A 57,428-nucleotide genomic window follows, 5' to 3' on the forward strand; every position below is an offset into this window, starting at 1 on the left:
GGTCGTGGCGTAGAGATTGGCGCCGTCAATGAAGAGGGCGCTGCGTTGCTGTGCTGGCATTCAAAATATCCGCTGATGTCAAAGCAATTGGATTGGTCATGGCTCGCCTCGCGAGAGACGGGCAACGAATGCATTCGAGCGACTACGAAAACCGTCCGCAAACAAGGATGATACGGCGGACCTGACACCTAAAAGCTATCAGAATGCTGCGATGAGACTATTCAAAATGAAAATCATCTTTCTCGAGCAGAAAGAGAGACGCAATCGACGGCAATATTTATGAAGAAAAGCGCCCGCTCTGTCAAGCGAAGACAAGCTTATCGCCCAGACGACAAGCCGATCCTCTCGCTTCGGTGCATGAAGGCTTACCCAACAACTTCAAGTTCTTGGGGGAGTTCAGCCCGTTCAAGTCGTCGGGATTGCCCGGCTACCGGGCTTCACCGCGGGCAAGGCCGCGAGTTCAGGCGGCAATGCATCCGCTGGATAGGTCGGGATATCGAGAGCGGCGAGCGTGACCATCGGCAGGCCGATCTCGCCGCGTCCGCCCGAGCGGTCGATCAGGCAGGCTGCGCCCACAACCTCACCGGCCTCTTCTGCGAGCGAGGCGAGGCATTCGCGAGCCGACAGGCCGGTCGTGACGATGTCCTCGACGATGACGGCGCGCTTGCCGGCGGGGATGCTGAAACCGCGACGGAGCTGGAACGGGCCGCCTGGATCGCGCTCGACGAAGATTGCGCGGGCGCCGAGATGGCGGGCCGTCTCGTAGCCGGGCACGATGCCGCCGATTGCCGGCGAGACCACGATGTCGATCTGGCCGAACTGGGCCGTGATCACCTGTGCCAGGGCGCGGCACAGCCGCTCGGTGCGCGGCGGGTCCGAGAAGATGTTCATCTTCTGCAGGAAGGTCGGCGAATGCAGGCCCGAACTGAGCACGAAGTGCCCCTGAAGGAGCGCGCCGGCGGAGCGGAACTCTTCGAGGACATCCTCATGGGTCATGCGTGCACGGCTTTCGGGCAGGGGAGCAACCGGCTCGCTTCTCGCAAGGTGGGGCGAGCGAGGCAAGGCCGCCGCCTACCCGTTGATGCGCTCGGCCCGGCTCACCGGGCGCTTGGCCCGCAGCTCTGCGACGATGGCATTGAGGTGTTTCAGGTCCCAGACCGCGAGATCGATGACGATGTCGGTGAAGTCCTGGGTGCGGCGCGTCATCCTGACGTTGTCGATGTTGCCATCGTGGTCGGCGATGACCTGTGCGATCTGGGCCAGCACGCCGGGCTCGTTGATCGATTCGACCGCGAGACGGGCGGGAAAGCGCTCGCTCGAGCCGGCTTCCACGTCCCAGCGCACATCGAGCCAGCGCTCCGGCTCATTGTCGAAATCCGCGAGCGCAGCCGACTGGATCGGATAGATGGTGACGCCGACACCGGGCGTGAGAATGCCGACGATGCGGTCGCCCGGCACCGCGCCGCCATTCGGCGCGAAGCTCACCGGCAGGTCGCCAGCGACGCCGCGGATCGGGATGCCGCCATTCGCGTCAGCGCCGATGGCATCCGCTGCGCCGTCAGCGAAGGTCAGGCGGATCGTCTGGTCCTTTCGGCTGAGCCGGCCGGCGCCGTCGGCGCTCCCCGGCGCGGGAGCGGGCAAGCCCGGAGACCCGGTACTGCGGCTGTCCTTGAAGTCAGGATAGACCGCCTTGACCACATCGCCCGAGAACATCTCTCCGCGTCCCACCGCGGCGAAGACGTCGTCGGCGGAGGCGCGGGCGAGTCGGGGCAGGGCGCCCCGCAGCTTCTCCTCCGTGAAGCTCTTGCCCGCGCGCTCGAAGGCCCGGTCGAGGATCTGGCGGCCGAGCCCGGCATATTGCCGGCGCACCGCGGCGCGGGTGGCCCGGCGGATGGCGGCGCGCGCCTTTCCGGTGACGACCAGCGATTCCCAGGCGGCCGGCGGCGAGGCGCCGTCGGAGCGGGCGATCTCGACCTCGTCGCCGTTGGAGAGTTCGTGCAGCAACGGCATCATGCGGCCATTGATCTTGGCGCCGACCGCGCTGTTGCCGACGTCCGTATGGACCGCGTAGGCGAAATCGATCGGCGTGGCCCCACGGGGCAGGGCGATCAGACGGCCCTTGGGCGTGAAGCAGAAGACCTGGTCCTGGAAGAGCTCGAGCTTGGTGTGCTCGAGGAATTCCTCAGGAGAATCGCCCTCGGCCAGCAATTCGATGGTGCGGCGCAGCCACTGATAGGCGCCGCTCTCGGTGGCGAGCCGCGGGCGGCCCTCGCCCTCGTCGTCCTCGCCGGAATCCTTGTACTGAGCGTGCGCGGCGATGCCGTATTCGGCAATCTCGTCCATGGCGCGGGTGCGGATCTGCAGCTCGACGCGCTGGCGCTTGGGACCGATCACCGTGGTGTGGATCGAGCGGTAGTCGTTCTGCTTCGGTGTCGAGATATAGTCCTTGTAGCGGCCGGGCACGGTCGGCCAGCTGGTATGGACGACGCCCAGCGCGCCATAGCATTCGGGTGTGGTGGCAACGACGATGCGGAAGCCGACAATGTCGGAGAGCTGCTCGAAGGCGACCGACTTGCGCTCCATCTTCGACCAGATCGAGTAAGGCTTCTTCAGCCGCCCCTTCACCTCGGCCGGGATGCCCTGGGCTGCGAGCCGCGCGGTGAGGTCCTTTTCGATGGTCTTGATCAGGCTCTTGGATGTCTCGGAAAAGGCCTCCAGACGCTTGGTGATGGTGGCGTAGACTTCTGGCTTGAGGTTCTGGAGCGAGAGATCCTCCAGCTCGTCGCGCATTTCCTGCATGCCCATGCGGCCGGCGAGGGGAGCATAGATGTCGAGTGTCTCCTCCGCGATGCGGGCGCGCTTTTCGGCAGGCATGAAGCCGAGGGTGCGCATGTTGTGGAGCCGGTCGGCGAGCTTCACCAGCAGCACGCGCACATCTTCGGCAACCGCGAGCAGGAGCTTGCGGAAATTCTCTCCCTGAACCGCGCGCTTGGAAACCAGATCCAGCCGCTTGAGCTTGGTCAGGCCGTCGACAAGCGCACCGATCTCAGGGCTGAACAGCCGGCCGATCTCCTCCAGCGTCGCAGCGGTATCCTCCACCGTATCGTGCAGAACCGCGGCGATGATGGTCGCGTCGTCGAGCCTGAGATCAGTGAGGATCGCGGCCACTTCCAGGGGATGCGCGAAAAAGGGGTCGCCCGAGGCCCGCTTCTGGGTGCCGTGGGCGCGCATCGCGTAGACGTAGGCGCGGTTGAGCAGAGCCTCATTCGCGTGCGGATTGTAGCGCTTGACCCGCTCCACGAGTTCGTACTGGCGCATCATCCGCCGAAACAACCTTCCGCCATCGAGGCCCGATCATCGGGAGGGGAGTATTCTCGCATCGCGCCGCAGAGCGCCAGACGCATCGACGCAGATATGGGGTCGCGCCTGGCTCGGAACGAGAAAGCCCGGCCTCGCGGCCGGGCTTTCCGAATGACTCGAGAGAAAGGCCTGGGCCTCAATCGCCCTCGTCGTCCGTCTCGGTCGGCGGGGCGAGGTTCTCGAGGCCGCGGAGCAGGTCTTCCTCGCTCATGCGGTCGAAGCTGACTTCGCTGTCGTCGCTCGCGCTGGACTGCGGCGCGACTGAAGCAGCGGCCGGCGAGCTCGACAGCAGCGGCACGGTCTCGGCCTCCGGCTCGTCGACTTCGACGTATTTCTGCAGCGAATGGATCAGCTGCTCCTTGAGATCATCGGCCGTGATGGTCTCGTCGCCGATCTCGCGCAGAGCCACGACCGGATTTTTGTCGCGGTCCCGGTCAACGGTGAGCGGGGCGCCCGACGCGAGCAGGCGGGCGCGGTGGCTGGCGAGCAGCACCAGCTCGAACCGGTTCTCGACCTTCTCGATGCAGTCTTCGACGGTGACGCGAGCCATGCGGAGCGGCTCCTTCCCAAACGCGTACGGAGTGTTGCGGAATGAACGGGCTCCTTACACCCGATGTCGCTCTGCAACAAGCGGGTGTGAAACGCGACCGGCAGGGGCCCGCGATGCGATCGGTATTGCTCTTCGTCCCGGGCGAACGGCACGCCGTCGGAGAAATATTGCTCATGTCATGTGCATTTTTTATTACTCCCCCCCCGCGTTGGGAACGTCTCATCAACACTGCCGGCGCTAAGGTTCCTGCCCCGGGCCTGCGCCCGAGCCTCCAGAATCGACGTCGATTGAGGCCTTCCTTGCTAACCGGTAGCGTCATTGTTCTGAGTGATCGGCCAGACCGCGACCGTGCCTTGACCAGTCCTGTCGAGGCGGTCACGGAATGTCGGCTGGTCGGTCTCGACGAGACCTGGACCGGAATCGATGGCGTCGCCGGCATCATCGTCAACGTGAATCTGGCAGGCCCCGAAGCACGGCATTGCCTGACGCTGCTCCTGCGTCGACTGAATGGAAGGCGGCTCCCCTGCATCCATCTGGTCCGCAACAGCTCGGCCTCGACAGTGCGGGAGGCGCAGGCGCTCGGCGCCACGGCCTGTCTGTCGGCCCTGCTCGATCCCGAAACCGTGGTCGAAGCCCTGTTTCGCCAGATTAGTCCCGACGCAACGGTCTCCGAACTGGTCGTGCAGCGGCAGATCGCTCGCACGGGCACCCTGATCAACACCATGTTCCAGACGGCCGCGAGCGGCCAGATCGACTTGCAGGAGGTCGAACAGGGGCTGGACCCCGTCATGAACGCGGTGAAGGAGGGCGGCCTGACCGGCTGGCTCGAAGTGGTGCGCGCACATGACGACGTCACCTTCCAGCATTGCCTGCTCGTCGCCGGGCTGACCGCGGGCTTTGCCCGTTCGCTCGGCCTGTCGAGCAAGGATTCTCATCTGATGGTCCGTGCGGCGCTCGTGCACGACGTCGGCAAGTCCCGGATCCCGCCCGAGATCCTGAACAAGCCAGGCCGCCTCGATCCGGACGAGTTCAGGGTGATGCGCACCCACGCCCCGATCGGCCACGAGATCCTGCTCGCCTCCGGCAATTGCGACCCGATCACCCTCGCGGTCACGCGCCACCATCATGAACTGCTCGACGGTTCGGGCTATCCCGACGGGCTGAGCAGCGATGCGATCGCCGATCCCGTCCGGCTGCTGACGATCTGCGACATCTACTCCGCCCTGATTGAGCGGCGCCCCTACAAGGAGCCGCTGCCCGAGGCCGAGGCTCTGCGCATCCTGCACGGCATGACGGGCAAGCTGGAGGACGGCCTCGTCGCGGCCTTCGCCAAGTCCGTCCGCACGGATTGCCGACATCCGATTGCCGCCTGAAGCCGGCTCAATCGCTTCGACTCGTCCCAGATCTGTGGTCTGCTCGGACAGCATGCAGCGCGAACCGACTCGTGACTTGCGAGTGCTCGTCGAAGCGGAGGCATGCGGATGCCGCTGAATCGGAGATCCGGAGACGGCACCTTGTGCGTCGCATCGTTGACACTCGCCCCCACGAATGCGAGTGCGCCGCGCCTTGAGCGCGCGCCAATCTTTCGGCGACATGCGACGAGGGGAGACGAAACGTCATGACCCGAGCCTTCATCTTCCCCGGTCAGGGCAGCCAGGTCGTCGGCATGGGCAAGGCGCTGGCCGAGATCTCGCCCGCCGCGCGGCATGTCTTCTCCGAGGTCGACGACGCGCTGAACCAAGGTCTGTCGAAGATCATGTTCGAGGGGCCGGCCGAAGAGCTGACGCTCACCGCGAACGCCCAGCCTGCGCTGATGGCAGCGAGCCTCGCGGTGGTGCGCACGCTGGAGACCGAGAAAGGTCTCGACATCGCCCGCGATGCGGCCTTCGTCGCCGGCCATTCGCTGGGAGAATACTCGGCGCTCGCCGCCGCCGGCACATTCTCCATCGCCGACACCGCCCGGCTGCTGCGCATCCGAGGCGAGGCGATGCAGCGCGCTGTGGCGCCCGGCGAGGGCGCGATGGCGGCGTTGATCGGCCCCGATCTCGCCACCGCCCACGCCATCGCCGAGGAGGCGGCCGAGGGTCAGGTCTGTGGCGTCGCCAACGACAACGGGGCGGGACAGGTCGTCCTTTCAGGTCGCAAGTCGGCGATCGACCGGGCCATCGCCATCGCGCAGGCGCGAGGCGTGAAGCGGGCTATCCTTCTCAACGTCTCGGCGCCCTTCCACTGCGCCCTGATGGGGCCGGCCGCCGAGGCGATGCGCGAGGCGCTCGCCGACGTCTCGATGCGCGCACCGTCCGTTCCGGTCTACGCCAACGTCACCGCCGGCCCACTGAGCGATCCCGAAGCGATCCGCGAGGCGCTGGTGGCGCAGGTCACCGGCACGGTGCGCTGGGCCGAGAGCGTGGCCGCCATGGCCGCGGCCGGCGTCGACCGCTTCCACGAGCTCGGCGCCGGCAAGGTGCTCACCGGCCTCGTCAAGCGCATCGCCCCTGCAGCTGCCGCCAATGCCATCGGCACGGCCGACGACGTCGCCGCCTACGCGTGAGGAAGACAGCATGTTCGATCTGACCGGCCGCAAGGCCCTCGTCACCGGCGCGACCGGCGGGTTGGGCGGCGCCATCGCCCGCGCCTTCCATGCCCAGGGCGCGCATGTCGCCCTCTCCGGCACCCGGCGCGCGGTGCTCGACGAACTCGCGGCCGAACTCGGTGGCGAGCGGGTCGCGGTGGTGGAAGCCAATCTTTCGGACAAGGACTCCGTCGAGGCGCTGATTCCGGCGGCGGAAGCCGCGCTCGGCGGCCTCGACATCCTCGTGAACAATGCCGGTATCACCCGCGACAACCTCTTCATGCGCATGAAGGACGACGAGTGGGACGCGGTGATCGCCGTGAACCTCACCGCCGCGTTCCGGCTCTCGCGCGCCGCGGTGAAGGGCATGATGAAGCGCCGTCACGGCCGCATCGTGAACATTGGCTCGGTGGTCGGCACCACCGGCAATCCGGGGCAGGGCAACTACGCCGCCGCCAAGGCAGGCCTCGTCGGAATGACCAAGGCGCTCGCCGCCGAGGTCGCCTCGCGCAACATCACCGTGAACTGCATCGCACCAGGCTTCATCTCGTCGGCGATGACGGACGTGCTGAACGAGAAGCAGCGCGAGGGCATTCTGGGCCGGGTCCCGATGGGCCGCCTCGGCTCGGGCGCCGAGATCGGCGCGGCGGCCGTCTACCTGGCCGCCGACGAATCCGCCTACGTCACCGGCCAGACGCTGCACGTGAACGGCGGCATGGCGATGATCTGAGACACCGGAATTCGTTGCCCTGCAGCATCCAAAACGAGCGCCATTCAACGCGAAAACCACGCCGATGAACGCTTTCTGAACCGCCTCTCGCCAGAGCGGAAACCCTGTGTTAACACCCGGCTCAGCCGTGCGAGGGGAGTTGACGGTTCAGCGGGTTGCGGCTTGCGAGAACACGCGCGATCGGACACCGGCCGCCTGACAAGATCCCTTAAAGCGGGACGGGTGGCCACGGCGCCTTCACCATCGATCTGAGAAGACGAGGACAAAAAACGATGAGCGATATCGCTGAGCGCGTGAAGAAGATCGTCGTCGAGCACCTGGGCGTCGAGCCCGAGAAGGTGACCGAGGGCGCGAACTTCATCGACGATCTCGGCGCCGACAGCCTCGACACGGTCGAGCTGGTGATGGCGTTCGAAGAGGAATTCAACGTCGAGATCCCCGACGACGCCGCCGAGACCATCCAGACGGTCGGCGACGCGATCAAGTTCCTCGAGAAGAACTCGGCCTGAGGGCTGCGGGCCGGCGGTTGGGGGCTTCGTCGTCGTCAACCACCGGCACCAACACGACTGCGTGCCGCCGCTCGCAGTCGACCCATCGCAGGCACGTTATCTGGCCTGCAGGCGGCGGACGGCCCTTGCGGCGAAAGCCGGGGCCACCGAAGTGGACGCAGGGCCTATGCGCCCGGGCGGGTCGAACCGGTCTCCCGCTCCGAGCGTTTTCGATGAAGACGGTGATCGGTTCGGGATAGCATGATGCGTCGGGTCGTCGTGACGGGGCTGGGGATCGTGTCGCCGCTGGGGAGCAGCGTCGAGCACGCCTGGAGCCGTCTCGTCGCGGGCGACAGCGGCGCCCGCAAGGTCACTGCCTTCGAGGTCGAGGACCTCGCCTGCAAGATCGCTTGTACCGTCCCGACCGGCGACGGCTCCGACGGCACGTTCAATCCGGATCTCTGGATGGACCCGAAGGAGCAGCGCAAGGTCGATCCCTTCATCGTCTACGCCGTGGCCGCTGCCGGCCAGGCGCTCGACGACGCCGACTGGCATCCCAAGACGGAGGAAGACCAGTGCGCCACGGGCGTGCTGATCGGCTCCGGCATCGGCGGCATCGGCACGATCTACGACGCCTCCGTGACGCTTCACGAGAAGGGGCCGCGGCGCATCTCGCCGTTCTTCATTCCAGGCCGCATCATCAACCTCGCCTCGGGCCAGGTCTCGATTGCGCACGGCCTCAAGGGGCCGAACCACGCCGTCGTCACCGCCTGCTCCACGGGGGCGCACGCCATCGGCGACGCCTCCCGCCTGATCGCGCTCGGCGATGCCGACGTGATGGTGGCCGGCGGCACCGAATCGCCGGTGAACCGCCTCGCGCTCGCGGGCTTCGCCGCCTGCCGCGCCCTCTCGACCGCCTATAACGACGAGCCGACCCGCGCCTCCCGGCCCTACGACAAGGACCGCGACGGCTTCGTGATGGGCGAGGGCGCCGGCGTCGTGGTGCTGGAGGAGTACGAGCACGCCAAGGCGCGCGGCGCCAAGATCTACGCCGAGGTGGTCGGCTACGGCCTCTCCGGCGACGCCTACCACATCACCTCGCCGGCACCGGAAGGCGAGGGCGGCTATCGCTGCATGGTCGCCGCGCTCAAGCGGGCTGGCCTTCGTCCCGATCAGATCGACTACATCAACGCCCACGGCACTTCGACGCCGGCCGGCGATGAGTTGGAGCTGAAGGCCGTCGAGCGGCTCCTCGGGGATTCCGCCTCGAAGGTCGCAATGTCCTCCACCAAGTCCGCGATCGGCCACCTGCTCGGCGCGGCCGGTGCCGTCGAGGCGATCTTCTCGATCCTCGCGATCCGCGACGGCGTGATCCCGCCGACGCTCAATCTCGACAATCCGAGCGTCGAGACCGCGATCGACCTCGTGCCGCACGAGGCCAAGCGCAAGCGGGTCGACGTCGCGCTGTCGAACTCCTTCGGCTTCGGCGGTACCAACGCCTCGCTGGTGGTGCGCCGCGTCGACTGATTGCGCCGCCTTCGGTCCTCGGTACGGTCGCAGACGGTGCGACGGCGGCCGGGCAACCATCCTTCCGGCAGCCTGTTCCTTCCCCTCACCGATAGGGAGAAGAAACCTATGCGTAAGCTTGCCGTCTTCACAGCGCTCGCCCTCAGCTTGGCAGGGCCGGCTCTGGCCCAGGGGCGCGACCCGCACAGTTCCTCGGCTGCCTCGGGCAATGCGGAGGAGAACAACAAGCCGACCTCGAATAGCGCCGGCGGTGGTGGGGGCGGTCGCTGATCGCGGGCCGCTTCGCCTCCACGACGACATGAACCCTCTCCTCATCCGAGGAGGGGGTCTTTTTCTATGCTCGCGAGGGTGATTGCCCATGGATATCGCGCCAGCACGCCCTCGGCCGGCCCATTCGCAGAGCGCCGATTTGCGCCGCGCTTGCCCGCAAAATGAACTTGAATCGTCCCGCGCCAGCAGCCTGAATATCGATCTGGCGAGTCTGTCGCCGCGAGCGATCGGGAAAGATTTCAGCGATGCCTTTCGTCACGACTCAGGATGGCGTGGAGATCTTCTTCAAGGATTGGGGCCCGAAGAATGCTCAGGCCATCGTCTTCCATCACGGCTGGCCACTCTCGGGGGACGACTGGGACGCCCAGATGCTGTTCTTCCTGTCGAAGGGCTACCGGGTCATCGCCCATGACCGGCGCGGCCATGGCCGCTCGGCGCAGGTCTGGGACGGGCACACCATGGACAACTACGCGGCGGATGCCGCAGCAGTCTTCCAGCATCTCGACCTGCGAGGCTCCGTTCATATCGGCCATTCCACAGGCGGCGGAGAGGTCGCGCGCTACGTCGCGCGGCATGGCGAGCCGCAGGGTCGGGTCGCCAAGGCGGTTCTCGTCAGCGCAGTCCCACCGTTGATGCTCAAGACGGCGGGCAATCCCGGCGGTCTGCCGATCGAGGTCTTCGACGGGTTCCGCAAGGCGCTGGCAGCCAATCGGGCGCAATTCTTTCTCGATGTCCCGACGGGGCCGTTCTACGGGTTCAACCGGCCCGGCGCGAAGGTCGACGAGGGAGTGATCCGGAACTGGTGGCGCCAAGGCATGACGGGGAGCGCCATTGCCCATTACGACGGGATCAAGGCCTTCTCGGAGACCGACCAGACCGATGATCTCAAGGCGATCACCGTGCCGACCCTGGTTCTGCACGGGGAAGACGATCAGATCGTGCCGATCGACGACAGCGCGCGGCTTTCGGTCAAGCTGCTCGCGAACGGCACGCTCAAGACCTATCCCGGCTACCCGCACGGCATGCTGACCACGCATGCCGACATCCTCAATGAAGACCTGCTGGCCTTCGTCAGGGGCTGACCCAGCCATGCGCTCGGCAGCCCTGCTGTCGAGCGCCGGACGGAGAGGTCACGCCACTCGGCGCGGCACCAGGCGTTCGCTAGCGAGAGCCGTCTCGGCACCCGAAACACCGGCCTCGGTGTACTCGGCATCCTCGTTCACGCACCAGGTGTCGTAGATCCGCGCGCCCGCGACGATGTTCTTGACCGTGAGCATCGCGGTCATCATCGCGTGGTCCTGATTGTTGTACTTGTGCATGCCGTTGCGGCCGACGAGGTGCAGGCTCGGGAAAGCCCGCTCCAGGTCGCGCCGGATCGTGGCGACATGGGATTTGTAGTCCTCGTCGTAGACCGGGTAGGCCTTGGGTTGGCGCACGACACAGGCGTCGACCACGTCGTCTTCGGCGACCAGGCCGATCTGCGCGATCTCGCGCTTGGCGAGCGCCACGAGTTCCTCGTCCGGTGCGGTCCAGAGGCCGTCGCCCTCGAAGCAGAAATATTCGAGGCCGAGGCAGGTGCGGGTTTCGTCCGGCACCATCTCCGGCGACCAGGAGCGGAAGTTCTGGACGCGACCGACCAAAACAGACGGATCGTGGATGTAGATCCAGTTGTCCGGGAAGTCCTCACGTGCCTTGGCGATCAGCGCGACGGTGAGGAAGTCGCGGTACTTCAAGGCGCGCGCGTTGAAGATTGAGAGCGGGGTCGGGCGTATCGCGTCCACCAATTCGCGGATCGGAGCCGAGGAGATGAGGTTGCGGGCGGTATGGGTCTCCAGGCTGCCGTCGCCGCGCCGTGCCGTCACCGTCCAGATCCCGGTGCGCGGTTCGTAGGTCAGGCGCTCGACGCCGCGGTCGAGCAGCACCTTGCCACCATTGGCCCGGGTCTTCTGCGCGGCGGCTTCCCACATCATGCCGGGGCCGCGGCGCGGATAGCGGAAGCTCTCGATCAGCGTCTTGATGACCGGGCCGTCGGCTTGTCGCCTGCGGCGCAGGCCCAGCGAGCGCGTCACGCCGTCGACGATGGCGGAGGCGAGGTCGAGCCCCTTGATGCGCTGCGCAGCCCAATCGGCCGAGATCGCGTCGCAGGACATGCCCCAGACCTTTTCGGTGTAGGTCTTGAAGAAGATCGAGAAGAGCCGCTCGCCGAACTGATTACGGACCCATTCGTGAAAGGTCTTCGGATCTTTCACCGGCCGGATGCGGGCATAGGCATACGAGGCGACGCAAGCCGCACTCTCGATGAGCCCGAGATTCTTCAGGGCCTCGAAGGCTCTGAGCGGGTAGGCGTAGTAGCGACCCTTGTAGAAGATCCGCGAGAGGCGAGGGCGCTCGATGAAGTCGTTCGGCAGGATCTCGTCCCAGAGATCCACAACCGCCTTCGACTTCGAGAAGAAGCGGTGGCCGCCGATATCGAACAGGTAACCGTCATGCGAGACCGTGCGGCTGATGCCGCCGACCTGGGCCGGGTCGCGTTCCAGCACCGTGACCGGACGGCCCTCCTTCGACAGCAGGTAGGCCGCCGTCAGCCCGGCGGGTCCCGCGCCGATGACCAGCGTCTCGGTGTGGTGGCTCATCAGGGACTCCGAAGGACGCAGGCGAACCCGAGGCGGATCGTGGATCGATACTGCCTGTGTTGTAGATGCGGATTGGTAAACGCTGCCTCACCTGCATGGGCCGAAACGCCCCGTGCGCTCGCATTCCGTTAACGCTCGCAGGCTAATTTGACCCGGGCTCGCCTGAGAGGGCAGGCCGGGAGAGCCCGCCATGATGCAAAGCTCGGAACGGATCCGCGAGGAGCTGAACGACCTGCTGCCGCAGGCCTCGTTCCTGCGGAACAAGTCGATTGCGATCCTGCTGCCCTGCTTCAACGAGGAGCACACGGTCGCGCAGGTGATCGCCGGCTTCCGCAAGGCTCTGCCGGGCGCCACCGTCTACGTCTACGACAACAACTCGACCGACCGCACGGCGGAAATCGCGCAGGCTGCCGGCGCGGTGCTCCGGCACGAACGGCGCCAGGGCAAGGGCAATGTCGTCCGGCGCATGTTCGCCGACATCGATGCCGACCTCTACGTGCTCGCCGATGCCGACCTGACCTATGACGCCACCGCAGCCGGCCGCCTGATCGACGCCCTCGTGACCCGGAATGTCGACATGGTGGTCGGCGTGCGCGTCGGCGCGGACGGCGCCTTCCCGCGCGGTCACCGCTTCGGCAACCGGATGTTCAACGGCTTGGTCGAGCGACTGTTCGGTGCAGGCTTCACCGACATCCTGTCAGGCTACCGCGTCGTCTCGCGCCGCTTTGCGAAGTCGTTTCCCGCCACCTCCTCGGGCTTCGAGATCGAGACGGAGCTGACCGTCCACGCGCTCGACCTCCGCCTCGCCGCGGAGGAGATCCCGATCGCCTACGGGCGCCGGCCGGCGGATTCGCGCTCCAAGCTCAACACCTATCGTGACGGCGCCAAGATCCTCGTGAAGATCGTGCGGATGTACAAGACGCTGCGTCCGTTCCGCTTTTTCGGATTTCTCGCTGCCGGGCTCGCCAGCGCCGCCCTTGTCCTCGGACTGCCGATCGTCACGACCTATCTGGAGCAGGGCCTGGTGCCGCGCCTGCCGACAGCGGTCCTCGCTGCCGCCCTGATGCAGCTCGCCTTCATGAGCCTGACCTGCGGCATCATCGTCGACGCCGTCTGCACGAGCCAGCGCGAGTTCAAGCAGATGCGCTACCTCGACCTGCCGGCCCCGAACGGCACCTGACGAGGCCATCGACCGTGGCTACCGACACTCTCGACCTCACGCCCGGCGCGTCGCTGCGCGACGAAAAATACTACGAGGTCGCCCCGCCGAGCTCGCTCGCCGAGCGGGTCGTCGCGGTGGCGCGCGACCGCATCCATGCCGACTTTCTTCGCCTGTGCCGACCAGGGCCGGAGACCACGATCCTCGACGTCGGCGTGTCCGACGTCCTGAACGATGCGGCAAACGTGCTGGAGCGGACCTATCCGCACCGGGCGAACATCACCGCTGTCGGGCTCGGCTCCGCGGAGGCCTTTCGCGAAGCCTATCCCGAGATCGCCTACCGACAGGTCTCCGATGATTGTCGGCTGCCCTTCGCCGACGGCAGCTTCGACGTGGCGGTCTCCAACGCCGTGCTGGAGCATGTCGGCAGCCGCCAGAACCAGCGCCTCATGCTCGCCGAGATGGCCCGGGTCGCCCGCAGCGTCTTCGTGACCGTGCCTCATCGGTTCTTTCCGATCGAGCACCACACCGCCGTTCCGTTCCTGCACTACACGGATGCCGGCTTCCAGCTCGCCTGCCGATTGCTCGGAAAGTCCGATTGGACGCAAGAGCAGAGCCTCATCCTGATGACGCGCAGGCGCCTGGCGGAGGCCGTGCCGCCGGGGCGCGTCGCGGAGATCGGGCGCACCGGGATCCCCCTCGGCCCCTTCAGCTCGAACCTCTACCTTCACATCGCGTGAGGTTGCCGCAGTGATGAACCCGGGCCTCTCCGGACGCGCCAGCCGGCCGCCCTTTTCGAAAACCGCCTTCGCCGCGTTCGGGCTCCTTGCCGTTCTGCCGATCGCAGTGCGCTTCTACTGGCCAGCCGGAAACGGCCTCGACGTAACGGGCTACCCGGTCGGCCGTGACTTCATCAACAACTGGGTCGGCCCGCGCCTCGCCTTCGGCGGCGAGATGGCGACGCTGTTCGACCTTACGGCCTATGCCGAGGCGATCGGCCGGGTCTTCGGCACGCCGCTGCCGTTCCACAACTGGGGCTATCCGCCCTTCTCGCTCCTGCTGTTGTGGCCCTTCGCGCAACTTCCGTATTTCGCGGCCCTCGCCGCATGGACCCTTCTGCTGTTCGGGGCCTTCGCCGCCGTGACGCTGAGCCAGGTGGCCGCCTCCGAGCGCCTGCGCGCCTTGCTGCTGCTCTTTCTTTCGCCGGCCTGCCTCATCAACACGATCGGCGGGCAGAACGGCTTCCTCACCGGCTTCCTCCTGGTCGGCGGCCTGCTCGCTCTTGAAAGGCGGCCTTGGCTCGCGGGCGTGCTGTTCGGCATGCTGACCTACAAGCCCCATCTCGGGCTGGTCCTGCCCTTCGTGCTGATCGCAATCGGTGCGTGGCGCACCATCGCTTCGGCTAGCCTCACCGCAATCGCGCTGGCCGGAATCTCGGCGGCCGTCTTCGGACTGGAGCCGTGGCGGGCCTATTTCACCACCGTCAGCGCCTTCCAGTTCGCGATCCTCGAACGGTTCGAGGGCTTCTTCACCTACATGATGGCCTCGGTATATGCCGGAGCACGGACCTTCGGCCTATCCTCGCACGTGGCCTTCGCGCTTCAGGCGGCGGTGTCGCTGCCGGTCCTCGCGGCGACCGTCTGGGGCGCCCGCCGCTCGCAGGACGCTCGCCAGAGAACCACGCTCGTCGTCTGCGCCGTACCGCTGCTGACGCCTTACGCCTTCAACTACGACCTCACGGCCGTGGCCGCAGTGATCGTCTGGCGGCTGTGTGCTCCCGAGCCCGATCCAACGATCAACCGACGGTTGCTGGCCGCCTGGATGGTTCCGGCTCTGATGATGCCGCTGAACATGATCGGCGTGGGCATCGCGCCGCTCGCGCTGATCGCGCTCTACCTGACCATCCTGCAGGAGATCGCCCGCCCCGCGCCTACCGAATTCCGGGCGCTCACGCCGGCCGCTGCGTGAGAGAGGACCGCGCGATGGCTGCCACTTCCCTTGCCGCAAGCGGAGACGCCCCCCAGCGCCGCAGCCTGCTCGACAGTCCGGTCCTGCCCTGGGCGCTGGCCGCCTACGGCGTGATCACACTGTACGGGACGGGTGACCTCACGGCGGCTCTGCACACGCTTCACCTCGGCGATACCGACGACGCCATGCGGCTCGTCGAGGTGCGTGACCTCGTCGCCGGCCAATCCTGGTTCGATCTGGTCGAGCACCGCTTCCTGCCGCCCGCCGGGGTCGCGAGCCACTGGTCGCGGCTGGTCGACGCGCCGCTCGCCGCCGCGATCGCGGCGCTGACGCCGCTCATCGGCAGCTCGCTTGCCGAGCGCGTCACCACCGCGCTCTGGCCGCCGCTGCTGTTCCTCGTCTACGCGTTGGTCCTCGCGCGGGGCATGCGCGGGCTGTTCGCCGGCCGCGCTGCGATCTTTGCGATCTTCGCAGCGACGCAGACCGTCGGGCTGACGATCCAATTCACCCCCGGGCGCATCGACCACCACAATCTTCAGGTGCTTCTTCTGCTCGGCGTAGGACTGTGCCTGATGCAGCCCGCACGTTCGTGGCGCGGCGGGGCCATCGCCGGCGTGCTCGCTGCGGGCTCCCTCGCCATCGGGCTCGAAGCGCTGCCGGCCATCGCCCTCGCCGGCCTTATCGTCGTCGCGGATTGGTGCCTTTCGGGACGCGCGGCGATGCCGGCCCTTGCCGGTTTCGGGCTCGCCCTCCTGGCGGCCGCGACGCTGCTATTCGGTGTCCAGACGGCTCCCGCGCTCTGGAGCACCAGCGCCTGCGACGCACTCTCGCCGCCCTGGCTCTGGCTGGCCGGGATCGGCGGACTGACCGCGCTGGCCGCGGCCGTGCTGAACCCCGACCGCAGGGGCGCTCGGATCGGCCTGACCCTCGGCATCGGCCTTCTCGGCATCGCCGGGTTCGCGGCCCTGTTCCCGGCCTGCCTCCACGGCCCGTTCCCGAACATGCCCGACCTCGTGCGCGCGCGCTGGCTCGATCGGGTCCGCGAGATGATGCCGATCTGGACGTTGCTCCGCGCGACCCCGGCGGAGGCGCTGGGCCTCACCGCGGCCCTGTTCGCCGCCACGGTCGCGGCCGTGGTGCTCGCGGCCACCGACACCGCCCATCGGCGACCACTGATCATCGCCAGTCTCTTCCTCGCCATCGGTGCCGTGCAGGCCTGCCTTCAGCTTCGCGGGGCCTATGTCGCCTCCGGCATAATACCGATCATCGCGGGCATCTGCCTGGACCGGGCCCTCCCGCTCTCCCGCGCGACGCCGGCCGGCCGGATGGCCCGGATCGCGCTCCTCGCCTCGGTTCTGCTGCTCAACGGCCGTGCCTGGCTCGCAGTCGGCCGGCTCGGCGAGGAGATGGCGTCGCCGGTGGCGGCCGCGCAGCAATCCGGAGCGGCCGAGGCGAGCTGCAAGGCCGCGAATGCCTTCGCCGCGCTCGGCGCGCAGCCCATCGGCACCGTGCTCGCGGCGATCGACCTCGGTCCCTATCTCCTGGCCTATACTCCCCATTCCATCGTCGCCGCGCCCTATCACCGCGCGACCGCCGGCCTGATTGCCGGCATCGCCGTGAGCGAGGGCACGCAGGAAGAGGTCCGCCGGCAGGCCGCCGCGACGGGTGCAGCCTATCTCGTTCTCTGCCCTGCCACGGACGACGAGGGCTTCGCGGGCCGCCTCATCCATGGAGAGAAGGCGGACTGGCTCGAGCCGATTGCACTCGACGGGTCCCCACTCAAGGCGTGGCGCATTCGCTGATCGGGCGGCCTGACCGGGCTATCAGGCGGCCGCCGACACTCGATTTTCGCCACAAAATCGCATCAGAGTGCCCCCTCGCGCCCGCGTCGATCCGGGAGGATCCGGCCCATCTCAACCACGGGCCTGACGCGCGAGACGAGATCAGGGTTTTCGATGTTCCGCAGAAGCAAGACGCCTCCGCCCGCACCGGCGGCCTCCGAGGACGAGGGCGGCCCGGCCCTGCCGCAGCGCCTCGCGCCGCGCAGCCCGAGCGAGGCCTTGAAGCCAACCGCTGCGCCGCCCCCGCCTGAGCAGCCCGAGCGCGAGCGCGGCGGCTTCCTCGGCATGGTCAGCGGTCTCCTGACGCTGGCGGTTGTGCTCGCCATCGGCGCGATGATCGGGCTCACCATCGTGACGCGGGAATTCCGCGAGCCCGGGCCGCTCGCCAACGACAAGGTCGTGGTCATCGCCAGCCGCAGCGGCACCAGCGAGATCGCCGAGACCTTGAGCCGCGAGGGCGTGATCGACCACACCACGCTGTTCGAGCTCGCCGCGCGCTTCCGCGGCAAGGGCCCGCTCAAGCACGGCGAATACGTCTTCAAGGCCCATGCCAGCATCGATGACACCGTCGAGACGCTGACCAACGGCCGGCAGGTGCAGCACGCGATCACCTTCCCCGAGGGCCTGACCAGCGAGCAGATCGTCGGCCGCCTCAACGAGAACGACATCCTCACCGGCGAGATCAATGAGATCCCCGCCGAGGGCTCGCTCCTGCCCGACACCTACAAGTTCGAGCGCGGCGCCACGCGCCAGCAGATCGTCAACCTGATGCGCGCCAAGCAGCGCGAGGTGCTGAACCAGATCTGGATGCGCCGCAGCACCGACGTTCCGGTGCGCACGCCGGCCGAGATGGTGACCCTCGCCTCCATCGTCGAGAAGGAGACCGGCCGGGCCGACGAGCGTCCGCGCGTCGCTGGCGTTTTCGTCAACCGCCTGAACAAGCGCATGAAGCTGCAATCCGACCCGACGATCGTCTACGGTCTCGTCGGCGGCCGGGGGACGCTCGGGCGCGGCATTCAACGCGCCGAGATCGAACGCGCCACGCCCTACAACACCTACGTGATCGAGGGCCTGCCGCCGGGTCCGATCGCCAATCCCGGCCGCGCCGCCCTCGAGGCGGTGGCCAACCCTTCGCGCACCAAGGACCTGTTCTTCGTTGCCGACGGCACCGGCGGCCACGCTTTTGCCGACAGCCTCGAAGGCCACCAGCGCAACGTCACCCGCTGGCGCCAGGTCGAGCGCTCGCGGCAGCAGGCCCAGCAGCCGGATGCCGGCGGTGTCGACAAGCTCGATCCGGGCGCCGGCGATCCAAACGCCGCGTCTCAGGCCCAACCTGGCCGCGCCTCGTCCACCGCGCCAGCATCGAACTCAGCCTACGCGGCGGACACCTCGACCATGGGCACCAACGGCCAGCGCTCCAAGGCATTCGATGCCTCCGAGGGCACTCGGCTCGATCCGCTCAAGAACCGCACCTATGACCTGACTTCGCCGAAAACGGTTCCGCAGCTGAAGAACCCTTGATCGGGCGGCCATTCGGCTATCCATGATCAGCGCTCGCGTTCTGCCGGACCCGTCTTGGGCCAGCTCTGCGCGGGTGCTATGAGCCGGCTCCCCTGGGCGAGACGACGGGTTCGCCCCGAGACGAGGCCGCGCACAGCACCATGATCGCCAGCATGACGGGCTTCGCCCGCGCAGCCGGAACCACAGGCCCGGTGCAGTGGGTCTGGGAAGTCCGCTCCGTCAACGGACGCGGGCTCGACGTGCGGGTGCGGGTGCCGAGCGGGTTCGATGGTCCCGGTGAGGCCGCCCGCGCGGCCCTGCAGAAGGCGCTTGCCCGCGGGCAGTGCCAGCTCTCGCTCAATCTGACCCGGCCGGAAGCCGCACCGCGCGTGCGCATCAACGAGGCACTCCTCGCCGATCTCGCGGCAGCCGTCTCTCGTGTCCCGCTTTCGGCGGGCCTGGGGCCGGCGACCCTCGACGGCCTGCTCGGCATCCGGGGCGTGATCGAGTCGGAGGATGAAGCCGGAACAGACCGGGATGCCCTCGACCGCGACCTCGCTGCGGCCGTGCAAGATCTGGTTTCAGACTTGGTCGAGATGCGAGCCACCGAAGGGCGCCAGCTCGCGGACATCGTCGGCGGCCAGCTCGCCGAGATGGAGCGCCTCACCGAGGCCGCCGACGCCTGCCCGGCCCGCAAGCCGGAGGCGGTACGCGCCCGCCTCGCGGCAGCGGTGGCATCCCTCGTGGAGAACGGCGCCCTCGATCCGGATCGCCTGCATCAGGAGGCAGTGCTGCTCGCCGCCAAGGCCGACGTGCGCGAGGAGCTCGACCGGCTGCGCGCCCATCTCTCCTCGGCCCGCGAATTGCTCGCGAAGGGTGGCGCCATCGGCCGTCGGCTCGACTTCCTGGCGCAGGAGCTCGGCCGCGAGGCCAACACCCTCTCTGCCAAGGCCAACGACATCGCGCTCTCGCGGATCGGACTCGACTTGAAGGCCGTGGTGGAGCAATTCCGCGAGCAGGTGCAGAACGTCGAGTGACGCTAGATCATGTCCGCGGTGAAGGATCGATGAAGCAGAAGACCGCACCGACTCCCAGCCGGATCGAGCGACGCGGCCTGGTGCTGATCCTGTCGTCGCCCTCGGGCGCGGGTAAGACCACGCTGACGCGCAGTATCGCCAATGCCGGCGGCTGGGGACTCGACCTCTCGATTTCGGCGACGACCCGTGAGCGCCGCCAATCCGAGATCGACGGGCAGCATTATCACTTCATCGACCGCAGGGCCTTCGAGAATCTGCGCGATCGCGACGACCTGCTCGAATGGGCCGAGGTCCACGGCAACTTCTACGGCACGCCGCGCAGCCCCGTGGAGCAGGCCCTGGCCGAAGGCCGGGACATGATCTTCGACATCGACTACCAGGGCACCCGCCAGGTGCGGGAGCGCCTGCAGGACGACGTCGTCACGGTCTTCATCCTGCCGCCGAGCTTTTCGGAGCTGCGCCACCGCTTGGAACGCCGCGCCGAGGATTCCCCGGCAACCATCGAGAAGCGGCTCGCCAACGCCCGCAACGAGATGCAGCGCTGGGTCGAATACGACTACGTCATCGTCAACGACGATCTCGACGAGTCCTTCCACGCGCTCGAATCGATCCTCGCCGCCGAACGCCTGAAGCGTGTGCGCCGCACCGGCCTCACCGCTTTCGTCGACGGCATGCTCGCGGAGCCGGCGAGCCTCGTCTGATCGAGTTCCAGGGCCTGCGCCTTGGCGAGCATCGTGAGCAGGCTCGGGACCTCCTTCGTGGAGATGTCGGCGATCCGCCAACCGCCCGGAGTGGCGACGAGCGTGTAGCGGACGCTGAGCGCGGTCTTCTCGATGGTGAAGCTGACGCTCGCCCGCGCGGCCTTGCCGTCGTTCTCTTGGACGGAGACCTTCGTATCCTTGAGCCCGGCATCGTCCTGGCACGCACAGATCGGGTCGAAATCGAGGTTGCCGGCTTCTCCGCTTTTCGCTGCCTGGCGCAGGTCCTTGCGGACGCGGCCGAGCAACGGCTCGGCGAGCCAGTCCTGCGGCTTGCGGAAAACCGGGGATGTGCCGTCCTTGAGCGGGTAGTGGCCGTACAATGCAGTGAGCAAAACCTCGGGTGTGGCGGCCTCTGCGGCTTGCAGCGGGGATGTGCCGAGAAGCAGACCGCAAAGACCGAGAATGGGGGCTCTCATGCGCGTGGCTCCGTCGATCGAGCGATGCAGCGGCCCGCGGCTCGCAATCTGCCCTGTTCATCTCCATATCCGGTCTGCGCGATTTGCGCGCCTTACCCACCATTCGCTATGCACCTGCGGCCCTCGCAAGGCCCGATGCGACACGACGCGCGAACGGAGACGTTATGAGTTCCGGACAGCCCACGACATCGTCGATCCCGTCGGCCCCTATCGCCGAAGGCGCCGACGATGCGGTCCTGCCCTATTCCGTGGAGCCGCTCGACCTGCGCGGCCGCGCCGTGCGGCTCGGGCCGTCCATCGACACCATCCTGCGACGACACGGTTATCCTGACCCGGTGGCGCGCCTGCTCGGGGAGGCCACGGCCCTGACGGCGCTGCTCGGCTCCTCGCTCAAGGGTGAGGGCCGGTTCCAGCTTCAGACCAAGACCGACGGCCCGGTCGAGATGATCGTGGTCGATTTCGAGGCGCCCGATCGGCTGCGCGCCACCGCGCGCTTCGATGCCGAGCGCGTCGCGGCCCTGGACGCCAAGGCCAAGGCGGCCGACCTGATCGGCCATGGGCATCTTGCCATGACCATCGACCAGGGTTCTGCCCAAAGCCGCTACCAGGGCATCGTCGCGCTGGAAGGGCAGGGGCTGGAAGAGGCCGCGCACCAATACTTCCGCCAGTCCGAGCAGATCCCGACGCGGGTGAGGCTGGCGGTGGCCGAGCAGGTCGAAGGCGGCGAGCAGCGCTGGCGGGCCGGAGGCCTGCTCATGCAGTTCCTGCCCTCCTCGCCCGAGCGCATGCGCCAGGCGGATCTCGATCCAGGCGACGCGCCGGAGGGGCACGAGCGGCTCGACGAGACTGGGCTGCCGGAGGACGACGCCTGGGTCGAGGCGCGCTCTCTGGCTGCCACGGTCGAGGATCACGAACTCGTCGATCCGGCAGTGTCGAGCGAGCGGCTGCTCTACCGGCTGTTCCACGAGCGCGGCGTGCGCGTGTTCGATGCTCAGCCGCTGATCGAGCAATGCCGCTGCTCGCGCGAGCGGGTGCTCGGCATGATCCGCTCGTTCAGCGATCAGGAACGCCGGGACATGGTGGCCGATGACGGCAAGATCGGCATCACCTGCGAGTTCTGCTCACGCCACTACGTCGTCGATCCTGCCGAGGCCGAGGGTGAGGCTGCGCCGGAAGGCGACCAGAGCCATCACTGACGGGGGTGTGATCCTGACTGGATCCGTTCCATGTTAGGCGGAACTTCGCGGCGCAGCAGGTCGGCCACCACGTCCTTCGAGGAGGCGGCCGGCCGCGCCGGATCCTCGAGCAGAGCTTGGATCGCATGGCCGACCTTCACCCCGAGATCGCCGCCGTCACGGAGCGTGTCGTCGCGCGCTCGCGCGGCACGCGCCGCGCCTATCTCGACCTGATCGAGCGCGAGCGCGAGGCTGGCGTCCATCGCCCGATGCTCGCCTGCGGCAACCTCGCCCACGGCTTCGCGGCCTCCGGCGAGGACAAGAAGGCGATCATCGCGGGCCGGGCGATGAATATCGGCATCGTCACCGCCTATAACGACATGCTCTCGGCCCATCAGCCGTACGGACGCTATCCGGACCAGATCAAAGTCTTTGCCCGTGAGGTCGGCGCCACCGCTCAGGTGGCGGCCGGCACGCCGGCGATGTGCGACGGGGTCACCCAGGGCCAGCGCGGCATGGAGCTGTCGCTGTTCTCCCGCGACACCATCGCCATGTCCGCCGCCGTCGGCCTGAGCCACGGCATGTTCGAGGGCGCGCTGCTGCTCGGCATCTGCGACAAGATCGTGCCCGGCCTGATGATCGGCGCCCTGCGCTTCGGTCATCTGCCGATGATCCTGGTCCCGGCCGGCCCGATGCCCTCGGGGCTCGCCAACAAGGAGAAACAGCGCATCCGCCAGCTCTATGCGGAGGGCAAGGTCGGCCGTGCGGAACTGCTGGAGAGCGAGTCCGCCTCCTATCACGGAGCTGGCACCTGCACCTTCTACGGCACCGCCAATTCCAACCAGATGATGATGGACGTGATGGGCCTGCACATGCCCGGTGCCTCCTTCATCAACCCGGGCACCAAGTTGCGCCAGGCGGTCACGCGCGCCGCCGTCCACCGGCTCACCGAGATCGGCTGGGGCGGCAACGATTACCGCCCGATCGGCCATTGCGTGGACGAGAAGGCCATCGTCAACGCCATCGTCGGGCTTCTCGCCACGGGCGGTTCGACCAACCATGCCATCCACCTGCCGGCGATGGCGCGCGCCGCCGGCATCCTGATCGACTGGGAGGATTTCGACCGGCTCTCGGCCGCCGTGCCGCTGATCGCCCGCGTCTATCCGAACGGCGCCGGTGACGTGAATCACTTCCATGCGGCTGGCGGCATGTCCTACGTCATCGCCAGCCTGATCGATGCGGGGATGCTGCACGACGACATCCTGACCGTCTCCGGTGCGCGGCTGCGCGACCATGCCCGCGATCCCAAGCTCTCAGGCGAGGATCTGGTCTTCGAGGACGCCGTCGCCGACAGCCTCGACGACACGATGCTGAGGAAGCCCGCCGCCCCGTTCCAGCCGGATGGCGGCATGCGGCTCGTGAAGGGCAATCTCGGCCGTGCCACCTTCAAGACGAGTGCCGTCGACGCCGCGCGCCGGACGATCGAGGCTCCGGCCCGCGTCTTCGACGACCAGGACGACGTCATCGCCGCCTTCAAGGCCGGCGAGCTCGAAAAGGACGTCGTGGTGGTGGTGCGCTTCCAGGGGCCCCGCGCCAACGGCATGCCGGAACTCCACAAGCTCACGCCGCCCCTCGGCGTGCTGCAGGATCGCGGCTTCAAGGTCGCGCTGGTGACGGACGGCCGCATGTCTGGAGCCTCCGGCAAGGTCCCGGCGGCGATCCATCTCAGCCCCGAGGGCGTCGGCGGTGGCCCGATCGGCCGCATCCGCGACGGCGACGTGATCCGGCTCTCGGCGGAGGAGGGGGTCCTCGAAGCGCTGGTCGATCCGGCCGAGTGGGATGCCCGCGAGGACGTCACCCGGCCCCCGCCCGGTCTCGGCACCGGTCGCGAGCTCTTTGCCTTCATGCGGCACGGAGCCGATGGCGCCGAGCAAGGTGCCTCGGCGATGCTGGCGGCGGCGGGACTTTGACCAAACGCAACGCCGGCACATTGGCTCTGGATGGCTTTGCCTCCGGGGCTGCAATGGCGTCGAGACCGATCTGAGGAGACACGCATGGCCAACGACATCGACGCGCTGATGCGTTCCGTCCCCGTCATCCCCGTCCTGGTGATCGAAGATGTGGCCCATGCCGCGCCGATCGCCGAAGCGCTGGTCGGCGGTGGTCTCGTGGCGTTGGAGGTCACCCTGCGCACCCCCGCGGCCCTCGACGTGATCCGCGAGATGTCCAAGGTTTCCGGCGCGGTAGTCGGCGCCGGCACGGTGCTGAACCCACGCGATCTCGACGCGGCCCTCTCGGCCGGCGCGCGCTACATCGTCAGCCCCGGCCTCACCGCGCCGCTGACGGAGGCCGCGGCGAAGACCGGCGTGCCCTATCTGCCGGGCGTCGCCAACGCCGCCGACATCATGCGCGGGCTCGACCACGGGCTCGACCGCTTCAAGTTCTTTCCGGCCGAGGCCTCCGGCGGCCTCAAGGCGCTGAAGGCACTGGCGGCCGTGTTCGGCAATGTCCGCTTCTGTCCGACAGGGGGCATCACCGAGACCACAGCGCCGGAATGGCTCGCACATCCATCGGTGCTGTGCGTCGGCGGTAGCTGGGTCGTGCCGGCCGGCAAGCCCGATCCGGACGCGATCCGGAGAGCGGCGGAAACGGCCAGTCGTCTGCGCTGAGCACGACGGGGTCGCGACGATATCCCGTCGCCCTCTCCTCAGGCGATGAGGCCTGCCGTCGGGCATCCATGGCCATTCGCTATATTCGTCTTGATATCGCGAAGATAATTCGAGCAGACGGATCGATCATTTCGCATCCTGACAAGATTTATAAGGTCAAGCTTGCGTCGCAAGCGAGGTCAAATCCACTCAATACAAAAAATCTCGAAACCCTTTTCGCACCCCCGACGTTTCGAACCCAGATTTGAACTCGGAGGAACGTCTGATGAAGAGAGTTGCGATTGGTCTAGCCGCACTTCTGCTGAGCACGTCTGTCTATGCTCAGCAGGGTGGCAGCGGTGCTGGCACCGGTGGTGCGGGCGGCGGTGCTGCAAAATCCGCCATGGGAGGCGGCCAAGGCGGTGGGGCCGGCGGTGGTGCGGCCATCCGTGGTGAGGGTGGCGGTGCGAGCGCCGCGCAGGCCTCTCGCGGAGGCGACAAAGGCGGCACAACCGGTGGAGCGGCAGAGAGCCGGAGCGCCGGAGCGGGCTCGGAGCGCGGCGCCGACAAGGCGGCCTCCAACGAGCGCGGCGGCGCGATGCGGGAGGAACGCGGCGGCCATGGCGCTAGGGCCGAGCATGGCGGCCGAGGCGAGCGCTTAAGCGAGCGCGGCAGCAGCCGGGTCGACGTCCGCACCTCGTCGCGCGAGCATGTCGATGGCGGCCGCCGCAGCGGGCGCTTCGTGTTCATCGGCGGCCAGCGCGTGGTCTACGGTTCGCCCGAGTATCGTCGGCTCGTCATCACCGAGCGCAGCGGCGGTACGCGCGGCAAGCGCTACGTGATGGTCAGTGGTCACCGCGTGATCTACGGCTCGCCGGAATACCGCCGCCTGATCGTCACCGAGCGCCGCGGTGGCACCCGTGAGCGCTACGTCACCATTCGCGGCCAGCGCGTGCTCTACGGGTCGCCCGAGTATCGTCGCCTGTCGGTGAATATCGGCGGACGCGGCGGCTTCGAGCGTGACCGGGTCTCCACCCGCACCAGCGTCTCGACCCGCGAGAACTTCCGCGGGCGCGACGAGCGTAGCGGACGCCGAGCCGAGCAGACCGAAGGCAGCAAGGGCATGACCCATGGCGGCCAGGGCGGCATGCGCAACGCCGGCAACGACGCCAAATCCGGTGGCGGCATCCGTAACGTGTCGAACAAGGGCGACAACGGTGGCGGCATCCGTAACGCCGGAGGCGGCAACGCTGGTGGCGGTACTGCCGGTGGCGGCCGTGGCTCCATGGGCGCTGGCGGCGGCAGCGCGATGGGTAAGAGCGGTGCAGGCGCCGGTAACGGTGCGGGCGGCGGCCGAAACTAAGCCGCGCTTGCGACTGTAGGCAAACGGGGAGGGGCCGGAGACGGCCCCTCTCTTTTTGCTGCTCAGGTCTTCAGCACGGGCTCGCTGACGTCGCCGCTGCCTCGCTGGGCGAGATAGTCGGGCTGGAACAGGCACATCCGCACGGCATCCCGGTAGCGGCCGTTCACGAAGAACTCGTCGCGCAAGACGCCTTCCGGCTTGAAACCACAGCGCTCGTAGATCCCCACGGCCCGCGTGTTGTCCTTGTCGACGTGCAGATAGAGCTTGTGGATGTTCAGCACGCTGAAGGCGTAGTCCATGGCGATCCGGGTGGCCTGCCAGGCGTATCCGCGCCCCTGGAAGCCCGGATGGATAGCGATCTGGAACTCGCAGCGCCGGTGCAGGTGGTTGATCTCGACGAGCTCGATCAGTCCGGCCGGCTCGTCGGCAGCGGTCGCGATGATGAAGCGCCGCTCCGTCTGGTTGTGGATATTGCGTTCGTAGAGCTGCTGGAGTTCGGCGAAGGACTCGTAGGCCTCCTCGAACCAGTAGCGCATGATGCTGTCGTTGTTGTTGAGCTGATGCACGAAGCGCAGATCCTCGCGCTCCAGCGGCCGCAGCTTCACGGCCCAGACCGGCGCCTTTCGAGTCACGCGGCGCATTCCGACAACAGACGCTGCATGAAGGCCTCCCCTCGCTGCAGCTCGTCCAGGGTGATGAACTCGTCGGGCTGATGCGCCTGGTCGATCGAGCCTGGCCCACACACCACTGTCGGCAGGCCCGCCTGCTGAAAGCGGCCGGCCTCGGTGGCGTAGGAGACGGAGATGGTGCGGTTGCGCCCGGCGAGCCGCAACGCCAGGGTTTCGGCCTCTGAACCAGGATCGGGCGCGAGGCCCGGCACCGCGACCTCTTCCACCGTTTCGATCCGCCCGTAATCGCCGTAGCGGTTGAGCCGGCCGGCGAGCACACGCTCGCTCGCCTCGGCGAACAGCCGCGGAATCTCCGCCATGTCCAGATCGGGCAGGCCGCGAAACTCCCACTCGATGCGGCAGGTCTTGGCGAGAATGTTGCGGGCGGTGCCGCCCTGGATCGTGCCGACATGCACCGTGGTGGCGGGTGGATCGAACCGGCCCGAGGCATCGCCGCGCGCGATCATCGCGTCGGAGATCCGGTTCAGCTCGGAGACGAGATCAGCCGCCGCCGCCACGGCGTTGGCACCGAGCGACGGCTTCGAAGAATGCGCCTCGTGGCCGTGCACGACCGTATCGTAGGTCACGACACTCTTGTGCGCGTCCGCCACCTCGAGCCCGGTCGGCTCGCCGACGATCACGGCCCCCGGACGCGGCAGGTCGACGCCGAAGCGGGCGATGGTGTCGAGCACGCCGAGGCAGCTCACCTCCTCGTCGTAGGAGAGCAGGATGTGGATCGGCCGCTTCAGTTCGGTCGCCACGGCATCCGGCACCAGGCCGAGCGCCAGCGCGTCGAACCCTTTCATGTCGACGGCACCGCGGCCATAAGCGCGCTCGTCGGCGATGCGAAGCGTGAAGGGATCCGAGGTCCAGGCCTGCCCGGTGACCGGCACCACGTCGGTATGGCCCGAGAGCACCACGCCGCCGTCGATCATCGGCCCGAGAGTGGCGAAGATGGCCTCCTTGTCGCCGGCCGCGTTCGGCACGCGGACATACGGGACGTTCCAGCCGTCCAGATAGCCGGCAACAAAATCGATCAGGGCGATGTTCGATCTCGAACTCTCGGTGTCGAAGGCAACGAGCCGTTCGAGGAGTTCGAGGGTGGTGAACCGGCTTCCTTCGCGCGTCACGATCTCAGTGGACGCTGCGGCGGACATGCGGCGAATCGAGCGAGAAGGCCGGGATCTCCGCCTCGAAGCTGTCGCCGCCGATGATCGTCATCGTATAGCTGCCGGCCATGAGGCCGTCTGGAGTCGTGAGCGGGCACCCGCTGGTGTAGCTGAACGACTCGCCCGGGCCGAGGAAGGGCTGCTTGCCGACGACGCCGGCCCCGCGCACTTCCTGGCAGGCACCGTGGCCGTCGATGATGCGCCAGTGGCGCGAGCGCAGCTGAACCTTCTCACTGCCGTTGTTCACGATCTCGACCGTGTAGGCGAAGAAGTAGCGGCTATCGCCGGGAGACGATTCCTCCTCGACGAAGCGAGGCTCGACGGTCACCGTGATGCCGCGGGTCTCGGCCTTGTACATCGCCGGAATGGTCTCCCTCGCCCATCGCAAGCGGTGACGCGACAACCGCAGAGCCTCGTGGTACGTGGCGCCTGGAGTCCCGTCAATCGCGGCGAAGTACGTCGGAGTTCTCTTGGCGCAAGCCTCATCCCAGGCCCTGCATCCTCGAGTTGCCGACGCCTCCCTTTCCTATTGCCTAGGGTGCGCTGGGCTGCTCGCGGTGGCGGCGGCTTTCCTCTTGCATGCCCCCGCAACGAATGGGCCGGCGAGCCTCGCCCTCGCCGTCGCGATCGTGCTGGATGCTGCCTCGCGACTGACCGCAGCCGCCCTCTCGCGGCGCTCCGGGCTGGCGCTCGCGATGGGCGGCCTGCCCTCGCTGGTGCTGCCGCTCGGCGCGATGCCGGGCCTCGCCGCCGCCCTCCTGGCACTGCTGCCGCTCGTGGAATCGGGCCGGTTTCCGATCGTCGCGAGCCTGATCGCAGGGTTGATCGCCATGGGCGCGCTTGCCCGCCTCTCCTTCATCCGCAGCGTCCTGTCCCGCACGGGGACGGCGGCGCGCGACTCACGGGCAGGGCTCCAGGACCCGCCATGACCTCTCCCGCACCCTCCGGGGCCAGTTCCAAAAAGATCGAACGATGACAGGACGTGCGGCCGCGCAGGACGGCATCCTTTCGGCACGCGGCATCGCGGCCTTGACCGAGGCGGGCGCGATCAAGCCTGAACGGCCCTACGCGCCAGACCAGATCCAGCCGGCGAGCCTCGATCTGCGTCTCGGCGCCCGCGCCTATCGCGTCCGCACGAGCTTTCTGCCGGGGCGGGGACGCACCGTCGGCACCTGCGTCGATGGGCTGGCGCTGCATCCGGTCGACCTCACGGTGGGCGCCGTGCTGGAGACGGGTTGCGTCTACATCGCCGAGGTACAGGAGCACCTCGCACTGCCCGACGACCTCTGCGCAAGTGCGAACCCGAAGAGTTCCACCGGCCGGATCGACGTGTTCACCCGAGTGATCACCGACCGGGCCGCGGCCTTCGACCAGGTCGAGGCCGGCTACCACGGGCCGCTCTACGCCGAGATCTCGCCGCGGACCTTCCCGGTCCTGGTCCGGACCGGGACGAGGCTCTCGCAGATCCGCTTCCGCCGGGGCGAGCCGAGGCTGAACGATACCGAGTTGGCCGCCCTGCACGCGCGCTCACCCCTGGTGAGCGCAGCCTCGCCGTCCTTCACCGGCGGCGTGGCGGTTTCGGTGGATCTCGCGGGCTTCGACGGGCTGATCGGCTACCGCGCCAAGCGCCATACCGGCCTGATCCACGTCGACCGGCCGGGCGCTCACAAGACCGCCGAGTTCTGGGAGCCGCTCGTCGCCGACGGCAGCGGCACGCTGATCCTCGATCCGGGCCAGTTCTACATCCTGGCCTCGAAGGAATCGGTACAGGTGCCGCCCGACCACGCGGCCGAAATGGTGCCGTTCGACCCGCTCGTGGGCGAGTTCCGCGTCCACTACGCCGGCTTCTTCGATCCGGGCTTCGGCTATGCCGGGGCAGGCGGGGCGGGGGCACGCGCCGTGCTCGAAGTGCGCTCGCGCGACGTGCCCTTCCTCCTGGAGGACGGGCAGATCGTCGGCCGCCTCGTCTATGAGCGCATGGCCGAGACGCCCGAGGCCCTCTACGGCGCAGGGGCAGGCTCGAACTATCAGGCGCAGGGCCTGAAGCTCTCGAAGCATTTTTCCTGATAGGCTGCCCGGATGAAGCGCCGGGCCTTCCTCGCTATCCTCGCCGCCGCCGGCCCGGCGCTGGCCCGAGCGGGCACGGTCGAGGCCGACGATCCGGCCGCTCCCCATGGCGGCAACGAAAGTGGCGACGTCCTCGTCGTCGCGTTCTTCGACTACAATTGCCCGTTCTGCCGGCGCGCCGAGCCGGAGCTGCGTCGCTTCATCGAGACGGATGGGCGGATCCGCCTCGTCTACAAGGACTGGCCGGTTCTGAGCGACGCCTCCGTTGTCGGCGCTCGCCTCGCTTTGGCGGCGGCCTATCAGGGCCGCTACGAGACGGCCCATCGCGCCCTGATGGCGGCGCCCGGGCGTCGCATCGCACTGGACCAGATGCGCGCGATCCTGCAGGGTGCCGGGATCGACATGACCCGGCTCGACGCCGACGCGGCAGGTCATGCGGGTGAGATCGGCGCGCAACTCGCCCGCAACGACGCCCATGCCCGCGAACTCGGCCTGACGGCCGTCCCGGCCATCCTCGTCGGCGGCCGACGGGTCGTGGGCGGGTTCGACCAGGAGAACTTTTCGGAGTTCGCAGCGCTGGCGCGCGGCGGCGCGCCGGGCCGGTAGGCCGGGATCGCCCGGCAAGAGCCCTATGCCGGTGTCATCAGGTAATAGCCCGTATCGCGAGGCAGCGACATCTTCGCCGCCATCGCGCCCGCCTTCAGGCTCGATCTGACGAGCGATCCGAGATCCGTAGGCACCAGAGCGACGGAGGATTTCCGCTTCGTACTCACGACACGCATGCCGTTCTCTCGCGTCAGATAGTCGATCGTCTTTGGCGAGTAGGTATTCAGATGTTCGAGCGGGAGGATCGAGATGTACGTGTAGTCGGCCATGGACAAGCGCCGGCCTGTGATCTGCTTCTGATGAAACGGCGATTCCTTCGGGATCCCCTTGCTCGCCAAGGTCGCCTCAAGGTTCCGATGATGCGGAACCGCCAGCTTGAAGATGCCATCCGTCGCCGCCGATAGCCTTTTGAAGGTTCCCGCCGGATCGACGAGGTGCTCGAAGACCTGCTCGGTGTGGACGATGTCGAAGCGCATCCGATCGATGTCATCGTCGGAAATGATCTCGACGCCGATGCCGGCCGCGATCGCTTTCTTGGCGTCACCCGTTTCCGTCGCGAAGACCGTCGCGCCGAGCGCGCGCGCGATCCTTGCCCATCGTCCGTGTCCGAATCCGTAGTCGAGAAACCTGATCTTGCTCGGGTGCTTTCCGTTTATACGTGCGCACCATCGAAACAGCACACCGAGTTCCCCGGCCAGCCGCTCGAAATTGTCGATCGTCAGCCGCTCCTCTTCCAGGCGATCGAGGCCGTCGGGTGCGATCATCTCATTGTAGATGCGATCCAGGACATGGTCGTTCGGCACGTTCTTCTGGTAGATCAGCTTGCAATCATCACATTTGCGGAGTTCGTAATCCGTGCCGTCGAACAGAGACCAGTCGACGATTCCCTGACTGCGATAATGGCTCGAAATAAGATCTTTGATGGGGCTGGACGTCAAACCGCATTCATAGATCTTGGACGTCGCACGACTTGCACAAATTGGGCAAACTGCTCGTTCGAAGAAGAATTTGGTATTACAATGAGACATGCCATACCCATCGTTGTATGATTGTATCGCGCTTTGAAATATAGCCTGCCGCGTCGTCAAATGATGGGAGGCGGGCCGCCATGTCCGTCGCAAGTTGCCATGGATTCGATCGCGAGAACGGCATTCTGCCAGTGTGTGGACCGTAAAGCGTCGTGGCCTGCACCCTGGTCAGTAGTCCTCCGAGGTATAACGTCGTGCCAGGTGCGATCGGATCGCCTATCGGCTGGCCAACGTCGGGGCAGTCCCGTCGATCGTCAGCCCGCTGATTTCCAGGACGAATTTCTGTCGCAGGGCGCGGGCGAAGTCGCCGTAGCCGTGGGCCGCCATGAGGAAGGCACCGGGGCCGCCGACCACGCTCTCGCGATACCAGCGGTCGAGCGTCGTGCCCTCGCGATAGGTGCCCTTGGGAAGCTCGCGCAGGCCATAGCCGGGCGCCCGAAACGCGCCGACGCCGACAACGTCGTTCTCGCCAGGAACCAGGATCGGCAAGCCGTTGATGGTGCTGCCGGTGGCGAGGAGCCGCTCGCGCTGCTCGCGCAGATCGTCCGGGTCCATGCAATTGTCGATGCCGTCCCCGGACACGTCGACCACGGTGCGGTCGGCCTGGACCGGCAGGCTCGGCACCACGCTGGCGGCAACCGAGCGCATCATTCCCCCCAGGCAGGTGAAGTTGCCCTGCATGCGTGGCACGATACGGACGAGGGCGGCCACCGTTGCGGCATCCTCCTTCGAGGCGATGCGGCGCCACTCGACGGCAACACGTGCCGTATCCGCCCAGGTCACCATCGAGAAGTAGATGCCGCCACTGCCGGTGATCGCAGAGATCACGGTTGGATCCTCCAGCGCCTCGGCGATGCCTTCCATTTGCAGCTTGTAGCGTCGCTCGTCGACCGAGTTGGAGACATCCACCGAGACGACGAGCGCAGTGGCGACGCTGTCTGCCGCCCGCAGCGGCGACGCGAAGGTCGACGCGCCGAGCAGCGCAGCGACGCCGACCAACGGACCCAACCCGAACCGCATCAATGAGGATCCCCGAGACCGTGCCGATGATCGGCCGAGAGGGCAGGGTGCACGGGCGCGGCGCGAAGGGCTAGTGAGACTTTCGACGATAGGATGCCGAGCCTATTGGGCTCCGAGAGCAGCACTGCGGCTGCCGGGGCTCCTGCGCGCGGCAGACCGCGCTGATGGCTTCGGCGCAGCGACACTCATGTCGAGATCCTCTCCAGTGGCCTCGAGCACCGGCAGCGCATCGAGTTGGAACAGCGCCGGCTCGACGGGCGCTGCCGTCGGAGCGGCTTCGGCGGCATGCACCGGCTCCGCCGCCGGCAGGATGGCGGCGGCAGGCGCTGCGACGACTTGAGGCTCGGCTGGCGCAGGCGCCTCCGATGCTGCAAGCGCGACGGTGCGCGGCTTCGCAGGCATTGGCTGCGCGACCGCCGTCACCGGCGAAGAGGCAGCGGGCTGGTGCCGCGTCAGATGCGGAATCAGGACAAGGCCGGTCGCGATGATGGCTGCCGCCAATGCCAGCGCGGTGAGCGGCACCGGGTTGCCGTCGGCGGCTGAAACGGCCTTCAGGGGACCGGGAACGATGCGCGCTGAGCGCCCCAAAAATCTCGACATGAACTCGTTCTCCGGCCGTCGCCAGCCATCCATGTCGACAACCCGTTAGAGGTTGCGGCGAAAATGTGGCGGCCGGCATGCCGCGGTTCGGCCACCCGTTAGCAACCTGCTGGCGCGCCGGGGATTTCGCCGGTCGATGCCGAGGAGCCACAGATCAGGCGTCGGCAGCGGCCTTGTCGATGAACCATTCCAGATGGCCCTCGCTTCTGGCCCGGCCCGACGGAAGGTCTTCGCCGGCGGCGAGTCGCGACAGGGGATCGCGCTTGCCGGCCCCGTTCACCAGGAAGAGGACAGACCGGGACGAGGCGATCGCCGGGAAGGTGAGCGTGATGCGCGGAACGAAGGGCTCCATGCCCGCCTCGGGGACAGGTGCAACCCAGGCCTTGGTCTCCTCGACGGCCGGCTTGCCCGGAAACAGCGAGGCGGTGTGGCCATCGCTGCCGAGGCCGAGCAGGACGAGATCGAAGAGTGGCCGGGCCGGATCGAGCGTCTCGGCACCGTAATACTGCTGGAGGGTGCGCTGGTAGGCACGCGCGCCGATTTCCGCCCCCTCGTCGGACGCGATGAAGTGGAAATGCGTTGGTGGCAGCGCCGCGCCGTGGCCGAAGGCCTCGCGCACCATGCGCACGTTGCTCAAGGGGTCGTCCCAGGGCACGACCCGGTCGTCACCGAAAAACCAGTGCAGCCGCGACCAGGGCAGGCGATCCACATAGGCCTCGCTCGCCAGGAGCTCGTAGAGCCGTTTCGGCGTCGAGCCACCGGACAGGCAGATCGCGATGCGCTCGCTCGCAGCCGTCTCGGCGATGGCGACGAGATGATCGGCAGCAGCCCGCGCCGTCGCCTCGGCATCGGGCAGGAGCGTCGTGTTCGGGGGCAGGGCGATCATCGCCGAGGCCTATTTCCGATCGCCGGACGATCCCATGGCCGGCGCCGGCGCACCCTCGATATGGCCGCCGAAACCCTTGCGCATGGCCGAGAGCAGCTTGTCGGCGTAGCTGTCGTGGTCACGCGAGCGGAAGCGGCGATAGAGCGCGTTCGAGAGCACATCCGCCGGGACCGCCTGCTCGACGGCGGCATTGATCGTCCAGCGGCCCTCGCCCGAATCCTGGACGAAGCCGGAGAAGCCATCGAGGTTCTCGTTTCCGGCGAGCGCCGAGGCGGTGAGGTCGAGGAGCCAGGACGAGACGACGCTGCCGCGCCGCCAGACTTCGGCGATGTCGCCGAGGTTCAGGTCGTAGCGGCGGAATTCGGGGACGTCCTCCGAGTTGGCGTGCCGGAGGATGTCGAAGCCCTCGGCATAGGCCTGCATCAGCCCGTACTCGATGCCGTTGTGGATCATCTTCACGAAGTGCCCGGCGCCCGTCGGGCCGGCATGGATGTAGCCCTCCTCGGCACGCGGATCGCGGCCCTCGCGGCCGGGCGTGCGCGGAATGTCGCCGCGGCCCGGCGCCAGCGTCTTGAGGATCGGATCGAGCCGATCGACGGCCGCCTTGTCGCCGCCGACCATCATGCAATAGCCCCGCTCCAGGCCCCAGACGCCGCCCGAGGTGCCGACGTCCACGAAGTGGATGCCCTTGTCCTTGAGCTCGGCGGCATGGCGGATGTCGTCCTGGTAGAACGAGTTGCCGCCATCGATGACGATGTCGCCGTCTTCCATCAGACCGTGCAGCGCCGTGATGGTCTCGTTGGTGATCCGCCCAGCCGGCAGCATCACCCAGAGGGCGCGCGGCTTCTCCAGCTTGGCGACGAGGTCTTCGAGGCTGGTGGCGCCGGTCGCGCCCTCGGAGGCGAGCGCCTCGACGGCCTTGGCATCCTTGTCGAAGACCACCGAGCTGTGCCCGTTGCGCAGGAGCCGCCGGACGATGTTGCCGCCCATCCGGCCGAGACCGATCATGCCGAGTTGCATCGTTTGCTGACTCCCGTCTGGCGCCACTGTGCACCTCTTCCCGCCTCGGGAGAGGGGACTCTACTGGTCGAGCTTCCCCCGCCAGCCGAAAACCTCTTCCGTCATTCCGGGGCCGCGAAGCGGAACCCGGAATCCAGAGCCGCCGACAGCCGTTCAGAGGCCGTGCCAGCTCTCAAGACCTGGCACGGTGACGATTCTGGATTCCGGGTTCTCGCCTGCGGCGAGCCCCGGAATGACGTCGCTCAGGCCACGGCCTCCTTGATCGCTGCGGCGATGCGCTTGAAGCCGGCCTCGACGTCGCCGCCCTTGATGTGGGCGCGTAAGGCACGACGGCCGCGCTCGGCGAGTACGGAGAAGTCGCCGCGCGCCTGGGCCGCGATGACCGTGGCGAAGCCGAGCTTGCGTCCGGGAATGGGCAGATCCTTCGACGGATCGGCCGTGATCTGCAGGAAGACGCCGCTCGAAGGGCCGCCCTTGTAGGCCTGCCCCGTCGAGTGGAGGAAGCGCGGCCCGAATTCGAGACAGGTCGCCACCTTCCTCGCGTCGCGCACGGCGAGCCGGGCGGGCTGCAGGATCGCGTGGTGAGTCTCGTTGCGCTCGATATAGCCGAGGACAGCCGCGTAATCGTCTTCCTTCAGCCGAGCGAGATGCCGGGCGATCGTCGCCTCGATGCCACCCTCGCCCTGTGCGAGTGCCTCGGCATTGGCGGCGTCGGCATAGAGGGCGATGGTCTCGTCCTCGAAGATCGGTGTCTCGGCCGGCAGGGAGCCGGTTTGCTCGGCAGCCGCGAAGAGCTTTTTCGTCTCGATCTTGCTCGCCTCGACGTCGGGCTGGTCGAAGGGATTGATGCCAAGCACCGATCCGGCGACGGCAGTGGCCATCTCGAAGCGGAAGAATTCCTGGGCGAGCTGCTCGACCTTTTCCAGGTCGATGCGTACCACAGGGTGTCCCTCGCTCTCGAGGCCGCGCACCGCCTCGTCCTGCTGCGCGTCGGCGCGACCGTCGAGGCGCAGGTAGATGAAGAAGCGATCGCGCCCGTAGACCGCCGGCACGCCGACCGGCTCGCCCTCGATCGGGATGACCCCTTTGCCTTCCTTGCCGGTGGATTCGGCAATGAGCTGCTCGGCCCAGGTGCCGAAGGTGCCGACGCCCGGCGAGCAGATGATCGTCACCTTGTCGCGGCCATGCTCGACCGCCGCGGAGCCGATCGCCGCGCCGAGGCGCACACCGGGATTATTGGCGGGCGGAACGGCCGGCCCGCAGGAGCGCACCATGATGTGCGCGCTCTCCAGGAACTCATCGATCTCGACACCAGCCGCGGCGGCAGGGACCAGCCCGAAAGCCGAGAGCACGGAATAGCGGCCGCCGATCTGCGGCACGCCGTAGAAGATCTTGCGGAAACCGTCGTCCTTGGCCGCCCTCTCCATGGCCGAGCCCGGATCGGTCACCGCAACGAAGTGTCGGCCGGCCTTGTCGCCGACGACCTCCTTCATGCGGCCGAGGAAGTAGTCGCGGAACACGTTGGGCTCGAGGGTGGAGCCCGACTTCGAGGCGACGATGAAGAGCGTCTTCTCGAGCTTCACCGCGGCCTCGACGGCGCGCACTTGGTCGGGATCGGTCGAGTCGAGGATGCGCAGCTTCGGCCAGCCGTCGCGCTCGCCGTAGGTGGCGGCGATCACCTCCGGGCCGAGGCTCGACCCGCCCATGCCGAGCACCACGGCATCGGTGAAGCCCTCGCCATGGATCTCCTCGGCGAAGCTCTCATACTCGCCGAGCCTGGCGAGACCGTCCTCGACGATGCGCAGCCAGCCAAGCCACTTGTCCTCGTCGCGGCCAGTCCAGACCGTGTTGTCGTGCGCCCAGAGGTGGCGGATGAGCCCCTTCGCGCGCCAGGCCTCGATGGTCTTGTCAGTGGCGCCCTGCAGCACCTCGCCGAGCTTGCAGACATGGCCGTTGAGCCGGGTGCCGATCAGCGCCGCGCGCTTGGCCGCCACCGCGCCGAGCACCGCATCTGCCGCGTCGACGAAGAGCTGGACTCCCTCGTCGACGAGTTGGCGCGCCACTGCCTCGATATCGATCCCGGCCTTGGCGAGGCGGGCCATCACGGCCTCGGCATCGCCGATATTCTCCTCCAGCGAGGCGCGCACCTGTCCATGGTCGCGAAACGCGTCCATGGTGGCGGGCGGCATGGTGTTGACGGTATTGGGGCCGATCAACTCGGACACGTAGAGCGTGTCCGGATAGGCCTTGTTCTTCGTGCCCGTGGAGGCCCAGAGCAGGCGCTGCGCATTGGCGCCCTTTGCCGCAAGCGCCTGCCAGTCGGGATCAGCGAAGAGCCGCTTGTAGGATTGATAGGCGAGCTTGGCATTCGCGATCGCGACCTTGCCCTTGAGATCCTCGAAATCGCCCTTCTCGTCCAGCAGCTTGTCGACCAGGGTGTCGATGCGGCTGATGAAGAAGCTCGCGACGCTCGCGACCTTGGAGACGTCACCGCCGCGCGCGCCGAACTCGGTGAGGCCGTCGATATAGGCCCGGGCCACGGTCTCGTAGGTGCTCTTGGAGAAGAGCAGCGTGACGTTGATCGAGATGCCTTCGGCGGTGAGCTGGCGGATCGCCGGGATGCCCTCCGGGGTCGCCGGCACCTTCACCATCAGGTTATCGCGCTGGACCGCCTTGTGCAGGCGTCGCGCCTCTTTGAGCGTGCCCTCGGTGTCGAGGGCGAGGTAGGGCGAGACCTCCAGGCTGACATAGCCGTCCGCGCCTTTGCTCGCCTCCCAGACCGGGCGGAGCACGTCTGCTGCGGCCTGGATGTCGGCGATGGCGAGGCCTTCATAGAGGTCGATCACCCGCGCATCGCCCTGGTCGAGCACGGCCTTGAGGCTGTCGTCGTATTCGGCAGAGTGGCCGATCGCCTTCTCGAAGATCGCCGGGTTGGAGGTGACGCCGCGAAGGCCGTCTCGCTCGACGAGGGCCTTCAGATCGCCTTTCGCGATGAAGCCGCGGGCCACGAAATCGAGCCAGACCGCCTGATCCTGTTCATCGTGCAGGGCCTTGAGCGCGTTCATGTCGACCGATCCTCAGAAATCTCGTTCCGTCCGCGCCCTGAGAGATAGGGCGGCGGACCAACCGGCGGCAGGTCCGCCCTGCCGCCGAGAACACCATCGTCATTCCGGGTTCCGCTGTGCGGCACCGGAATGATGAGGGGCGTGCCTGACCCTCTATTTCTTGCCCCGCGCGATCTGGTCGCGCGCAGCCCCCAGAACCGCCTCGGCGGAGAAGCCGAACTTCTTCTGCAACTCCTTGATCGGCGCCGACGCGCCGAAGCTGTGCATGCCGATGATAGTGCCGGTGGAGCCGGCATAGCGGTCCCAGCCGAGCACCGTCCCCATCTCGACGGCGACGCGGGCCGTGACCTGCGGCGGCAGTACGGAGTCGCGATAGGCTTGGTCCTGGCGCTCGAAGAGATCCCAGGACGGCATCGAGACGACGCGGGCCTTCACGCCCTCGGCCTTGAGGGTCTCCCAGGCCGAGACGCAGAGCTGCACCTCGGAGCCGGAGCCGAGAAGCAGAACCTCCGGCGTGCCCTCGCAATCAGCGAGCACATAGGCACCCTTGGCGGTGCCCGAGGCCGCGCCGAAGCTGGAGCGGTCGAAGGTCGGCAGCGGCTGGCGCGAGAGGGCGAGCACCGCCGGCTGGTTCTTCAGCGCAAAGATCACCCGGTAGGCCTCGGCGACCTCGTTGGCATCGGCCGGGCGCAGCGTGACGAGGCCGGGGATCGCGCGCAGCGAGAGGATCTGCTCCACCGGCTGGTGGGTCGGGCCGTCCTCGCCCACGCCGATCGAATCGTGCGTGAAGATGTGGAAGACCGGCAGCTCCATGAGCGAGGCGAGCCGGATCGGCGGGCGCATGTAGTCGGCAAAGACCAGGAAGGTCGCGCCGTAGGCCCTGAGGCCGACGAGGCCGAGGCCGTTCACGATCGAGCCCATGGCGTGCTCGCGCACGCCGAAATGCACGTTGCGGCCGCCGGGGTTCAGCGGGGTCAGCGAGCCGGCGCCCTCGAAGGTGAGGTTCGACTTGTTCGACGGCGCCAGATCGGCCGAGCCGCCGAGCATGAACGGGACGTGCTGGGCGATGGCGTTGAGCACCTTGCCCGAGGATTCGCGGGTGGCGAGGCCCTTGGCGTCGGCCGGGAAGACGGGGATGTCCTTGTCCCAGCCCTCGGGCAGGCGGCCTTGGAGGAAGGCGTCGAGTTCCTCGGCATGGCTCGCATCGGCCTTCTTCGCCTTGTCGAGGAGGCCCTGCCACTCTGCGAAGAGGGCGGCGCCCCGCTTGCCGATGCCGTCGGCGAAGCTGTCGTAGACGCCGTCCGGCACGTAGAATTGCTTGTCCTCGGGCCAGCCATAGGCACGCTTGGCGCCCTTGACCTCCTCCTCGCCGAGCGCGTCGGAATGGGCCTTCGAGGTGTTCTGCTTGGTCGGCGCGCCGTAGCCGATGATCGACTTGACGATGATCAGCGTCGGATGATCGTGCGAGGCCTTGAAGGTATCGAGCGCAGCGGCAATCGCGTGCGCGTCGTTGGCGTCTGCGACGCGCAGCACCTGCCAGCCATAGGCGAGGAAGCGGGCGGCGACTTCCTCCGAGAAGGCGAGCTCGGTATGGCCCTCGATGGTGATGGTGTTGTCGTCGTAGATCCAGCACAGGTTCGAAAGGCGCAGATGCCCGGCGATCGAGGCGGCCTCGGAGGCGACGCCCTCCATCAGGTCGCCGTCCGAGCACAGGGCGTAGACGTCGAAATCGTAGAGCGGCAGGCCGGGCTTGTTCAGCCGGCTGTTAAGGAAGCGGCTGCCCATCGCCATGCCGACGGAGTTGGCGACGCCCTGGCCGAGCGGGCCGGTCGTGGTCTCAACGCCGGTGGTGAAGTGGTACTCGGGATGGCCCGGCGTGCGGCTGTCGATCTGCCGGAACTGCTTGATATCCTCCAGCGAGATGGCCGGGGCGTTGCCGCCGTCCTTCTCCGCGACGCGGGCGAGATGCAGCAGCCCGTAGAGCAACATCGAGGCGTGACCGCAGGACAGAACGAAGCGGTCGCGATTCGGCCAGTGCGGGTTGGCCGGGTCGTAGCGCAGGTAGCGGTTCCAGACGGTGTAGGCGACGGGCGCGAGGCCCATCGGCGCGCCGGCATGGCCTGAATTTGCCTTCTGCACCGCGTCGATGGCGAGCGTCCGGATCGTGTTGATCGCGAGCTGGTCGCTCTCGCTGAAGCCGCTCTTGGCGACGGTGTCTGCTCCGCTCATACCGTGTGTCTTCCCAATTTCGTCATAGCGGCAGGGCGGTGGCCGGCGAGGCGGAGGAGGTCTCGTCCTCCTCGTCCTCGACGTCGTCCGCCTCGGCTGCACCGCGTTTCGCCTCTGGCGACTCCGCGCGGCTGTAATTGAGGATCGTGTTCACGAGTGCAACGTGTGTGAACGCTTGAGGGTAGTTCCCCACCAGGCGTTTGCGCTTGACGTCGTACTCTTCGGAAACGAGCCCGAGGTCGTTGCAGATCCCGATCAGGCGCTCGATGATCCCGCGCGCTTCGTCGCGGCGGCCGAGACCGATCAGGTTGTCGGCATACCAGAAGGTGCAGGGCAGGAAGGCGCCCTCGCCCCCCGGAAGGCCGTCGACGTTGCCGCCCTGCGCGTCCACCGTCTCGTAGCGCAGCACGAAGCCATCGCGCATCAGGTGCTTCTCCACCGCCGCGACGGTGCCGACGACGCGGGGGTCGTCCTGCGGCAGGAAGCCGACATGGGCGATGAGCAGCAGGCTCGCATCGAGCGCCTTCGATCCATAGGACTGGACGAAGCTGTTGAGCCGCTTGTCGAATCCCTTCTCGCAAACCTCGGCGTGGATCTCGTCGCGCAGGCGCCGCCAGAGCGCGAGGGGTGCGTTGGGGCTCTCCTCCTCGGTATGGCTGCGGATCGCCCGGTCGAAGGCGACCCAGGCCATGACCTTGGAATGGACGAAGTGGCGCGGGCCGCCGCGCACCTCCCAGATGCCCTCGTCCGGCTCGCGCCAGGCTGTCTCCAGATGGCCCAGGATGGCGCGGCCGACCCGCCAGCCATCCTTGTCGCCGAGCATGCCACGCTGGCGCCCCTGGTAGAGCGCGTCGAAGAGCTCGCCGTAGACATCGAGCTGGAACTGCTCGATCGCCGCATTGCCGACGCGCACGGGTCGCGAGCCCTCGTAGCCCGGCAGCCAGTCGAGTTCGATCTCGGGCAGCAGGCGCTCGCCGGCGATGCCGTAGAGGATGTGGGCCTGCTCCGGGCTGCCGGCGACGGCGCGCAGGAGCCAGTCGCGCCAGGCGCGGGCTTCCTCGATGAAGCCCGAATCCATCAGCGCCATCAGCGTGAAGGTGGAATCCCGCAGCCAGCAGAAGCGGTAATCCCAGTTGCGGACTCCGCCGAGATCTTCCGGAAGGGAGGTCGTGGGCGCGGCGACGATCCCGCCGGTCGGTCGATAGATCAGCGCCTTCAGCGTGAGCGCCGAGCGCTTCAGCATCTCATCCCAGGGCGTGCCGGTGGCGCATCGGTCCGACCATTCGCGCCAGAAGCGGTTGGTCTCGGCGAGTACTTTCCGCGGCTCGATCGGCGGCGGGTCCTCGCAATGCGAAGCGCCGTAGCTCAGCACGAACCAGACGCTCTCACCCTCGTGGATCGTGAACTCGCTGATCGTGGTCTTGCCGGAGCCGCGCAGCGGCGCCTGCGTCCGCAGCACGACCTTGTGCGGACCGGAAATGGCGCGCAGGTCGCCGAGCTCGTTGCGCGAGACCCAGGGGGTGGCCGAGCCGTAATCGAAGCGCACGGCGAGATCCATGCGCATGGCGACCTTGCCCTTGCGGCCCTCGACGAGGCGGATCAGGTGCGAGCCGTCGGCAGCCGGCATGTAGTCGGTGACGCGCACCTCGCCGGCATGGGTGGTGTGGTAGGTATCGAGAACGAGCGAGCCGGTCCGGTAACGCCAGAATTGCTCGGCATTCTCGGCCACCGGCGCCAGCTTCCAGAAGCCATGTTCCTCGGTGCCAAGCAGCCGCGCGAACAGGGCCGAGGCATCGAAACGCGGCCAGCACAGCCAGTCGATGCTGCCGTCGCGTCCGACGAGCGCCGCAGTGCGCCCGTCGCCGATCAGCGCGTAATCCTCGATCCGACCTGCCATGGAACCTCGGGCGACGGCGTATTCGGGGCCGTCAGACCCGAGTTAGGGCCGGTTGCGGGGCGATCCAGCCCACGCGCACTTTCCTGACGCCGAGCTGTGTTGCAGTGCCGTCAAATCCGCGCCGCGCGGAGGGACCGGTTCGTCTCAGCGCGCGCTGGCGAGCAGTTCGACCACGGAACCGCCGAGCGAGGCTGCACCGTTGCCCACGGTGCCGCCGATCCTGCGTGCGCGCTCGACCCAGGATGCTGCGGTCGCGGCAAAGGGCAAGGCACCAGTCGGCAGCATATCTTCGTCCGCCTCGCTCTGGGCACGCAGCGGTGCCGGAATCGCCTCGGGCTCGGAAATGGATTTGGCGGGTGGCGTCCGCACCGCGGTTTCGACACGGCGCGCCTCGCCGCAACGCGGCCCGATGCAGGAACGACGGTTCGTGGACGCCGACCGCGTGGGACGTGTCGTGGGAGCCTTGGTCTCAGCGAGGTGCGGCGCATGCAGCGTCAGCGGATGCAGTCGCGCGAAGGCAAGGGCCGCTGGAATGGCAGGCGCCGTCTCGGATCCCGGCAGCACAGGATGGAACCCATCGGTGCCGGCGGGGGCAGCCTCCGCCGTCACGGTTGGAACAGCGGGTTCCATGGGACCGGTCGGCGCGCGGCAGAGCATGGACAGGAGGCCGACGGCGAGCGCTGTGACGAGCGTCGGCAGGAAGGGCAAGGCCGATCCACGCGCGGCCGAGAGCGTTTCCACTCCGGGATCGCGGGGGGCACATGCGCTCATCGGCTGAAGCCTCCGGTTCGCCTCGAACCGTCATTTGCCGACTGGTTTGCGGCGGAACCTGGGCCGTTTTGTCTCCGCCGTGAAACAATTACCTTCGCGGTATCGGCCAGAGGGCCACACCTTGGTCGGAGCGCTCCTGCCCATGGAGACGCCGGTGGGTCGATCCGCGTGGGCACGCGGCTTGCTAAACCGATCGCCGCCACGCTACCGCAACGCCGCCCCGCCACCCTGCAATCCAGCATCCGGCCTCGATGACCGAGACCAGCCTCACCGTCGCCGTGATCGATCCGAGCCGCGTGCGCGCCGCGATCCTCGAAGAGGGCCTGCGCGCCGCAGGGATCGGCACGGTCGTCGTCGTCGCCGACGGACCCGACCTGCAGGCACGGGTCGCGGCGCTTGAGCCCGATGTGGTCGTGGTTCATCTCGAAAGCCCGAGCCGCGACATCCTCGAGCAGATGTCCGGGATCTCCCGACAGGTGGAGCGTCCCGTGGCGATGTTCGTCGACCGCTCCGACTCGACCATGATGCAGGCGGCGGTGGATGCCGGCATCTCGGCCTACGTCGTCGACGGGCTCAAGACCGAGCGCATCAAGTCGATCCTCGACATCGCAATCCTGCGCTTCAACGCCTTCGCCCGACTGCAGCGCGAGTTGCTGGAAGCCAAGAGCGAACTCGCAGACCGCAAGGTGATCGACCGGGCCAAGGGCATCCTGATGGGCCGCAAGGGTCTCTCCGAGGACGAGGCCTACAAGCTCCTGCGCAAGCAGGCCATGAACGAGAAGCGCAAGATCATCGACATCGCCCGGGCGATCGTCACCGCGGCGGATCTGCTCGGATGAGGGTCGATCTCGGATACGTCCCGCTCACGGACGCCGCCCCGGTTTTGGCCGCGGCCGAACTCGACTTCGCCCGCGATGAGGGGATCGAGCTCGTGCTTCACCCCGAACCGTCCTGGGCGACCCTGCGTGACCGGCTGGCGCTCGGCTATCTCGACGCCGCCCACATGCTGGCGCCGCTGGCGCTGGCAACCCGGCTCGGCCTGTCCGGTCCCCAGGCGGATCTGGTGGCGCCGATGGCGCTGAACCTCAACGGCAACGCCATCACCCTGTCCCTGCCGCTCTGGGAGGCGATGGCGCCGGAGGCCGACAACCTCGATGCGGTGGCCTCGGCCTTCGGCCGCCTCGCCCTTGCGCGGGCTCGGGAGGGCAGGCCGCTGAGCATCGCCACCGTGCACCCGTTCTCTTGCCACAGCTACCAGCTCAGGATCTTTGCCGAGCGTGGCGGTATCGATCTGGAGCGGACGGTTCGGATCGTGGTGGTGCCACCGCCTCAGACGGTCGATGCGCTCTCGCGCGGCGAGATCGACGGGTTCTGCGTCGGCGCGCCGTGGAACAGCATCGCGGTCGCCGCAGGCCTCGGGCGCATCGCCGCCCTCGGCTGCGAGATCGTGCCCGACTGCCCGGAAAAGGTGCTCGCCGTGCACGCAGGGCAGGCGGAGGCGCTGGCACCGCTGGTGCACGCCGTCACGCGCGCCGGGATCTGGTGCGGCGATCCAGCCAATGTCGGTGAACTGGCTGGGCTGCTCTCGGAAAAAAGCGGCCTCGGGCGCGAGACCGACCTGATCCGGCGCTCCCTGACCGGCCATCTCGTCGTGGATGCGGCCGGGACGCGCCGAACCGATCCCGACTATCTGCGGCTCGGCGCCGACGTGCAGGCTCCCCGCCCGGAGCACGCTCTCTGGCTGGCCCGCCAGATGGCCGCCTCGGGTCAGGTCTCGGACGCGGGTCAGACGGCCGGGGCCGCGAGAGTCTTCTACCGGCCCATATTGCACAAAGCTTGACCATTCGGCTGGCGCAGCCTGCCGCATTGCAGCAAGAAGCATCACCCGCCTTATTTTTGTGCAGCGCACTTTCCGCGGCAGCAGCAATCACGGCTTCTTGAGGCGCGGCTTTTTAATTCATACAAATCAATAACTTATAAAAACTCGATCACGTTGGCACGGATCGTGCGACCACCCTCGCATCCGTCAACGGCGACGGGTTTCTAGCCGTCAGCAAGGCCGCTGATCCGGATCATCCACCCGCGATTCCATCGCGCGGACGATCTCGACCAGCGGCCTTCTTTGTTCGACCGCCGTGAGGGCGGCGAGGCGTGGGGACATCATGGACTTCGATCGCAGCAGCACCCGTCGAGGCATTCTGAAGGGCGCTTCCGGCGCCCTCGCGCTGGCCGCCGCCGCGCGTACTGCACTTCCCGGCGGCGCCTTCGCGCAGGGCGCGGGTCCCGAGGTCAAGGGCGCCAAACTCGGCTTCATCGCGCTGACCGACGCGGGCCCGCTCTTCGTCGCCAAGGAGAAGGGCTTTTTCGCCAAGTACGGCATGCCCGACGTCGAAGTGCTGAAGCAGGCCTCCTGGGGCACGACGCGCGACAATCTCGTGCTCGGCTCCGAGGGCAACGGCATCGACGGCGCGCACATCCTCACGCCGATGCCCTACCTGATCTCGTCCGGCCGCGTGACGCAGAACAACGTGCCGGTGCCGATGTACATCATGGCCCGGCTCAACCTGAACGGGCAGTGCATCTCGGTCTCGAAGGAGTACATCGACGCCAAGATCGGCGTCGACACCAAGCCCTTCAAAGCCCTGCTCGACGCCAAGAAGGCGTCCGGCAAGTCGATCAAGGCCGCCATGACCTTCCCGGGCGGCACCCACGATCTCTGGATCCGCTATTGGCTCGCCGCCGGCGGCATCGACCCCGACAAGGACATCGAGACCATCGTCGTGCCGCCCGCCCAGATGGTGGCGAACATGAAGGTCGGCACGATGGACTGCTTCTGCGTCTGCGAGCCGTGGAACGAGCAGCTCATCCACCAGGGCATCGGCTACACCGCGCTGACCACCGGTGAGCTCTGGAAGGACCACCCGGAGAAGTCCTTCGCGATGCGGTCGGCCTGGGTCGACAAGTATCCGAACGCCGCCAAGGCCCTGCTGATGGCGGTGATGGAAGCCCAGCAATGGTGCGAGAAGGTCGAGAACAAGGAAGAGCTCGCCGCCATCGTCGCCAAGCGGCAGTGGATCAACGTGCCGGTCGCGGACGTGATCGACCGGATGAAGGGCAAGTTCGACTACGGCACCGGCCGCGTCGTCGAGAACAGCCCCGTCGCGATGAAGTTCTGGGCCGACAACGCCTCCTATCCCTACCAGTCGCACGACCTCTGGTTCATCACCGAGGACATCCGCTGGGGTAAGTACGACGCCAATTTCGACGGCAAGTCGCTGATCGCGAAGGTCAATCGCGAAGACCTCTGGAAGGATGCCGCCAAGGCTCTCGGCGTCGCAGCGCTCCCGACTTCGACCTCGCGCGGCAAGGAGACTTTCTTCGACGGCAAGGTCTTCGATCCGGCCGACCCCTCCGCCTACCTGTCCAGCCTCGACATCAAGAAGGTGGCGTGATGGCATCCAGCTCCGCTCTCTCGACCAGCCTCGGAACGGCCGTCAAGGCAGCCGCGAAAAGCCGTGGCCCCTTCGTGACGATGAAGGGCATCCGGGCCGTCTGCGCCCGGGTGATCCCGCCGCTCGTCGTGCTCGCCGGCTTCCTGCTCCTCTGGCAGGTGCTGTGCTCCTCGCCGACCGCCGGCCTGCCGGCGCCTTCGCGTGTGGTCACCGAGGCCTGGGACATCATCGCCCATCCGTTCTTCGACAATGGCGGCACCGACAAGGGTCTGTTCTGGCACCTCTCGGCGAGCCTGCAGCGCGTGGCCTTCGGCTTCTCGCTCGCCGTCGTCGCCGGAGTCCTGCTCGGCACCCTGGTCGGGCAGTCGGAATGGGCCATGCGCGGCCTCGACCCGATCTTCCAGGTGCTGCGCACGATCCCGCCGCTCGCCTGGCTGCCGCTCTCGCTCGCCGCCTTCCGCGACGGTCAGCCGAGCGCGATCTTCGTGATCTTCATCACCTCGATCTGGCCGATCATCATCAACACCGCGGTCGGCATCCGGAACATCCCGCAGGACTACCGCAACGTCGCGGCGGTCATCCGGCTCAACCCGATCGAGTTCTTCTTCAAGATCATGCTGCCCTCGGCGGCGCCGTACATCTTCACCGGCCTGCGCATCGGCGTCGGCCTGTCCTGGCTCGCCATCGTCGCGGCCGAGATGCTGATCGGCGGCGTCGGCATCGGCTTCTTCATCTGGGACGCGTGGAACTCGTCGCACATCAGCGAGATCATCGTCGCCCTCGTCTATGTCGGGCTCATCGGCTTCATCCTCGATCGGCTGGTCGCCGCCGTGGGCGCGCTCGTGACCCGCGGCACCAGCGCAGCCTGAGGAGAACCAGCATGTCCCACCTCAACCTGTCCCAGGTCGGCATCAGCTTCACCCGCGGCGGCAAGACCTCCGAGGTGCTGCGCGAGGTCGACCTCAGCATCGCCAAGGGCGAGTTCGTCTCGATCATCGGCCATTCGGGCTGCGGCAAGTCGACGGTGCTGAACATCGTCGCCGGCCTGCTCAAGGCCTCCACCGGCGTGGTGCTCCTCGACGGCAAGGAAGTGAACGCGCCCGGCCCCGACCGCGCCGTGGTCTTCCAGAACCACTCGCTGCTGCCCTGGCTGACTGTGCGCGAGAACGTCTCGCTCGCCGTCGACAAGGTACTCGCCGGCAAGAAGAGCCGCGCCGAGCGGGCCGAGTGGGTCGAGCACAACCTCGCCCTCGTGAACATGATGCATGCCGCCGACAAGCGGCCGGCCGAGATCTCCGGCGGCATGAAGCAGCGGGTCGGCATCGCCCGTGCGCTCGCCATGGAGCCGAAGGTGCTGCTCATGGACGAGCCCTTCGGTGCGCTCGACGCGCTCACCCGCGCCCATCTCCAGGACTCGATCATGGAGATCCAGATGCGGCTGAAGAACACCGTCATCATGATCACCCACGACGTCGACGAGGCGGTGCTGCTCTCCGACCGCATCGTGATGATGACGAACGGCCCCTCGGCCACGATCGGCGAGATCCTCGAGGTTCCGCTGAAGCGCCCGCGCCGCCGGCTCGAGCTAGTGGAGGATGCCGCCTACGTGCATGCGCGCGCCGCGGTGCTGGAGTTTCTCTACGCACGCCACGCCAAGCCTGCCGCCCTCGCTGCCTGAGAACGAAGGTCAGCGTGTCATGGGTGCGAAGGAAAGGCTCGTCGTCGTCGGCAATGGCATGGCCTCTCTCCGCTTCCTGGAGCAGCTGACGGAACGGGCACCGGGTCGCTTCGACGTCACCGTCGTCGGAGCCGAGCCGGTTGCCGCCTACAACCGGGTGCTGCTGTCCTCGCTGCTCGGCGGGGAGGTCGATGAGGCGGCCTGCGGGTTCCGCGGGCTCGACTGGTACGCCGGGCACGGCATCCGCCTGATCACCGGAGCGCCGGTCACGGCCATCGACCGGGAGAACGGGCTGGTCGTCGTCGGCGAGACCCATGTGCTGCCCTTCGACCGGCTGGTCCTCGCCGTCGGCTCGCTGCCGATCCGGTTGCCGTTGCCGGGCGCCGACCTGCCGGGCGTCGTCACCTTCCGCGATTTCGCCGACGTCGCCGCGATCCGGGCGGCGGCGGTGGAGCATGCCAAGGCGATCGTCATCGGCGGCGGCCTTCTCGGCCTGGAGGCCGCCGTCGGCCTCGCCCGGCTCGGCGTCGACTGTACGCTGCTCCACGTCATGGACCGGGTGATGGAGCGCCAGCTCGACCACACCGCCGCCCGCCTCGTGACGGCGGCGATGGAAGCCCGTGGCGTGAAAATGCTGCTTTCGGCCAACACCGCCTGCATCGAAGGCGACGGCACGGTGGAACGTCTCGTGCTCAAGGACGGCACCGTACTGCCGGCCGATCTCGTGGTGATGTCGGTCGGCATCAGACCCTCGACGGCGCTGGCGCAGGCCTGCGGCCTCGCGATCGGCCGCGGCATCACCGTCGACGACCGCATGACCACCTCGGACCCGCGCATCTTCGCCCTCGGCGAATGCGCCGAGCATCGCGGCATCGCCTATGGGCTCGTCGAGCCCGCCTACGAGCAAGCCGAGGTGCTGTCCCGACACCTCGTCGGCGAGGAGGCGGCCTATCTCGGCACCTCGCTGGCGACGAGCCTCAAGGTCTCGGGCCTGCCGGTCTTCTCGGCCGGCGTGGTCGACACGCCCGATGGCGCCGACGCGATCACCGTGCACGACGCCGCCGCCGGCCTCTATCGCAAGCTGACGATCATCGACGGCCGCCTCGCCGGCGCAGTCTTCGTCGGAGACATCTCCGAGCAGGCGCGGTGCAAGGAGATGATCCGCTCCGGCGCGCCTCTCACCCTGGACGACCGCGACGACCTGATGTTCGGGCGCCGCCAACCGCAAGCCCTTGCAGCGTAACGGACATGACCATGGCCGGAGACTTCAACGCCGAGCAGAAGCGCTATCTCGAAGGCTTTGCCTCCGGGATCGCCGCCGCCCGCCTCACCGGCGGCATCGCCAGCGGGGCAGCGGGCGCCGCCGCTCCCTCGGAGCCGACCGGGCCCGACGCGGTCCACATCAGGGCGCAGGACAAGACCGTCAAGGACGGCGGCAAGCTCTGCGACCAGGAGAAGTGGAAGCGCGCCGAGAACCCGTTCGAGGGCCATAACCGCCTGATCCGCGAGGCCGCCGCCGGCACCCAACCGAAGCCCGAGGATAATTTTCGCTGGCGCTACCACGGCCTGTTCTGGCTCGCGCCGAACAAGACCCATTACATGTGCCGGATGCGCATCCCGAACGGGATCATGCATCACTGGCAGTTCGCCGGTGTGGCCGATCTCGCCGATGCGCATGGCGGCGGCTACACACACGTCACGACGCGGGCCAACCTCCAGGTCCGCGAGATCACGCCGGAGCACGGCCAGCCCTTCCTCGACGGCCTGACCGATCTCGGTCTCACCGCCCGCGGCTCGGGTGCCGACAACATCCGCAACGTCACCGGCTCGCCCACCGCCGGCATCGACGCGCAGGAGCTTCTCGACACCCGCCCGCTGGCGCGCTCCTGGCACAACTGGATCGTCAACGACCGCTCGCTCTACGGCCTGCCACGCAAGTTCAACGTCGCCTTCGACGGCGGCGGCGTGATGCCGGTGCTGGAAGAGACCAACGACATCGGCTTCCAGGCGATCGAAGTGCTCGAAGGCGCCTCCGTCGCGCCGGGCGTGTGGATGCGCCTCGTGCTCGGCGGCATTTCCGGCCACAAGGACCTCGCCCGCGATACCGGCATCGTCCTGAAGCCCGAGGCGTGCAACCAGGTCGCCGACGCGATCATCCGGGTCTTCATCGAGAACGGCGACCGCACTAACCGGGCCAAGGCCCGGATGAAATACGTCCTCGATGCCTGGGGCTTCGACAAGTACCTCGCCGCCGTCGAGGAGAAGCTCGGCCGGAAGCTGGATCGGGTCGCACCCGAGCACGTCGCGCCGCGAAAAGCCACCGACCGGTTCAGCCATGTCGGCGTGCACAAGCAGGTTCAGGACGGCCTGAACTGGGTCGGCGTCGTGCTGCCCGTCGGCAAGATGACCACCGACCAGATGCGCGAGCTGGCCAAGATCTCGTCCGACTGCGGTGACGGCCAGATCCGGCTCACCGTCTGGCAGAACTTCATCTTCTCCGGCGTGCCCGACGCCAAGGTGGCCGAGGTCGAGAGCCGCGTCGCGGCGCTCGGGCTGACGATCAAGGCTGCCGGCATCCGCTCCGGGCTCGTCGCCTGCACCGGCAGCAACGGCTGCAAGTTCGGCGCCGCCGAAACCAAGGGCAACGCCATCATCATCGCGGACCATGTCGAGCGCACGGTGATCGATCTCGACGTGCCGGTGAACGTGCACCTCACCGGCTGCCACCATTCCTGCGCGCAGCATTACATCGGCGATATCGGGCTGATCGGCGCCCGCGTCCCGGTCGGCGAGGACGGCGACACGGTCGACGGCTACGACATCGTGGTCGGCGGCGGCTTCGCCGAGAACCCGAAGATCGGCACCGAGATCTGGAAGGCCGTGAAGGCCGAGGATGCGCCTTTCCGCGTCGAGGCCCTGCTCAAGACCTACCTCGCGCTCCGCGAGAGCAAGGAGGAGAGCTTCCAGTCCTTCACCGCGCGCAAGGGCCCTGAAGCCCTGCGCGACGCCGCCGAAGAACAGCCTGTCCTCAAGGCCGCAGCATGACCCAGCACGTCTCGCCCCCGCTCGTCCTGATCCCCGAGAGTGCGCCGTTCGATCCGGACCAACGCGCATGGCTGTCGGGCTATTTCGCCGCCCTGCTCGGCCCCGCCGTCGAGGGCGCCACTGCGCTCGCGCCGGGGGAAGGGCCGTCGACCGGCCCGCGGCTCGCCGACAACGACGACGCGCCCTGGCACGACCCGTCCATGGCGATCGGCGACCGCATGGAGATGGCGAAGGAGCGTCCGGAGCCGCAGAAGCTCATGGCGGCCATGGCCCAGCAAGATTGCGGGCAATGCGGCTACAATTGTGCCGATTACGCCAACGCGATCTTCCTCAAGAAGGAAGAGCGACTGAACCTCTGCCAGCCGGGCGGCAAGGAAACGCTCCGGATGCTGAAGAAGCTCGACGAGGAGTTCGGCGCCTCGGGCGGTGCCACCCCCGCCACGTCGGAGGAGGGCGGCGCGCCGAAGGCGGAGGTGCCGCTCGGCCCTCTCGGCCTCTGCCGCGAGAACCCGGTCTTCGCGACGTTTCTCTCCCGCACTCGCCTCAACGCGCCGGGCGGAGAGAAGGAGACCTGGCATATCGAGATCGACCTGAAGGACACCCCGATCGACTACGTCGTCGGCGATTCCCTCGGGCTGTTTCCGGCCAACGCCCCGGCTTTGGTCGACGCGGTGATCGCGGAACTCGGCACGCGGCCCGAGCGGATCATCGGGGGTCGCACGCTGCGCGACGCGCTGCTCACCGACTACTCTCTCGGTGCGGCGCCTGACGGGCTCTACCAGCTGCTCTCGCTCCTCACCTCGGGCGAGGCCCGCAAGAAGGCTCAGGCGCTGGCCGCCGGCGAGGACCCGGATGGCGACGCCGCCTATCTCGACGTGCTCGGTGCGCTCCACAAGTTTCCCGGCGCCCGGCCGGATGCCGAGGTCTTCGTTGAGTCGCTCGACGAGCTGCAGCCCCGCCTCTACTCGATCTCGTCCTCGCCGAAGATGGATGTCGGCAAGGTCTCGCTGACGGTGGATGCGGTCCGCTACAATCACCGCTCGCGTCTTCGTTTGGGTGTTGCGTCCACTCATCTCGGCGAACGGCTGCCCGAGCAGACGAAAGTCAAAATCTACCTCCAGAAGGCGCACGGCTTCGCGTTGCCGGAGGATCTCTCGAAGGACGTGATCATGTGCGGGCCGGGCACCGGCATCGCCCCGTTCCGCGCCTTCCTGCGCGAGCGCGCCGCCACGCAGGCGCCGGGCCGCAACTGGCTGTTCTACGGCCACCAGAAGCAGGCCTCGGACTTCTTCTACAAGGACGAGCTGACCAAGCTGCGCGACGACAAGATCCTGAGCCGCCTCTCCCTCGCCTGGTCCCGCGACGGCAAGGAGAAGACCTACGTCCAGGACCGCATGCGCGAGAACGGCGCCGACCTCTGGAAGTGGCTGGAAGGCGGCGCGCATTTCTACGTCTGCGGCGATGCCAAGCGCATGGCCAAGGACGTCGAGCGCGCGATCATCGACGTCGCCGCCCAGTACGGCGGCAAGAACCCGGACGAGGCCGTGGCCTATCTCGCGAACCTGAAGAAGACCGGGCGGTATCAGGCGGACGTGTACTGAGCGTCACGCGAACCTTCCCCCCTCTGCGGGGGAGGGCGCCTGCGGAGCAGGCGTGAGAGGGTATCGCATCGGCACCGGCCCGACTTTTGCTGCTCGACATCACAAAGAACCCGCCGAGGATCACGCCATGACCGTGCACGTGTCCGACGCCACGCCCGCCGTCGTGAAGACAACCTGCCCCTATTGCGGGGTCGGCTGCGGCGTGCTGGCGAGCCCGGACGGGCAGGGGGGTGCCGGCATCGCGGGTGACACCGATCATCCCGCCAATTTCGGCCGGCTCTGCTCGAAAGGCTCGGCGCTCGGCGAAACCCTGGCGCTCGACGACCGGCTGCTCCACCCGGTGGTCGACGGGGCTCGCGCCTCGTGGGAGGGCGCGCTGGGCACGGTTGCGGGTGGATTGCGCCGGATCGCCGAGCAGCACGGCCCGGATTCGATCGCCTTCTACCTGTCCGGCCAGCTCCTCACCGAGGATTATTACGTCGCCAACAAGCTCGCGAAGGGCTTTTTGGGCACGCCGCATGTCGACACCAATTCCCGGCTCTGCATGTCGAGCGCGGTGGCCGCACACCGGCGCGCCTTCGGCTCGGACACGGTCCCGGGCTGCTACGAGGATCTCGACGAGGCCGATCTCCTCGTCCTGGTCGGCTCGAATACGGCGTGGTGCCACCCGATCCTGTTCCGGCGCATGGCCGATGCGAAGGCCAAGCGCGGCGCCCGGATCGTCACCATCGACCCGCGCCGCACCCAGACCGGCGAGGAGGCCGACCTGCATCTCGGCCTGCGGCCGGGCACCGACACCGCGCTGTTCTCGGGGCTTCTCGTGCATCTCGCCACGCAGGGCGCCGTGGACCGCCGCTACGTCGCAGACCACACCGCGGGTTTCGACGCCGCGCTGGAGCGCGCCCAAATCATCGCGCCGAGCATCGCCGCCACCGCCGCCGCCACCGGGCTCGCCGAGGCGGATGTCCTGACCTTCTTCGAAATGTTCACGCGCACCCGGCGGGTGGTGACCTGCTTCAGCCAGGGCGTGAACCAGTCGGCGCAGGGCACCGACAAGGGCAACGCCATCATCAACTGCCACCTCGCCACGGGCAGGATCGGACAGCCCGGCATGGGACCGTTCTCGCTGACGGGACAGCCCAACGCCATGGGCGGGCGCGAGGTCGGAGGGCTCGCCAACATGCTGGCCGCCCACATGCATTTCGCTCCCGAGGAGGTCGATCGCGTCCGCCGCTTCTGGGATGCGCCCAACATCATCACCGGCGAGGGCATGAAGGCGGTGGCCCTGTTCGAGGCCATCGCGCGGGGCAAGATCAAGGCGCTCTGGGTGATGGGCACCAATCCGCTGGTCTCGATGCCGCGCGCCGACGCGATCCGCGACGCGATCGCAGGACTCGACCTCTACGTCGTCTCCGAGGTGCTCGCGACCAGCGACACGGCGCGGGCCACGGCCAAGAAGACCGTGCTGCTGCCGGCTTTGGCCTGGGGCGAGAAGGACGGCACGGTCACGAATTCCGAGCGGCGGATCTCGCGCCAGCGCAGCTTCCTCAAGGCACCCGGCGAGGCACGGGCCGACTGGGCGATCATGGGCGACGTCGCCAAGCGCCTCGGCTTCGGCGCCTCCTTCGCCTACACCTCCGCCGCTCAGATCTTTCGCGAGCACGCCGCGCTCTCGGCCTTCGAGAACGAGGGCAGCCGAGACTTCGATCTCGGTGGCCTCGCCGAGCTGAGCGATCGCGCCTACGACGCCGCGCCGCCCGTGCAATGGCCGCTGCCGAAGCGCGCCGCCGACCCTCGCAAGGGCCAGGCGCGGCTCTTCGCGGATGGACGCTTCTACACCTTCGACCAGCGCGCCCGCTTCGTCGCCGTGCAGCCGCCGGCCCTGGCGCTCCACCCGACCGCCAAGCGGCCGCTGATCCTCAATACCGGCCGCGTGCGCGACCACTGGCACACCATGACGCGGACCGGAAAGAGCCAGCGCCTCTCGGCCCATCGCGCCGCGCCCTTCCTGGAAATCCATCCGGACGACGCGGCGCGCTACCGGCTGAGCGACGGCGGCTTCGCCCGCGTGACGACGGATCACGCCACCGCGATCCTAGAAGTCGCGGTCACCGACGGCGCACTCCCGGGCAGCATCTTCGCGCCGATGCACTGGAGCGACATGACGGCCTCACACGGCCGCGTCGTGGCGCTGGTGCGCGGCATGCCGGACCCGGTCTCGGGCCAGCCCGAGCTGAAGGCGACGCCGGCCGCCGTCGAGCCCGTCGCCTATCGCTCGCGCGGCTACCTGCTCACGCGCTCGGCCACTCCGGCACCTGCGGGCTGGTGGTGGGCGCGCGCCACGGTCCAGGGCGGCTCGGGCCTGATCTTCGCGACCCAGGACGGCTCGCGGGAGGTGGCATTGGCCCTGCGCGGATTGTTTCCGGGCCACGAGATTGCCGAGTATTCCGACCACGCTCGCGGGCTCTACCGGCTCGCCGCCTATCGCGAAGGAAGGCTGATAGCCTGCCTCGCCGTCGAGACCGGCGAGCGGCGGCCGGACTGGGAAATCGCCAAGCAGGTCTTCGCCGCACCCGAAATCGAGGCCACGGACCGGCGCAGCCTGCTCTCGGGCCGGGCTCAGACGGCTTCGGCCGGCCCGGTGATCTGCGCCTGCCACGGCGTCGGGCTCGACGTCATTACCGCCGCCATCGCGGCCGGAGCCGGGTCGGTCGAAAAGGTCGGCGCGGCCTGCAAGGCGGGCACGAATTGCGGCTCGTGCATCCCAGAGATCCGCAAGCTGCTGCCCGCGGCGCTTGCGCGCGACGCTGCGTGAGGTCACGTTCCGGGTGAGCACGATGTCGAGACCCAACTTTCGTCGATGAGCACGCCCCGCCAACCCCGTGAAACCCGCGCCGGCCTCGAGCCGCTGGCGGTGTTGCCCGTCTTCGTACCGCTCCAAGGCAAGCGCGCCGTGCTTGCCGGCTCTAACGGCGGCGCTCCCTGGAAGGTGAGGCTGCTCGCCGCAGCCGGCGCCATCGTCGACGTCTACGCCGCAGAGCCGAGCGAGGAGCTTCTGGCCGTGCCGGGCGATATCGCCGCCGGCTCCGTGACCCTCCATCGGCGCAATTGGACCCCCGCCGACCTGTCAGGTGCCGCCTTCGCCGTCGGCGCGATGGAGGACGAGGACGACTGTATCGCCTTCGTCGCGGCGGCCCGCGCAGCCGGCGCCATCGTCAATGCCGTCGACCGGCCGCATCTCTGCGACGTGAAGTTCGGCGCCATCGTCAACCGCTCGCCGCTGGTGGTGGGCATCTCCACGGAGGGTGCGGCCCCCGTCTTCGGGCAGACGGTACGCGCCCGCATCGAAGCGATGCTGCCGCGCGGCTTCGCGCGCTGGGTTGCAGCCGCACGCGACTGGCGCGACGGCGTCTCCGAGCGCTTCCATGGCTTCGCTGAGCGGCGTGGCTTCTGGGAGCGCTTCACGGATCGCGCCTTCGCCGAGCCCGACCGCGTGCCCACCAAGAGCGACCTCTCCGAGCTTCTCGGCGAGACCGAGGCCACGCCGAAGGGCGGGGCGGTCACCCTCGTCGGGGCGGGGCCGGGCGATGCCGAGCTCCTGACCCTCAAGGCCCTGCGCGCTCTGCGCAACGCCGACGTCATCCTCTACGACGACCTCGTCGCCCGCGAAATCCTCGACTACGCCCGGCGCGAAGCCCGCACCATGCTCGTCGGAAAGACCGGGCACGGCCCCTCCTGCCGCCAGGACGATATCAACGCGCTGATGGTCTCGCTGGCAAAGTCCGGCAAGCAGGTGGTGCGGCTGAAATCCGGCGATCCGCTGGTCTTCGGCCGAGCCGGCGAAGAGCTCGAAGCCTGCCGTCTTGCCGGCGTGCCCTGCTCAGTGGTTCCGGGTGTCACCGCCGCGCAGGGTGCAGCGGCCTCGCTCGGCGTCTCGCTGACCCACCGCGACGCCGCCCGCCGCCTGCAATACGTCACCGGCCACGATCGCCGCGGCGCGCTGCCCGAGGACCTGAACTGGGGAGCGCTCGCCGATCCCAGCGTCACCACCGTTGTCTACATGCCGAAGCGCACGCTCGGCACGTTGTTGGAGCGCGCCATTGCGGAGGGCCTTGCCCCGGCGACACCCGCACTTGTGGTCTTCAACGCCACCCGGCCCGACCAGGCCACGGTCACCGGCACCGCCGCCGACCTTGCGGAACGGATCGAGGCCGCCGGCCTCGAAGGCCCCGCGATCCTCATGGTCGGCGAGGCATTGGGACGCCGCGAGGTCGGAGCGATCGTCGACACGATGCAAGATCGGCTAGCGGTCTGAGCAGCGAGGCGTGACGGCGACAGGCCGCAGGGCCGAGCCCTTGGCCTCCCGGGTTCCGCGCGGGTAGAGGTGCGCTTCCGGCGTCGGACCCCCACCCATGCAGCCTAAGTCTCGTATCCTCGTGCCGCTCCTCGCCTTCGCAGCAGGCATCGTGCTTCTGTCGGCGGCGGCCGTGATCTATCTCGTGCCGCAGAGCCGCCCCGCTGCGACAAGTGCCGTCGGCGGCCCCTTCACCCTGGTGAACCAGGACGGCAAGACCGTAACCGAGCGCGATTTCGCCGGTGCCACGCATCTGATGTTCTTCGGCTTCACC

The 57,428-nt window shown here is 67.8% G+C and carries 49 protein-coding genes and 1 pseudogene (2 of these 50 cut by a window edge); 32 read left to right on the top strand and 18 right to left on the bottom strand.

The window, feature by feature from the left end:
• From HCU64_RS12855 to rpoZ, 4 genes are all read right to left on the bottom strand, one after another.
• Positions 1 to 60 carry the 5' end (the start) of a LabA-like NYN domain-containing protein gene (locus HCU64_RS12855; protein ID WP_233384355.1) on the bottom strand. 609 nt of this gene lie to the left of the window's left edge, so the window shows 60 of its 669 coding nt (coding positions 1–60); its start codon is at positions 58 to 60; its stop codon lies beyond the left edge, outside the window.
• A 345-nt stretch (positions 61 to 405) separates the two neighbouring features.
• Positions 406 to 996 (bottom strand): orotate phosphoribosyltransferase, encoded by a 591-nt coding sequence (pyrE, locus tag HCU64_RS12860; protein WP_233384356.1) that lies wholly within the window; start codon positions 994 to 996, stop codon positions 406 to 408.
• Positions 997 to 1,071: 75 nt separating this feature from the next.
• Positions 1,072 to 3,321: a RelA/SpoT family protein gene (locus tag HCU64_RS12865; RefSeq protein WP_233384357.1), complete on the bottom strand. Its 2,250-nt coding sequence runs from the start codon at positions 3,319 to 3,321 to the stop codon at positions 1,072 to 1,074.
• 175 nt (positions 3,322 to 3,496) lie between these two features.
• Positions 3,497 to 3,910 carry a DNA-directed RNA polymerase subunit omega gene (rpoZ, locus tag HCU64_RS12870; protein ID WP_233384358.1) on the bottom strand — a complete coding sequence of 138 codons (414 nt, stop codon included), beginning with the start codon at positions 3,908 to 3,910 and terminating at the stop codon, positions 3,497 to 3,499.
• Between the two features lie 353 nt (positions 3,911 to 4,263).
• Between rpoZ and HCU64_RS12875 the strand changes: the two genes are divergently transcribed.
• From HCU64_RS12875 to HCU64_RS12905, 7 genes are all read left to right on the top strand, one after another.
• The gene (locus HCU64_RS12875; RefSeq protein ID WP_233384359.1) at positions 4,264 to 5,283 is read left to right on the top strand and encodes an HD-GYP domain-containing protein; all 1,020 of its coding nucleotides are present in this window, start codon (positions 4,264 to 4,266) and stop codon (positions 5,281 to 5,283) included.
• A gap of 245 nt (positions 5,284 to 5,528) precedes the next feature.
• The gene (fabD, locus tag HCU64_RS12880) at positions 5,529 to 6,461 is read left to right on the top strand and encodes an ACP S-malonyltransferase (RefSeq protein ID WP_233384360.1); all 933 of its coding nucleotides are present in this window, start codon (positions 5,529 to 5,531) and stop codon (positions 6,459 to 6,461) included.
• A gap of 10 nt (positions 6,462 to 6,471) precedes the next feature.
• Positions 6,472 to 7,212: a 3-oxoacyl-[acyl-carrier-protein] reductase gene (gene fabG / locus HCU64_RS12885; protein WP_233384361.1), complete on the top strand. Its 741-nt coding sequence runs from the start codon at positions 6,472 to 6,474 to the stop codon at positions 7,210 to 7,212.
• A 272-nt stretch (positions 7,213 to 7,484) separates the two neighbouring features.
• A complete protein-coding gene (locus HCU64_RS12890) occupies positions 7,485 to 7,721 on the top strand; it encodes an acyl carrier protein (protein ID WP_147045707.1) in 237 nt (78 codons plus the stop codon).
• A 243-nt stretch (positions 7,722 to 7,964) separates the two neighbouring features.
• A complete protein-coding gene (fabF, locus tag HCU64_RS12895; protein WP_233384737.1) occupies positions 7,965 to 9,227 on the top strand; it encodes a beta-ketoacyl-ACP synthase II in 1,263 nt (420 codons plus the stop codon).
• A gap of 108 nt (positions 9,228 to 9,335) precedes the next feature.
• The gene (locus HCU64_RS12900) at positions 9,336 to 9,497 is read left to right on the top strand and encodes a hypothetical protein (protein WP_233384362.1); all 162 of its coding nucleotides are present in this window, start codon (positions 9,336 to 9,338) and stop codon (positions 9,495 to 9,497) included.
• Positions 9,498 to 9,742: 245 nt separating this feature from the next.
• Positions 9,743 to 10,579 carry an alpha/beta fold hydrolase gene (locus tag HCU64_RS12905; protein ID WP_233384363.1) on the top strand — a complete coding sequence of 279 codons (837 nt, stop codon included), beginning with the start codon at positions 9,743 to 9,745 and terminating at the stop codon, positions 10,577 to 10,579.
• A gap of 48 nt (positions 10,580 to 10,627) precedes the next feature.
• Here HCU64_RS12905 and HCU64_RS12910 read toward each other — a convergent pair whose 3' ends face one another.
• Positions 10,628 to 12,130 (bottom strand): NAD(P)/FAD-dependent oxidoreductase, encoded by a 1,503-nt coding sequence (locus HCU64_RS12910; RefSeq protein ID WP_233384364.1) that lies wholly within the window; start codon positions 12,128 to 12,130, stop codon positions 10,628 to 10,630.
• Positions 12,131 to 12,320: 190 nt separating this feature from the next.
• On the opposite strand from HCU64_RS12910, the gene HCU64_RS12915 reads away from it, so the two are divergent.
• The 7 genes from HCU64_RS12915 to gmk all read left to right on the top strand — a co-directional run bounded on the left by HCU64_RS12915 (position 12,321) and on the right by gmk (position 20,336).
• The gene (locus HCU64_RS12915) at positions 12,321 to 13,310 is read left to right on the top strand and encodes a glycosyltransferase family 2 protein (protein WP_325169973.1); all 990 of its coding nucleotides are present in this window, start codon (positions 12,321 to 12,323) and stop codon (positions 13,308 to 13,310) included.
• 14 nt (positions 13,311 to 13,324) lie between these two features.
• On the top strand, positions 13,325 to 14,029 hold the full coding sequence (locus tag HCU64_RS12920; protein ID WP_233384365.1) for a class I SAM-dependent methyltransferase: 705 nt from the start codon (positions 13,325 to 13,327) through the stop codon (positions 14,027 to 14,029).
• 13 nt (positions 14,030 to 14,042) lie between these two features.
• The gene (locus HCU64_RS12925; RefSeq protein ID WP_233384366.1) at positions 14,043 to 15,257 is read left to right on the top strand and encodes a glycosyltransferase family 87 protein; all 1,215 of its coding nucleotides are present in this window, start codon (positions 14,043 to 14,045) and stop codon (positions 15,255 to 15,257) included.
• A 14-nt stretch (positions 15,258 to 15,271) separates the two neighbouring features.
• Positions 15,272 to 17,059, top strand: a complete 1,788-nt coding sequence (locus HCU64_RS12930) for a hypothetical protein (protein ID WP_233384367.1) — start codon at positions 15,272 to 15,274, stop codon at positions 17,057 to 17,059.
• 153 nt (positions 17,060 to 17,212) lie between these two features.
• Positions 17,213 to 18,619, top strand: coding sequence for an endolytic transglycosylase MltG (gene mltG / locus HCU64_RS12935; protein ID WP_233384368.1), 1,407 nt, complete (start codon positions 17,213 to 17,215; stop codon positions 18,617 to 18,619).
• A gap of 152 nt (positions 18,620 to 18,771) precedes the next feature.
• Complete coding sequence (locus HCU64_RS12940) at positions 18,772 to 19,635, top strand: YicC/YloC family endoribonuclease (protein WP_233384369.1); 864 nt, start codon at positions 18,772 to 18,774, stop codon at positions 19,633 to 19,635.
• A 29-nt stretch (positions 19,636 to 19,664) separates the two neighbouring features.
• Positions 19,665 to 20,336, top strand: coding sequence for a guanylate kinase (gene gmk, locus HCU64_RS12945; protein WP_233384370.1), 672 nt, complete (start codon positions 19,665 to 19,667; stop codon positions 20,334 to 20,336).
• 68 nt (positions 20,337 to 20,404) lie between these two features.
• Here gmk and HCU64_RS12950 read toward each other — a convergent pair.
• Positions 20,405 to 20,812: pseudogene (locus HCU64_RS12950) on the bottom strand (hypothetical protein); the annotation flags it as partial.
• A 164-nt stretch (positions 20,813 to 20,976) separates the two neighbouring features.
• Between HCU64_RS12950 and HCU64_RS12955 the strand changes: the two are divergent.
• From HCU64_RS12955 to HCU64_RS12970, 4 genes are all read left to right on the top strand, one after another.
• Positions 20,977 to 22,008 carry an Hsp33 family molecular chaperone gene (locus tag HCU64_RS12955; protein ID WP_233384371.1) on the top strand — a complete coding sequence of 344 codons (1,032 nt, stop codon included), beginning with the start codon at positions 20,977 to 20,979 and terminating at the stop codon, positions 22,006 to 22,008.
• A gap of 125 nt (positions 22,009 to 22,133) precedes the next feature.
• Positions 22,134 to 23,957, top strand: a complete 1,824-nt coding sequence (gene edd, locus HCU64_RS12960) for a phosphogluconate dehydratase (RefSeq protein ID WP_233384372.1) — start codon at positions 22,134 to 22,136, stop codon at positions 23,955 to 23,957.
• Between the two features lie 84 nt (positions 23,958 to 24,041).
• Entirely contained in the window at positions 24,042 to 24,656 is a 615-nt protein-coding gene (gene eda / locus HCU64_RS12965) for a bifunctional 4-hydroxy-2-oxoglutarate aldolase/2-dehydro-3-deoxy-phosphogluconate aldolase (RefSeq protein ID WP_233384374.1), read from the top strand.
• A gap of 265 nt (positions 24,657 to 24,921) precedes the next feature.
• Positions 24,922 to 25,998 (top strand): hypothetical protein, encoded by a 1,077-nt coding sequence (locus HCU64_RS12970; RefSeq protein ID WP_233384375.1) that lies wholly within the window; start codon positions 24,922 to 24,924, stop codon positions 25,996 to 25,998.
• 62 nt (positions 25,999 to 26,060) lie between these two features.
• Here HCU64_RS12970 and speG read toward each other — a convergent pair whose 3' ends face one another.
• The 3 genes from speG to apaG are packed head-to-tail and all read right to left on the bottom strand — an operon-like array spanning position 26,061 to position 28,193.
• The gene (speG, locus tag HCU64_RS12975) at positions 26,061 to 26,630 is read right to left on the bottom strand and encodes a spermidine N1-acetyltransferase (protein ID WP_233384376.1); all 570 of its coding nucleotides are present in this window, start codon (positions 26,628 to 26,630) and stop codon (positions 26,061 to 26,063) included.
• Positions 26,627 to 27,823, bottom strand: coding sequence for an acetylornithine deacetylase (argE, locus tag HCU64_RS12980; protein ID WP_233384377.1), 1,197 nt, complete (start codon positions 27,821 to 27,823; stop codon positions 26,627 to 26,629). Before argE ends, speG begins: the two co-directional genes overlap by 4 nt.
• Entirely contained in the window at positions 27,801 to 28,193 is a 393-nt protein-coding gene (gene apaG / locus HCU64_RS12985; protein ID WP_233384378.1) for a Co2+/Mg2+ efflux protein ApaG, read from the bottom strand. The genes argE and apaG overlap by 23 nt, the downstream gene beginning before the upstream one ends.
• A 217-nt stretch (positions 28,194 to 28,410) precedes the next feature.
• Between apaG and HCU64_RS12990 the strand changes: the two genes are divergently transcribed.
• Genes HCU64_RS12990 through HCU64_RS13000 form a run of 3 tightly spaced genes read left to right on the top strand, consistent with a single transcriptional unit; the run spans position 28,411 to position 30,508 of the window.
• Positions 28,411 to 28,764, top strand: coding sequence for a hypothetical protein (locus HCU64_RS12990; RefSeq protein WP_233384379.1), 354 nt, complete (start codon positions 28,411 to 28,413; stop codon positions 28,762 to 28,764).
• A gap of 43 nt (positions 28,765 to 28,807) precedes the next feature.
• A complete protein-coding gene (locus tag HCU64_RS12995) occupies positions 28,808 to 29,902 on the top strand; it encodes a 2'-deoxycytidine 5'-triphosphate deaminase (RefSeq protein ID WP_233384380.1) in 1,095 nt (364 codons plus the stop codon).
• Positions 29,903 to 29,914: 12 nt separating this feature from the next.
• Positions 29,915 to 30,508, top strand: a complete 594-nt coding sequence (locus HCU64_RS13000) for a DsbA family protein (protein WP_233384381.1) — start codon at positions 29,915 to 29,917, stop codon at positions 30,506 to 30,508.
• A 23-nt stretch (positions 30,509 to 30,531) separates the two neighbouring features.
• Here HCU64_RS13000 and HCU64_RS13005 read toward each other — a convergent pair whose 3' ends face one another.
• The 9 genes from HCU64_RS13005 to HCU64_RS13045 all read right to left on the bottom strand — a co-directional run bounded on the left by HCU64_RS13005 (position 30,532) and on the right by HCU64_RS13045 (position 43,024).
• Positions 30,532 to 31,596, bottom strand: a complete 1,065-nt coding sequence (locus HCU64_RS13005) for a class I SAM-dependent methyltransferase (RefSeq protein WP_233384382.1) — start codon at positions 31,594 to 31,596, stop codon at positions 30,532 to 30,534.
• Positions 31,597 to 31,752: 156 nt separating this feature from the next.
• The gene (locus tag HCU64_RS13010) at positions 31,753 to 32,556 is read right to left on the bottom strand and encodes a DUF1194 domain-containing protein (protein ID WP_233384383.1); all 804 of its coding nucleotides are present in this window, start codon (positions 32,554 to 32,556) and stop codon (positions 31,753 to 31,755) included.
• A gap of 102 nt (positions 32,557 to 32,658) precedes the next feature.
• Complete coding sequence (locus tag HCU64_RS13015; RefSeq protein WP_233384384.1) at positions 32,659 to 33,156, bottom strand: hypothetical protein; 498 nt, start codon at positions 33,154 to 33,156, stop codon at positions 32,659 to 32,661.
• 154 nt (positions 33,157 to 33,310) lie between these two features.
• A complete protein-coding gene (gene pgl / locus HCU64_RS13020; RefSeq protein WP_233384385.1) occupies positions 33,311 to 34,042 on the bottom strand; it encodes a 6-phosphogluconolactonase in 732 nt (243 codons plus the stop codon).
• A gap of 9 nt (positions 34,043 to 34,051) precedes the next feature.
• Complete coding sequence (gnd, locus tag HCU64_RS13025) at positions 34,052 to 35,062, bottom strand: phosphogluconate dehydrogenase (NAD(+)-dependent, decarboxylating) (protein ID WP_233384386.1); 1,011 nt, start codon at positions 35,060 to 35,062, stop codon at positions 34,052 to 34,054.
• A 242-nt stretch (positions 35,063 to 35,304) separates the two neighbouring features.
• Positions 35,305 to 38,127, bottom strand: coding sequence for a bifunctional transaldolase/phosoglucose isomerase (locus tag HCU64_RS13030; RefSeq protein ID WP_233384388.1), 2,823 nt, complete (start codon positions 38,125 to 38,127; stop codon positions 35,305 to 35,307).
• A gap of 153 nt (positions 38,128 to 38,280) precedes the next feature.
• Positions 38,281 to 40,356, bottom strand: coding sequence for a transketolase (gene tkt, locus HCU64_RS13035; RefSeq protein ID WP_233384389.1), 2,076 nt, complete (start codon positions 40,354 to 40,356; stop codon positions 38,281 to 38,283).
• Positions 40,357 to 40,378: 22 nt separating this feature from the next.
• A complete protein-coding gene (locus tag HCU64_RS13040; protein ID WP_233384390.1) occupies positions 40,379 to 42,253 on the bottom strand; it encodes a glycoside hydrolase family 15 protein in 1,875 nt (624 codons plus the stop codon).
• 144 nt (positions 42,254 to 42,397) lie between these two features.
• Complete coding sequence (locus HCU64_RS13045) at positions 42,398 to 43,024, bottom strand: hypothetical protein (RefSeq protein ID WP_233384391.1); 627 nt, start codon at positions 43,022 to 43,024, stop codon at positions 42,398 to 42,400.
• Between the two features lie 251 nt (positions 43,025 to 43,275).
• Between HCU64_RS13045 and HCU64_RS13050 the strand changes: the two genes are divergently transcribed.
• The 11 genes from HCU64_RS13050 to HCU64_RS13100 form a co-directional block, all read left to right on the top strand.
• The gene (locus HCU64_RS13050; RefSeq protein WP_233384392.1) at positions 43,276 to 43,863 is read left to right on the top strand and encodes an ANTAR domain-containing response regulator; all 588 of its coding nucleotides are present in this window, start codon (positions 43,276 to 43,278) and stop codon (positions 43,861 to 43,863) included.
• Entirely contained in the window at positions 43,860 to 44,864 is a 1,005-nt protein-coding gene (locus HCU64_RS13055; RefSeq protein ID WP_233384393.1) for a CmpA/NrtA family ABC transporter substrate-binding protein, read from the top strand. Before HCU64_RS13050 ends, HCU64_RS13055 begins: the two co-directional genes overlap by 4 nt.
• 322 nt (positions 44,865 to 45,186) lie before the next feature.
• On the top strand, positions 45,187 to 46,476 hold the full coding sequence (locus HCU64_RS13060) for a CmpA/NrtA family ABC transporter substrate-binding protein (RefSeq protein WP_233384394.1): 1,290 nt from the start codon (positions 45,187 to 45,189) through the stop codon (positions 46,474 to 46,476).
• Complete coding sequence (gene ntrB, locus HCU64_RS13065; RefSeq protein WP_233384395.1) at positions 46,476 to 47,345, top strand: nitrate ABC transporter permease; 870 nt, start codon at positions 46,476 to 46,478, stop codon at positions 47,343 to 47,345. Before HCU64_RS13060 ends, ntrB begins: the two co-directional genes overlap by 1 nt.
• A gap of 11 nt (positions 47,346 to 47,356) precedes the next feature.
• Entirely contained in the window at positions 47,357 to 48,154 is a 798-nt protein-coding gene (locus HCU64_RS13070; RefSeq protein ID WP_233384397.1) for an ABC transporter ATP-binding protein, read from the top strand.
• Positions 48,155 to 48,173: 19 nt separating this feature from the next.
• On the top strand, positions 48,174 to 49,397 hold the full coding sequence (locus tag HCU64_RS13075; RefSeq protein WP_233384399.1) for an NAD(P)/FAD-dependent oxidoreductase: 1,224 nt from the start codon (positions 48,174 to 48,176) through the stop codon (positions 49,395 to 49,397).
• 11 nt (positions 49,398 to 49,408) lie between these two features.
• Complete coding sequence (locus tag HCU64_RS13080; protein WP_233384401.1) at positions 49,409 to 51,199, top strand: NirA family protein; 1,791 nt, start codon at positions 49,409 to 49,411, stop codon at positions 51,197 to 51,199.
• Positions 51,196 to 52,800, top strand: coding sequence for a sulfite reductase subunit alpha (locus tag HCU64_RS13085; RefSeq protein WP_233384403.1), 1,605 nt, complete (start codon positions 51,196 to 51,198; stop codon positions 52,798 to 52,800). Before HCU64_RS13080 ends, HCU64_RS13085 begins: the two co-directional genes overlap by 4 nt.
• Before the next feature lie 127 nt (positions 52,801 to 52,927).
• Positions 52,928 to 55,615 carry a nitrate reductase gene (locus HCU64_RS13090; RefSeq protein ID WP_233384404.1) on the top strand — a complete coding sequence of 896 codons (2,688 nt, stop codon included), beginning with the start codon at positions 52,928 to 52,930 and terminating at the stop codon, positions 55,613 to 55,615.
• Between the two features lie 45 nt (positions 55,616 to 55,660).
• Complete coding sequence (gene cysG, locus HCU64_RS13095) at positions 55,661 to 57,115, top strand: siroheme synthase CysG (protein WP_233384405.1); 1,455 nt, start codon at positions 55,661 to 55,663, stop codon at positions 57,113 to 57,115.
• Between the two features lie 97 nt (positions 57,116 to 57,212).
• A protein-coding gene (locus HCU64_RS13100) for an SCO family protein (protein WP_233384406.1) crosses the window boundary here: on the top strand, positions 57,213 to 57,428 show its beginning. 375 nt of this gene lie beyond the right edge of the window; only the first 216 of its 591 coding nucleotides appear in the window; its start codon is at positions 57,213 to 57,215; the stop codon falls past the right edge of the window.

Origin of the sequence: Methylobacterium sp. C25 (assembly GCF_021352225.1) — a bacterium.
In the GTDB taxonomy this organism is placed as follows: Bacteria; Pseudomonadota; Alphaproteobacteria; order Rhizobiales; family Beijerinckiaceae; genus Methylobacterium.

Coding starts and splice junctions, on each gene's coding strand:
- pyrE (WP_233384356.1), bottom strand. CDS start 996: ATGACCCATGAGGATGTCCTCGAAGAGTTCCGCTCCGCCGGCGCGCTC.
- HCU64_RS12865 (WP_233384357.1), bottom strand. CDS start 3,321: ATGATGCGCCAGTACGAACTCGTGGAGCGGGTCAAGCGCTACAATCCG.
- rpoZ (WP_233384358.1), bottom strand. CDS start 3,910: ATGGCTCGCGTCACCGTCGAAGACTGCATCGAGAAGGTCGAGAACCGG.
- fabD (WP_233384360.1), top strand. CDS start 5,529: ATGACCCGAGCCTTCATCTTCCCCGGTCAGGGCAGCCAGGTCGTCGGC.
- fabG (WP_233384361.1), top strand. CDS start 6,472: ATGTTCGATCTGACCGGCCGCAAGGCCCTCGTCACCGGCGCGACCGGC.
- HCU64_RS12890 (WP_147045707.1), top strand. CDS start 7,485: ATGAGCGATATCGCTGAGCGCGTGAAGAAGATCGTCGTCGAGCACCTG.
- fabF (WP_233384737.1), top strand. CDS start 7,965: ATGCGTCGGGTCGTCGTGACGGGGCTGGGGATCGTGTCGCCGCTGGGG.
- HCU64_RS12900 (WP_233384362.1), top strand. CDS start 9,336: ATGCGTAAGCTTGCCGTCTTCACAGCGCTCGCCCTCAGCTTGGCAGGG.
- HCU64_RS12905 (WP_233384363.1), top strand. CDS start 9,743: ATGCCTTTCGTCACGACTCAGGATGGCGTGGAGATCTTCTTCAAGGAT.
- HCU64_RS12910 (WP_233384364.1), bottom strand. CDS start 12,130: ATGAGCCACCACACCGAGACGCTGGTCATCGGCGCGGGACCCGCCGGG.
- HCU64_RS12915 (WP_325169973.1), top strand. CDS start 12,321: ATGATGCAAAGCTCGGAACGGATCCGCGAGGAGCTGAACGACCTGCTG.
- HCU64_RS12925 (WP_233384366.1), top strand. CDS start 14,043: ATGAACCCGGGCCTCTCCGGACGCGCCAGCCGGCCGCCCTTTTCGAAA.
- HCU64_RS12930 (WP_233384367.1), top strand. CDS start 15,272: ATGGCTGCCACTTCCCTTGCCGCAAGCGGAGACGCCCCCCAGCGCCGC.
- mltG (WP_233384368.1), top strand. CDS start 17,213: ATGTTCCGCAGAAGCAAGACGCCTCCGCCCGCACCGGCGGCCTCCGAG.
- HCU64_RS12940 (WP_233384369.1), top strand. CDS start 18,772: ATGACGGGCTTCGCCCGCGCAGCCGGAACCACAGGCCCGGTGCAGTGG.
- gmk (WP_233384370.1), top strand. CDS start 19,665: ATGAAGCAGAAGACCGCACCGACTCCCAGCCGGATCGAGCGACGCGGC.
- HCU64_RS12955 (WP_233384371.1), top strand. CDS start 20,977: ATGAGTTCCGGACAGCCCACGACATCGTCGATCCCGTCGGCCCCTATC.
- edd (WP_233384372.1), top strand. CDS start 22,134: ATGGCCGACCTTCACCCCGAGATCGCCGCCGTCACGGAGCGTGTCGTC.
- eda (WP_233384374.1), top strand. CDS start 24,042: ATGGCCAACGACATCGACGCGCTGATGCGTTCCGTCCCCGTCATCCCC.
- HCU64_RS12970 (WP_233384375.1), top strand. CDS start 24,922: ATGAAGAGAGTTGCGATTGGTCTAGCCGCACTTCTGCTGAGCACGTCT.
- argE (WP_233384377.1), bottom strand. CDS start 27,823: ATGTCCGCCGCAGCGTCCACTGAGATCGTGACGCGCGAAGGAAGCCGG.
- apaG (WP_233384378.1), bottom strand. CDS start 28,193: ATGTACAAGGCCGAGACCCGCGGCATCACGGTGACCGTCGAGCCTCGC.
- HCU64_RS12995 (WP_233384380.1), top strand. CDS start 28,808: ATGACAGGACGTGCGGCCGCGCAGGACGGCATCCTTTCGGCACGCGGC.
- HCU64_RS13000 (WP_233384381.1), top strand. CDS start 29,915: ATGAAGCGCCGGGCCTTCCTCGCTATCCTCGCCGCCGCCGGCCCGGCG.
- HCU64_RS13010 (WP_233384383.1), bottom strand. CDS start 32,556: ATGCGGTTCGGGTTGGGTCCGTTGGTCGGCGTCGCTGCGCTGCTCGGC.
- HCU64_RS13015 (WP_233384384.1), bottom strand. CDS start 33,156: ATGTCGAGATTTTTGGGGCGCTCAGCGCGCATCGTTCCCGGTCCCCTG.
- pgl (WP_233384385.1), bottom strand. CDS start 34,042: ATGATCGCCCTGCCCCCGAACACGACGCTCCTGCCCGATGCCGAGGCG.
- gnd (WP_233384386.1), bottom strand. CDS start 35,062: ATGCAACTCGGCATGATCGGTCTCGGCCGGATGGGCGGCAACATCGTC.
- HCU64_RS13030 (WP_233384388.1), bottom strand. CDS start 38,127: ATGAACGCGCTCAAGGCCCTGCACGATGAACAGGATCAGGCGGTCTGG.
- tkt (WP_233384389.1), bottom strand. CDS start 40,356: ATGAGCGGAGCAGACACCGTCGCCAAGAGCGGCTTCAGCGAGAGCGAC.
- HCU64_RS13040 (WP_233384390.1), bottom strand. CDS start 42,253: ATGGCAGGTCGGATCGAGGATTACGCGCTGATCGGCGACGGGCGCACT.
- HCU64_RS13045 (WP_233384391.1), bottom strand. CDS start 43,024: ATGAGCGCATGTGCCCCCCGCGATCCCGGAGTGGAAACGCTCTCGGCC.
- HCU64_RS13050 (WP_233384392.1), top strand. CDS start 43,276: ATGACCGAGACCAGCCTCACCGTCGCCGTGATCGATCCGAGCCGCGTG.
- HCU64_RS13055 (WP_233384393.1), top strand. CDS start 43,860: ATGAGGGTCGATCTCGGATACGTCCCGCTCACGGACGCCGCCCCGGTT.
- HCU64_RS13060 (WP_233384394.1), top strand. CDS start 45,187: ATGGACTTCGATCGCAGCAGCACCCGTCGAGGCATTCTGAAGGGCGCT.
- ntrB (WP_233384395.1), top strand. CDS start 46,476: ATGGCATCCAGCTCCGCTCTCTCGACCAGCCTCGGAACGGCCGTCAAG.
- HCU64_RS13070 (WP_233384397.1), top strand. CDS start 47,357: ATGTCCCACCTCAACCTGTCCCAGGTCGGCATCAGCTTCACCCGCGGC.
- HCU64_RS13075 (WP_233384399.1), top strand. CDS start 48,174: ATGGGTGCGAAGGAAAGGCTCGTCGTCGTCGGCAATGGCATGGCCTCT.
- HCU64_RS13080 (WP_233384401.1), top strand. CDS start 49,409: ATGGCCGGAGACTTCAACGCCGAGCAGAAGCGCTATCTCGAAGGCTTT.
- HCU64_RS13085 (WP_233384403.1), top strand. CDS start 51,196: ATGACCCAGCACGTCTCGCCCCCGCTCGTCCTGATCCCCGAGAGTGCG.
- HCU64_RS13090 (WP_233384404.1), top strand. CDS start 52,928: ATGACCGTGCACGTGTCCGACGCCACGCCCGCCGTCGTGAAGACAACC.
- cysG (WP_233384405.1), top strand. CDS start 55,661: ATGAGCACGCCCCGCCAACCCCGTGAAACCCGCGCCGGCCTCGAGCCG.